55 protein-coding genes and 4 pseudogenes (1 of these 59 cut by a window edge) are annotated in these 55285 nt (G+C 70.6%); 30 read left to right on the forward strand and 29 right to left on the reverse strand.

Annotation, left to right across the window (positions count from 1 at the left end):
• Together AC1P0E_RS03165 and AC1P0E_RS03170 are read right to left on the reverse strand one after the other, a co-directional pair.
• On the reverse strand, positions 1-1484 hold the 5' portion of the coding sequence (locus AC1P0E_RS03165; protein WP_482740619.1) for a flavin monoamine oxidase family protein. Its footprint begins 478 nt before the window's first position; only the first 1484 of its 1962 coding nucleotides appear in the window; it begins with the start codon at positions 1482-1484; the stop codon falls past the left edge of the window.
• A 69-nt stretch (positions 1485-1553) separates the two neighbouring features.
• Positions 1554-2345 (reverse strand): metal-dependent hydrolase, encoded by a 792-nt coding sequence (locus AC1P0E_RS03170; protein WP_482740620.1) that lies wholly within the window; start codon positions 2343-2345, stop codon positions 1554-1556.
• Between the two features lie 121 nt (positions 2346-2466).
• Between AC1P0E_RS03170 and AC1P0E_RS03175 the strand changes: the two genes are divergently transcribed.
• The 3 genes from AC1P0E_RS03175 (at position 2467) to AC1P0E_RS03185 (ending at position 6686) form a co-directional block, all read left to right on the forward strand.
• Positions 2467-4980 carry a DEAD/DEAH box helicase gene (locus AC1P0E_RS03175; protein ID WP_482740621.1) on the forward strand — a complete coding sequence of 838 codons (2514 nt, stop codon included), beginning with the start codon at positions 2467-2469 and terminating at the stop codon, positions 4978-4980.
• A 27-nt stretch (positions 4981-5007) separates the two neighbouring features.
• Positions 5008-5883, forward strand: a complete 876-nt coding sequence (locus AC1P0E_RS03180; RefSeq protein ID WP_482740622.1) for an acyl-CoA thioesterase — start codon at positions 5008-5010, stop codon at positions 5881-5883.
• Positions 5884-6218: 335 nt separating this feature from the next.
• Positions 6219-6686, forward strand: a complete 468-nt coding sequence (locus tag AC1P0E_RS03185; RefSeq protein WP_482740623.1) for a VOC family protein — start codon at positions 6219-6221, stop codon at positions 6684-6686.
• 534 nt (positions 6687-7220) lie between these two features.
• Here AC1P0E_RS03185 and AC1P0E_RS03190 read toward each other — a convergent pair.
• Entirely contained in the window at positions 7221-8477 is a 1257-nt protein-coding gene (locus tag AC1P0E_RS03190; RefSeq protein WP_482740624.1) for a metal-dependent hydrolase family protein, read from the reverse strand.
• A gap of 373 nt (positions 8478-8850) precedes the next feature.
• Here AC1P0E_RS03190 and AC1P0E_RS03195 point away from each other — a divergent pair, with 373 nt between their 5' ends.
• A complete protein-coding gene (locus tag AC1P0E_RS03195; RefSeq protein ID WP_482740625.1) occupies positions 8851-9342 on the forward strand; it encodes a glutathione peroxidase in 492 nt (163 codons plus the stop codon).
• A 68-nt stretch (positions 9343-9410) separates the two neighbouring features.
• Here the strand turns inward: AC1P0E_RS03195 and AC1P0E_RS03200 are convergent, their stop codons facing one another.
• A complete protein-coding gene (locus tag AC1P0E_RS03200) occupies positions 9411-10637 on the reverse strand; it encodes an acyl-CoA dehydrogenase family protein (protein ID WP_482740626.1) in 1227 nt (408 codons plus the stop codon).
• Positions 10638-10776: 139 nt separating this feature from the next.
• On the opposite strand from AC1P0E_RS03200, the gene AC1P0E_RS03205 reads away from it, so the two are divergent.
• A complete protein-coding gene (locus AC1P0E_RS03205; RefSeq protein ID WP_482740627.1) occupies positions 10777-11427 on the forward strand; it encodes a TetR/AcrR family transcriptional regulator in 651 nt (216 codons plus the stop codon).
• Between the two features lie 133 nt (positions 11428-11560).
• Here the strand turns inward: AC1P0E_RS03205 and def are convergent, their stop codons facing one another.
• Positions 11561-12106 carry a peptide deformylase gene (gene def, locus AC1P0E_RS03210; RefSeq protein ID WP_482740628.1) on the reverse strand — a complete coding sequence of 182 codons (546 nt, stop codon included), beginning with the start codon at positions 12104-12106 and terminating at the stop codon, positions 11561-11563.
• Positions 12107-12267: 161 nt separating this feature from the next.
• Here def and AC1P0E_RS03215 point away from each other — a divergent pair, with 161 nt between their 5' ends.
• The 5 genes from AC1P0E_RS03215 to AC1P0E_RS03235 all read left to right on the forward strand — a co-directional run bounded on the left by AC1P0E_RS03215 (position 12268) and on the right by AC1P0E_RS03235 (position 16743).
• Complete coding sequence (locus tag AC1P0E_RS03215) at positions 12268-13506, forward strand: MurT ligase domain-containing protein (RefSeq protein WP_482740629.1); 1239 nt, start codon at positions 12268-12270, stop codon at positions 13504-13506.
• A 31-nt stretch (positions 13507-13537) separates the two neighbouring features.
• The gene (locus tag AC1P0E_RS03220; protein WP_452809017.1) at positions 13538-14266 is read left to right on the forward strand and encodes a type 1 glutamine amidotransferase; all 729 of its coding nucleotides are present in this window, start codon (positions 13538-13540) and stop codon (positions 14264-14266) included.
• A 145-nt stretch (positions 14267-14411) separates the two neighbouring features.
• Positions 14412-15437, forward strand: coding sequence for a 6-phosphofructokinase (locus tag AC1P0E_RS03225; protein WP_482740630.1), 1026 nt, complete (start codon positions 14412-14414; stop codon positions 15435-15437).
• 108 nt (positions 15438-15545) lie between these two features.
• Positions 15546-16505 carry a cytochrome c oxidase assembly protein gene (locus AC1P0E_RS03230; protein ID WP_482740631.1) on the forward strand — a complete coding sequence of 320 codons (960 nt, stop codon included), beginning with the start codon at positions 15546-15548 and terminating at the stop codon, positions 16503-16505.
• Between the two features lie 79 nt (positions 16506-16584).
• The gene (locus AC1P0E_RS03235) at positions 16585-16743 is read left to right on the forward strand and encodes a hypothetical protein (protein ID WP_482740632.1); all 159 of its coding nucleotides are present in this window, start codon (positions 16585-16587) and stop codon (positions 16741-16743) included.
• Between the two features lie 78 nt (positions 16744-16821).
• Here the strand turns inward: AC1P0E_RS03235 and AC1P0E_RS03240 are convergent, their stop codons facing one another.
• From AC1P0E_RS03240 to AC1P0E_RS03250, 3 genes are all read right to left on the reverse strand, one after another.
• Positions 16822-17223 (reverse strand): SSI family serine proteinase inhibitor, encoded by a 402-nt coding sequence (locus AC1P0E_RS03240; protein ID WP_482740633.1) that lies wholly within the window; start codon positions 17221-17223, stop codon positions 16822-16824.
• A gap of 179 nt (positions 17224-17402) precedes the next feature.
• Positions 17403-17624, reverse strand: coding sequence for a hypothetical protein (locus AC1P0E_RS03245; protein WP_482740634.1), 222 nt, complete (start codon positions 17622-17624; stop codon positions 17403-17405).
• Between the two features lie 60 nt (positions 17625-17684).
• A complete protein-coding gene (locus AC1P0E_RS03250) occupies positions 17685-18056 on the reverse strand; it encodes a TetR/AcrR family transcriptional regulator (protein WP_482740635.1) in 372 nt (123 codons plus the stop codon).
• Between the two features lie 149 nt (positions 18057-18205).
• Between AC1P0E_RS03250 and AC1P0E_RS03255 the strand changes: the two are divergent.
• The 3 genes and pseudogenes from AC1P0E_RS03255 to AC1P0E_RS03265 all read left to right on the forward strand — a co-directional run.
• Positions 18206-18334, forward strand: a pseudogene (locus AC1P0E_RS03255) (NAD-dependent epimerase/dehydratase family protein); the annotation flags it as partial.
• A gap of 451 nt (positions 18335-18785) precedes the next feature.
• Positions 18786-19499, forward strand: a complete 714-nt coding sequence (locus AC1P0E_RS03260) for a lysophospholipid acyltransferase family protein (RefSeq protein ID WP_482740636.1) — start codon at positions 18786-18788, stop codon at positions 19497-19499.
• Between the two features lie 47 nt (positions 19500-19546).
• Positions 19547-19793: pseudogene (locus AC1P0E_RS03265) on the forward strand (NAD(P)-dependent oxidoreductase); the annotation flags it as partial.
• A 111-nt stretch (positions 19794-19904) separates the two neighbouring features.
• Here the strand turns inward: AC1P0E_RS03265 and AC1P0E_RS03270 are convergent.
• The 8 genes from AC1P0E_RS03270 to AC1P0E_RS03305 all read right to left on the reverse strand — a co-directional run bounded on the left by AC1P0E_RS03270 (position 19905) and on the right by AC1P0E_RS03305 (position 27021).
• Positions 19905-21503, reverse strand: coding sequence for an alpha/beta hydrolase (locus AC1P0E_RS03270; protein ID WP_482740637.1), 1599 nt, complete (start codon positions 21501-21503; stop codon positions 19905-19907).
• Between the two features lie 171 nt (positions 21504-21674).
• Positions 21675-22442 carry an urease accessory protein UreD gene (locus AC1P0E_RS03275; protein WP_482740638.1) on the reverse strand — a complete coding sequence of 256 codons (768 nt, stop codon included), beginning with the start codon at positions 22440-22442 and terminating at the stop codon, positions 21675-21677.
• Positions 22439-23116 carry an urease accessory protein UreG gene (ureG, locus tag AC1P0E_RS03280; protein ID WP_482740639.1) on the reverse strand — a complete coding sequence of 226 codons (678 nt, stop codon included), beginning with the start codon at positions 23114-23116 and terminating at the stop codon, positions 22439-22441. The genes AC1P0E_RS03275 and ureG overlap by 4 nt, the downstream gene beginning before the upstream one ends.
• A gap of 30 nt (positions 23117-23146) precedes the next feature.
• Entirely contained in the window at positions 23147-23860 is a 714-nt protein-coding gene (locus AC1P0E_RS03285) for an urease accessory protein UreF (protein WP_482740640.1), read from the reverse strand.
• Positions 23861-24072: 212 nt separating this feature from the next.
• Positions 24073-25794 carry an urease subunit alpha gene (locus tag AC1P0E_RS03290; protein ID WP_482740641.1) on the reverse strand — a complete coding sequence of 574 codons (1722 nt, stop codon included), beginning with the start codon at positions 25792-25794 and terminating at the stop codon, positions 24073-24075.
• The gene (locus tag AC1P0E_RS03295) at positions 25787-26098 is read right to left on the reverse strand and encodes an urease subunit beta (RefSeq protein ID WP_482740642.1); all 312 of its coding nucleotides are present in this window, start codon (positions 26096-26098) and stop codon (positions 25787-25789) included. The genes AC1P0E_RS03290 and AC1P0E_RS03295 overlap by 8 nt, the downstream gene beginning before the upstream one ends.
• 16 nt (positions 26099-26114) lie before the next feature.
• Complete coding sequence (locus AC1P0E_RS03300) at positions 26115-26417, reverse strand: urease subunit gamma (RefSeq protein ID WP_482740643.1); 303 nt, start codon at positions 26415-26417, stop codon at positions 26115-26117.
• A 322-nt stretch (positions 26418-26739) separates the two neighbouring features.
• The gene (locus AC1P0E_RS03305) at positions 26740-27021 is read right to left on the reverse strand and encodes a type II toxin-antitoxin system Phd/YefM family antitoxin (RefSeq protein ID WP_482740644.1); all 282 of its coding nucleotides are present in this window, start codon (positions 27019-27021) and stop codon (positions 26740-26742) included.
• Between the two features lie 62 nt (positions 27022-27083).
• On the opposite strand from AC1P0E_RS03305, the gene AC1P0E_RS03310 reads away from it, so the two are divergent.
• The 5 genes and pseudogenes from AC1P0E_RS03310 to AC1P0E_RS03330 form a co-directional block, all read left to right on the forward strand.
• Positions 27084-27734, forward strand: a complete 651-nt coding sequence (locus AC1P0E_RS03310) for an ATP-dependent Clp protease proteolytic subunit (protein ID WP_482740645.1) — start codon at positions 27084-27086, stop codon at positions 27732-27734.
• A gap of 8 nt (positions 27735-27742) precedes the next feature.
• Complete coding sequence (locus AC1P0E_RS03315) at positions 27743-28051, forward strand: hypothetical protein (protein WP_482740646.1); 309 nt, start codon at positions 27743-27745, stop codon at positions 28049-28051.
• Positions 28052-28550: 499 nt separating this feature from the next.
• Positions 28551-29024 carry a C40 family peptidase gene (locus AC1P0E_RS03320; protein WP_482740647.1) on the forward strand — a complete coding sequence of 158 codons (474 nt, stop codon included), beginning with the start codon at positions 28551-28553 and terminating at the stop codon, positions 29022-29024.
• A 44-nt stretch (positions 29025-29068) separates the two neighbouring features.
• Positions 29069-29458: a VOC family protein gene (locus AC1P0E_RS03325; protein WP_482740648.1), complete on the forward strand. Its 390-nt coding sequence runs from the start codon at positions 29069-29071 to the stop codon at positions 29456-29458.
• A 211-nt stretch (positions 29459-29669) separates the two neighbouring features.
• Positions 29670-30160, forward strand: a pseudogene (locus AC1P0E_RS03330) (LysR family transcriptional regulator substrate-binding protein); the annotation flags it as partial.
• A gap of 15 nt (positions 30161-30175) precedes the next feature.
• Here the strand turns inward: AC1P0E_RS03330 and AC1P0E_RS03335 are convergent.
• Positions 30176-30619, reverse strand: a complete 444-nt coding sequence (locus AC1P0E_RS03335) for an ATP-binding protein (RefSeq protein ID WP_482740649.1) — start codon at positions 30617-30619, stop codon at positions 30176-30178.
• Positions 30620-30846: 227 nt separating this feature from the next.
• Between AC1P0E_RS03335 and AC1P0E_RS03340 the strand changes: the two genes are divergently transcribed.
• Together AC1P0E_RS03340 and AC1P0E_RS03345 are read left to right on the forward strand one after the other, a co-directional pair.
• Entirely contained in the window at positions 30847-31707 is an 861-nt protein-coding gene (locus AC1P0E_RS03340) for a helix-turn-helix domain-containing protein (protein WP_482740650.1), read from the forward strand.
• 9 nt (positions 31708-31716) lie between these two features.
• Positions 31717-31965, forward strand: coding sequence for a DUF397 domain-containing protein (locus AC1P0E_RS03345; RefSeq protein ID WP_482740651.1), 249 nt, complete (start codon positions 31717-31719; stop codon positions 31963-31965).
• A gap of 3 nt (positions 31966-31968) precedes the next feature.
• On the opposite strand, the gene AC1P0E_RS03350 is transcribed toward AC1P0E_RS03345, so the two are convergent.
• Positions 31969-33117 carry an 8-amino-7-oxononanoate synthase gene (locus AC1P0E_RS03350; RefSeq protein ID WP_482740652.1) on the reverse strand — a complete coding sequence of 383 codons (1149 nt, stop codon included), beginning with the start codon at positions 33115-33117 and terminating at the stop codon, positions 31969-31971.
• 154 nt (positions 33118-33271) lie between these two features.
• Here AC1P0E_RS03350 and bioB point away from each other — a divergent pair, with 154 nt between their 5' ends.
• From bioB to AC1P0E_RS03375, 5 genes are all read left to right on the forward strand, one after another.
• Complete coding sequence (gene bioB, locus AC1P0E_RS03355) at positions 33272-34420, forward strand: biotin synthase BioB (RefSeq protein ID WP_482740653.1); 1149 nt, start codon at positions 33272-33274, stop codon at positions 34418-34420.
• Positions 34413-35717, forward strand: coding sequence for an adenosylmethionine--8-amino-7-oxononanoate transaminase (locus AC1P0E_RS03360; protein WP_482740654.1), 1305 nt, complete (start codon positions 34413-34415; stop codon positions 35715-35717). Before bioB ends, AC1P0E_RS03360 begins: the two co-directional genes overlap by 8 nt.
• Positions 35718-35862: 145 nt before the next feature.
• Positions 35863-36558: a dethiobiotin synthase gene (gene bioD / locus AC1P0E_RS03365; protein ID WP_482740655.1), complete on the forward strand. Its 696-nt coding sequence runs from the start codon at positions 35863-35865 to the stop codon at positions 36556-36558.
• A 10-nt stretch (positions 36559-36568) separates the two neighbouring features.
• Positions 36569-36931, forward strand: coding sequence for a VOC family protein (locus AC1P0E_RS03370; RefSeq protein WP_482740656.1), 363 nt, complete (start codon positions 36569-36571; stop codon positions 36929-36931).
• A 41-nt stretch (positions 36932-36972) separates the two neighbouring features.
• On the forward strand, positions 36973-37689 hold the full coding sequence (locus tag AC1P0E_RS03375) for a class I SAM-dependent methyltransferase (protein WP_482740657.1): 717 nt from the start codon (positions 36973-36975) through the stop codon (positions 37687-37689).
• Between the two features lie 10 nt (positions 37690-37699).
• Here the strand turns inward: AC1P0E_RS03375 and AC1P0E_RS03380 are convergent, their stop codons facing one another.
• Positions 37700-38071, reverse strand: coding sequence for a fic family toxin-antitoxin system, toxin component (locus AC1P0E_RS03380; RefSeq protein ID WP_482740658.1), 372 nt, complete (start codon positions 38069-38071; stop codon positions 37700-37702).
• Positions 38068-38295, reverse strand: coding sequence for an antitoxin (locus AC1P0E_RS03385; protein WP_214910147.1), 228 nt, complete (start codon positions 38293-38295; stop codon positions 38068-38070). The genes AC1P0E_RS03380 and AC1P0E_RS03385 overlap by 4 nt, the downstream gene beginning before the upstream one ends.
• A gap of 102 nt (positions 38296-38397) precedes the next feature.
• Here AC1P0E_RS03385 and AC1P0E_RS03390 point away from each other — a divergent pair, with 102 nt between their 5' ends.
• The 4 genes from AC1P0E_RS03390 to AC1P0E_RS03405 all read left to right on the forward strand — a co-directional run bounded on the left by AC1P0E_RS03390 (position 38398) and on the right by AC1P0E_RS03405 (position 42287).
• Positions 38398-38871, forward strand: a complete 474-nt coding sequence (locus tag AC1P0E_RS03390) for a GNAT family N-acetyltransferase (RefSeq protein WP_482740659.1) — start codon at positions 38398-38400, stop codon at positions 38869-38871.
• Between the two features lie 167 nt (positions 38872-39038).
• Positions 39039-40448, forward strand: a complete 1410-nt coding sequence (locus AC1P0E_RS03395; protein WP_482740660.1) for a hemolysin family protein — start codon at positions 39039-39041, stop codon at positions 40446-40448.
• Positions 40445-41467: a hemolysin family protein gene (locus AC1P0E_RS03400; RefSeq protein ID WP_482740661.1), complete on the forward strand. Its 1023-nt coding sequence runs from the start codon at positions 40445-40447 to the stop codon at positions 41465-41467. The genes AC1P0E_RS03395 and AC1P0E_RS03400 overlap by 4 nt, the downstream gene beginning before the upstream one ends.
• 40 nt (positions 41468-41507) lie before the next feature.
• On the forward strand, positions 41508-42287 hold the full coding sequence (locus AC1P0E_RS03405) for an SGNH/GDSL hydrolase family protein (protein WP_482740662.1): 780 nt from the start codon (positions 41508-41510) through the stop codon (positions 42285-42287).
• A gap of 195 nt (positions 42288-42482) precedes the next feature.
• Here the strand turns inward: AC1P0E_RS03405 and AC1P0E_RS03410 are convergent.
• From AC1P0E_RS03410 to AC1P0E_RS03425, 4 genes and pseudogenes are all read right to left on the reverse strand, one after another.
• A pseudogene (locus AC1P0E_RS03410) lies at positions 42483-43662 on the reverse strand (glycoside hydrolase family 1 protein).
• Between the two features lie 28 nt (positions 43663-43690).
• Positions 43691-45445 carry a glycoside hydrolase family 3 protein gene (locus tag AC1P0E_RS03415; RefSeq protein WP_482740663.1) on the reverse strand — a complete coding sequence of 585 codons (1755 nt, stop codon included), beginning with the start codon at positions 45443-45445 and terminating at the stop codon, positions 43691-43693.
• Positions 45442-47748: a glycoside hydrolase family 78 protein gene (locus tag AC1P0E_RS03420; RefSeq protein ID WP_482740664.1), complete on the reverse strand. Its 2307-nt coding sequence runs from the start codon at positions 47746-47748 to the stop codon at positions 45442-45444. Before AC1P0E_RS03420 ends, AC1P0E_RS03415 begins: the two co-directional genes overlap by 4 nt.
• Positions 47749-47798: 50 nt before the next feature.
• A complete protein-coding gene (locus tag AC1P0E_RS03425; protein WP_482740665.1) occupies positions 47799-49268 on the reverse strand; it encodes an MFS transporter in 1470 nt (489 codons plus the stop codon).
• A 253-nt stretch (positions 49269-49521) separates the two neighbouring features.
• Here AC1P0E_RS03425 and AC1P0E_RS03430 point away from each other — a divergent pair, with 253 nt between their 5' ends.
• Entirely contained in the window at positions 49522-50145 is a 624-nt protein-coding gene (locus tag AC1P0E_RS03430) for a TetR/AcrR family transcriptional regulator (RefSeq protein WP_482740666.1), read from the forward strand.
• A gap of 261 nt (positions 50146-50406) precedes the next feature.
• Here the strand turns inward: AC1P0E_RS03430 and AC1P0E_RS03435 are convergent, their stop codons facing one another.
• From AC1P0E_RS03435 to AC1P0E_RS03455, 5 genes are all read right to left on the reverse strand, one after another.
• Positions 50407-51378 carry a PDR/VanB family oxidoreductase gene (locus tag AC1P0E_RS03435; RefSeq protein WP_482740667.1) on the reverse strand — a complete coding sequence of 324 codons (972 nt, stop codon included), beginning with the start codon at positions 51376-51378 and terminating at the stop codon, positions 50407-50409.
• Positions 51379-51408: 30 nt separating this feature from the next.
• Complete coding sequence (locus AC1P0E_RS03440; RefSeq protein WP_482740668.1) at positions 51409-51642, reverse strand: hypothetical protein; 234 nt, start codon at positions 51640-51642, stop codon at positions 51409-51411.
• On the reverse strand, positions 51639-52703 hold the full coding sequence (locus tag AC1P0E_RS03445; protein ID WP_482740669.1) for a Rieske 2Fe-2S domain-containing protein: 1065 nt from the start codon (positions 52701-52703) through the stop codon (positions 51639-51641). The genes AC1P0E_RS03440 and AC1P0E_RS03445 overlap by 4 nt, the downstream gene beginning before the upstream one ends.
• A 25-nt stretch (positions 52704-52728) precedes the next feature.
• Complete coding sequence (locus AC1P0E_RS03450; RefSeq protein ID WP_482740670.1) at positions 52729-54084, reverse strand: MFS transporter; 1356 nt, start codon at positions 54082-54084, stop codon at positions 52729-52731.
• A 317-nt stretch (positions 54085-54401) separates the two neighbouring features.
• Complete coding sequence (locus tag AC1P0E_RS03455) at positions 54402-55172, reverse strand: IclR family transcriptional regulator (protein WP_482740671.1); 771 nt, start codon at positions 55170-55172, stop codon at positions 54402-54404.
• Positions 55173-55285 lie beyond the last annotated feature (113 nt).

Below are 55285 nucleotides of genomic sequence, written 5' to 3' on the forward strand. Positions count from 1 at the left end.
GCGTAGTGCGTGCGCTGTGCCTGCGAGAGGTACCCGCGAGGCACGGAGGGGTGGGCGCCGAGCAGCCGTCCGTCGTCCGGGACGCGGCCCTTGCGGTAGGCGGCGTACAGGCCGGGGTCCATGGCGTTCAGCTCGCGCTTCCAGTCGTCCTCGCTCATCTCCCACCAGCGGCGGCTGAATTCGAGGAGGACCTTGGTGGCGCTGTCGTAGTGCACCTCGCAGACGGCCCGGCGCTTCTCGTACGAGACCGGGGGCGAGATCTGGACGTGCCGCAGTCCGGAGAAGGGGATGGTGACGATGGCGGTGTCGCCGGAGAACTGCTCCCGGACGACTTCGCCGTCGCGCCCCTCGGAGACGGTGTGCAGCCGCACGCGCGGCCCCGGAGCGCCCGCGTCGCGGGTTTCGATGCGCGTGACGCGCCGGTCGAAGCGCACCTCGTCGCGTACGTCGTCGAGGAGCGCGTCCGCGAGGACCGCCGTGCCGCCGGTCAGCTCGTAGAACTTGGTGCCAGGGCTGATCAGGGACGCGCCCATGAAGCTGTGCATGAAGGACAGCGGGAGCCGGGACGTCATGTTCTCCAGCGTGCCGATCAGGTCGATCGTGCGCGTGTCGAGCTTCGCGTGCTCGGTGAGGAAGCGGTACATCGACCAGTCACCGAAGCGCTGGATGATCCGGGCCCAGCCCTTGACGAGTTCGGGCATCGGCTTGTTGACGCGGGTGCCGTCCGGTCGGCGGGTGCTGTACTCGTCGCGGACCGGGTCCAGGGCCTGCCGGACGATCTCGGAGGCGGGGACATCCTCATATTTGCGCGGCACACCGAAGGAACGGTTGACCGCCTGCGGGTTCTTCGCGTAGTCGGCGCGCCGCGCCCTGATCCCGTTGACGCGGATCCAGGTGCGGTACACCGGCTTGCCGTCGGGGTCGGCGTCGATGTAGTGGAAGGGCCGGCGCTCGATGCCCAGGTGGTCGATCAGCCCGATGACCAGCGGGTGGCTGCCGGGGATGCGCATGGCACCGGCCTCGGCGTACTGCTTCGGATCGGCGAACGGCTGCTTGGCGTTCTCGTGGCCGCCGGTCCGGAACGTCTTGATGCGGCCGCCCGCACGGTTTCCGTTGGCCTCGACGACGGTCACCCGGTGACCGGCCCGCTTGAGGAGGGAAGCCGCCACCATGCCGGCCGGTCCGGCGCCGATCACCAGCACCTTCTTCGGTGCGGTGCCCGCCCTCGGCAGCCCGTCGCCGAGAAGGATCTTCTCGTACCGCGGGATCAGGGGCTTGTTGTCCTCACCGACCACCAGCAGGGCGCGGGCGACGGTCAGGCACGTCTGCCAGTCGGCGGTGGAGCGGGGAGCGGCAGGTGCGGCGGGCGCGGGAGCCGCCGTCGCCGGGGCGGCCGTCCCGGCGACGGCGGTGGCGGCAGCCGCGGCGGCCACCGTCCCGGTACGGGCAGTGAACTGACGTCGCGTCAAATTATTGGGTTCCATGATCCCAAGAACTGGATCTTGGTGCGCCCGGCAGCGGGTCCGGGTCCGAATTCACCCGAACGGAAAGCGTCAGATGAGGTTGAGCGCCGCCGCGCCGCCCACTCCCCCGAGGAGCATGAAGGCCGGCATCAGCACCTTCAGCTCCACCCAGCTGCCCGCGCGGAACCGCAGCCCCTTCGGCGGCCCGATCGGGTACCAGCGCTTGCGGCCGACGGGGATGGGCCACAGGATCGGGCAGCCGGAGACGGTGAGCGCGTCACCGATGTCGTGCACGAGCGCGCCGAGGACGATCGGCAGGCCGAGCCACAGGTACTCCTGGCCGTCGCCGGTGAACAGCCAGTCGGCGCCGTTGCCCGGTTTGTCCAGCACTCCCGCCAGAATCCACGCGCTCGTCGCGCCGAGGAGCCACACCAGTACGTCGCTGGACACCCGGGCGGCCCGCCAGAGCAGCCCTTCCACGGCCAGCACCAGGTGGATGAAGAGGAGTACGAGCACCGCCCAGCGGCCACCGGTGTACGCCGTGAGCGACGCGCCGCCGCCGATCATGACCGCCCACAGCCAGGTGTGGGTGAGGGTGCGGTGGCCGCCGGTCCTGCGCGGGTCGGCGGGCTTCTTGGTCGCCTTGTAGACGGCGTACGACAGCTTGTCGACGATGTCGCACATGCCCCTCGACACGGGTCCGAAGGCGCGCGAGATGGTCGCGGACTTGTGGTCGAGGTCGGGGGCGAGGGCCGCGCCGGCGCAGATCAGGGCTCCGACGACGAGCACGGGCCAGGGCATCGGCTGTCCGGCGGCGGCGGCCGCCGCCCCCACCCCCAGCCAGGCCGCTGCTCCCGACAGTGAGTGCGCCGGTCCCATCATGGTCGTTCCCCGCCCGTTTGCTCTTGTGCTGCACCCCAGTTGACACGGAAGCGTATCGCTCGTGATCTTCGTGCGACCGACCGGTTCCCTGTTCAGGGGGTAAGCCAGGCAAGATGGGGGCGTGACCCTTATCGATCAGATGCCCCCGACCGCCGACCCCGATGCCCTCTTCGAGGCTTTCACCTCATGGGCCGAGGGCCAGGGCATCAGTCTCTATCCCGCTCAGGAGGAGGCGCTGATCGAGGTGGTGTCCGGTGCGAATGTGATCTTGTCCACTCCCACCGGTTCCGGCAAGAGCCTGGTCGCGGCGGGCGCGCACTTCGCCGCCCTCGCCCAGGACAAGGTCACCTTCTACACCGCGCCGATCAAGGCCCTGGTCTCGGAGAAGTTCTTCGACCTGTGCAAGCTCTTCGGTACGGAGAACGTCGGCATGCTGACGGGCGACGCGTCCGTCAACGCCGACGCCCCCGTCATCGCCTGCACGGCCGAGGTACTGGCCTCCATCGCGCTGCGCGACGGCAAGCACGCCGACATCGGCCAGGTCGTGATGGACGAGTTCCACTTCTACGCCGAACAGGACCGCGGCTGGGCCTGGCAGATCCCGCTGCTGGAACTGCCGCAGGCGCAGTTCGTCCTCATGTCGGCGACGCTCGGTGACGTCGCGATGTTCGAGAAGGACCTGACACGGCGTACCGGCCGCCCGACGTCCGTCGTGCGCTCCGTGACCCGCCCGGTCCCCCTGTCGTACGAATACCGCCTGACCCCCATCACCGAGACGCTGACCGAACTGCTCGAGACCAGGCAGGCGCCGGTCTACATCGTGCACTTCACCCAGGCGGCGGCCGTCGAGCGGGCGCAGTCGCTGATGAGCATCAATATGTGCTCGCGCGAGGAGAAGGACCAGATCGCCGAGCTGATCGGCAGCTTCCGCTTCACCACGAAGTTCGGCAAAAACCTTTCCCGCTTCGTACGGCACGGGATCGGCGTGCACCACGCCGGCATGCTGCCCAAGTACCGCAGGCTCGTCGAGAAGCTCGCGCAGGCGGGCCTGCTGAAGGTCATCTGCGGTACGGACACACTCGGCGTCGGCGTCAATGTCCCCATCCGTACGGTGCTGTTCACGGCACTGACGAAGTACGACGGCACACGGGTACGCACGCTCCGCGCCCGGGAGTTCCACCAGATCGCGGGCCGCGCGGGCCGGGCCGGCTTCGACACGGCGGGTCTGGTCGTGGCCCAGGCGCCCGAGCACGTCGTGGAGAACGAGAAGGCGCTCGCCAAGGCCGGCGACGACCCGAAGAAGCGCCGCAAGGTGGTCCGCAAGAAGGCCCCCGAGGGCTTCGTAGCCTGGTCGGAGACGACCTTCGACAAGCTGATCGGCTCCGACCCCGAGCCGCTGACGTCCCGCTTCCGCGTCACGCACACCATGCTGCTGTCGGTCATCGCCCGCCCCGGCAACCCCTTCGCCGCCATGCGCCACCTCCTGGAGGACAACCACGAGCCGCGCAAGGCGCAGCTGCGGCACATCCGGCGGGCCATCGCGATCTTCCGCTCGCTGCTCGACGGCGGTGTGGTGGAAATGCTGGAGACCCCGGAGGCCGACGGCCGTACCGTACGGCTGACCGTCGATCTCCAGCAGGACTTCGCGCTCAACCAGCCGCTGTCCACGTTCGCGCTGGCCGCGTACGAGCTGCTGGACCCGGATTCCCCTTCGTACGCCCTGGACATGGTGTCCGTCGTCGAGTCGACGCTGGACGACCCGCGCCAGATCCTCGCCGCCCAGCAGAACAAGGCGCGCGGCGAGGCGGTCGGCCAGATGAAGGCGGACCGTGTCGAGTACGAGGAGCGCATGGAGCGGCTCCAGGAGATCACGTACCCGAAGCCGCTGGAGGAGCTGCTGTGGCACGGGTACAACGTCTACCGCAAGAGCCACCCGTGGGTCGGCGACCACCCGGTGTCGCCGAAGTCGGTGGTCCGCGACATGTACGAACGGGCCATGACCTTCGCCGAGTTCACCTCGCACTACGAGCTCGCCCGCACCGAGGGCATCGTGCTGCGCTATCTCGCGGGCGCGTACAAGGCGCTCGAGCACACGATCCCGGACGACATCAAGTCCGAGGACCTGGAGGACCTGATCGCCTGGCTCGGCGAGCTGGTGCGCCAGGTCGACTCCAGCCTCCTCGACGAGTGGGAGCAGCTCGCCAACCCCGAGGTGGAGACGGCAGAGCAGGCGCAGGAGCGCGCCGACCAGGTCAAGCCGGTCACGGCGAACGCGCGGGCCTTCCGGGTGCTCGTACGCAACGCCATGTTCCGCCGCGTCGAGCTGGCGGCCCTGGACAACGTCCGCGAGCTGGGCGAGATGGACGGCGAGTCCGGCTGGGACGAGGACAAGTGGGGCGAGGCCATGGACGCGTACTGGGACGAGTACGAGGACCTGGGCACGGGGCCCGACGCGCGCGGTCCCAAGCTGCTGATGATCGAGGAGGACGCCGAGCACGGCCTGTGGCGCGTCCGCCAGACGTTCGCCGACCCGAACGGCGACCATGACTGGGGCATCGGCGCGGAGGTCGATCTCGCCGCCTCGGACGAGGAGGGGCGGGCGGTCGTCCGCGTCACCTCGGTCGGTCAGCTGTAGAACCGTAGAACCTAGGAGAAACGTCCCGTGACGACGAACCCCGCCGAACGGCTCGTCGATCTGCTCGACCTGGAGCAGATCGAGGTCAACATCTTCCGCGGCCGCAGCCCGCAGGAGTCCCTGCAACGCGTCTTCGGCGGGCAGGTCGCCGGACAGGCGCTGGTCGCGGCCGGCCGTACGACCGAGGGCGACCGGCCGGTGCACTCGCTGCACGCGTACTTCCTGCGGCCCGGCCGCCCGGGTGTGCCGATCGTCTACCAGGTGGAGCGGGTACGGGACGGGCGTTCCTTCACCACCCGGCGGGTCACGGCCGTCCAGCAGGGCCGGACGATCTTCAACCTGACCGCTTCCTTCCACCAGCCGGAGGAGGCCGCCTTCGAGCACCAGCTGCCGCCGCGCCTCTCCTTCCCGGACCCGGACTCGCTGCCGACGGTGGCGGACGAGATCCGCGAGCACCTCGGGGAGCTGCCGGAGGCGATGGACCGGATGGCGCGCCGGATGCCCTTCGACATCCGGTACGTCGACCGGCTGCGCTGGAGTGCCCAGGAGATCAAGGAGGCGGACCCGCGCAGCGCGGTGTGGATGCGCGCGGTCGGGCCGCTGGGCGACGACCAGCTCGTGCACACGTGCGCGCTGGCGTACGCGTCGGACATGACGCTGCTGGACGCGGTCCGTATCCCCGTGGAGCCCCTGTGGGGCCCGCGCAATTTCGACATCGCGTCGCTGGACCACGCCATGTGGTTCCACCGGCCGTTCCGGGCCGACGAGTGGTTCCTGTACGACCAGGAGTCCCCCATCGCGACGGGCGCGCGGGGGCTGGCGCGGGGCCGGATCTACGACCGGGCGGGGAACTTGCTGGTGTCGGTGGTGCAGGAGGGACTGTTCCGTCCGTTGCCGTCCTGACTGCTGACTGGCCGACTGGCCGACTGGCTGACTCCCGACTCTTGAGTCCCACCCCGGACAGGCCCCCGCTGTGGGTCGCATGCGTGAATGGCGCATTGTGACGAGCCCTCCCCTGCGCGAGCCTGGCGACGTCCGGCCCATCGGGTGCCGGTGAGTCCAGCGTGTCCCAGCGAATCCGCCGTAGTGCTCGCCGCAGGTGTGGGACTTCTGCACCGAGTGGCACTCGGCCTGCATCGGTCACTGACGGGCGGCGCGTTGGTCCTAGGTCCAGCGGCCCGGACGGACTGCGGCCGGCGGCGGTTCTGTGGCTGGGCCGGGGTGGCGAGAATGGGGCCATGACTTCTTCCTCGTGGCCGGAACATCTCGACGTGGGGGCCGTGCGGTTCGCACGGCCCACCGCGCGTTACGACGACGTTCTCACCTTCTACCGTGACGACTTGGGTCTGCCGGTCCTCGGGCAGTGGCGGGGAGATGAGGGCCATGCGGGGTACGACGGGGTGCTGTTCGGGCTGCCGGGTGCTCCGGTGCACATGGAGATCACGCAGCATGGTTCACCGCCGCGGATCCCGGAGCCGCATCCGGAGAACCAACTGGTGCTGTACTTGCGGGGCGCGGCGGCGGTGGACGCGGCGGCGCGGAGGCTGCGGGAGCGGGGGCACGAGCCGGTGAAGGCGGCCAATCCGTACTGGCCGGAGCGGGGCTCGGTGCTTTTTGCCGATCCGGACGGGTGGGTGGTGGTGCTGGCGCCGTGGGTGTTCGGGGAGGACCCGGTGCCGGTGCCTGTGCCTGTGCACCCGGCGTAGCGGGTTTCTCCCCCACCCCCGCCCCTTCCCGAACTGGGGCCGGCCCCAGACCCCGGCGCCCTACGGGCGTGTCCTCAAACGCCGGACGGGCTGGATCGGACTGGAAGATCCGGTCGGAAACCCAGTCCACCAGGACCGGGGCGAGTACACCGGCGACGCCGAAGACGACGGGGATGAGCGTGGCACCGGCCTTGTCGATCTCGGGGAGGCGGCGGCTGACGATCACCGGGCCCCAGAGCAGGATGGCGTACCGGGCGGGCTTGAGCAGGAAGTAGGCCAGGCCGAGCGTGAGCACCATGCGGTCGCGCAGGGTGGCGCGGTAGAGGGCGAGGCCGGAGACGCGCGGTGCGGCGGACCGGGACTCATGCGTCGCCGGGCCGGTGTCCTACGGCGGGGCGGCGAGGCCGCCGAACGCGTAGTTGGTGCTCCACAGCCCCAGGACCCGGCCGCGCTCCCGCACCGTGAAGAAGTCGCCCCTGTTCTGGTGACGCTCATGGGTGTTCACTCCGGGTTCTGGGGCGTACGAGAGGCGGATCAGGCCGCGAGACCGTCGAGATCCTTGTATGTTACACCGTTCTTCATGACGAGCCGGATGCCGGCGGGCTCACCGAGAATGGCGATGCCGGTCAGCGGATTGCCTCGGGCGACGACGACATCGGCTCGCTTTCCGGCCTCCAGCGTGCCGATCTCACCGGCCAGGCCGAGGAGTTCGGCGGCCTCGCTCGTGCCCGCGCGGATCGCGCCCATCGGCGTCATCCCGCTGTCGACGAGGTACGCCAGTTCCCGCAGGTTGGTGCCGTGTTCCGCGATGCCGCAGTCGGTGCCCATGGCGACGCGCACGCCCCGCGTGATGGCGTGCGGGATGTGCCGGCGGGCGACGGACTGCCAGTGCTTCTTCTTCGCGTACGCCCAGCTCGCCGCCTTCTGCGGGTCGGGGTCGGTGTTCGCGGTGGTGAGCGTGGGCACCAGGAAGGTGCCGCGCTCAAGCATCAGGTCGATGGCCTCGTCGTCGATCTCGTAGCCGTGCTCGACGCTGGCGACCCCGCCGCGTACGGCGTTGAGAATGCCGCCGCGTCCCTGGGCGTGCGCGGCCACCTTCCTGCCCCGGTGGCCCGCCGCGATCTCGGTGATCGCACGGATCTCGTCCTCCGTGAAGCCGTCGTCGCCCGGCTGGTCCGTCGGACTCCACACCCCGCCCGTGGCCGCGACCTTGACGCAGTCGGCGCCCTGTCGGAGCACCCCGCGCACCGCCTTGCGGCATTCGGTGGGCCCGTCGGCCAGGCGCCCCATACCGGGGTCGCTCTCGCCGTCGTCGTAGGCCGTCCGGAAGTCGCCGTGACCGCCGGTGGGACTGAGCATGGCGATCGCGACGAGCAGGCGCGGTCCGACGATCAGCCCCGACTCGACCGCCTCCCGGTGGCCGGCGTCCGCGCCGCCGAGGTCGCGGGCGGTCGTGACGCCCGCTTCGAGGGTGAGCCTCATGCGCGGCGCGGCGAGGAAGGTCCGCAGCGAGGGCGGCATCGCGGCGATCTCGGCGTGGCTGAGGGCGCCGCCGGGCGCCGCCATGTGGACGTGGCAGTCGATGAAGCCCGGCAGGATCGTGTCTCCGCGTACGTCGATACGCCGCACCGGGGCGGGCGGTCCGGGCAGCTCCGGCGCTTCCCCGGACGGGCCTGCCCACCGGACGAGCCCGTCCTCGACGAGCACCGCCCCGTCCGCGACCGGCTCGCCCCCTGTGCCGTCGATGAGCAGTCCGTTGTGCAGGAGTACGGGGGTGGTGGGGCCGGTCATGGCGCGGTTCCTTCCCAGACGGTGGTGCGGAGAGCGGGGGTTTCAGCCGACCGGGGCGGACTGCGGGACGGTGTCCCGCACGGGGCTCTTCGCCCGTACGAGATCGGCCGCCGCGCAGCACCACCACACGGTGGTGCAAGCGTCCTCGGTCGGAACGGCGGTGCCCTTTAACGCGGGGAGAACGGGCGCGTCCCGCTCAGCGAACCCGCCGCCGGGCTGGGAGTGAGCGTCAACACCGCGGGCCGCCGGCCGACCCGGCATCTGGACGCGGAAGGCCGGGCCGTCGGCCCCGTTCCGGTCGGCCTCTGGAACAGTACGGAGCAGTGACCGACGGCCGGCAGTGTCCGGCCACAGCTATCCATAGGAGACGGCGATGAGCCTGTACGACATCCCCCTGCGCACCCTGACCGGCGAGCCGACCACCCTGGCGGCCTACGAGGGCAAGGCGGTGCTGGTGGTGAACGTCGCGTCCAAGTGCGGACTGACGCCGCAGTACGCCGGCCTGGAGCGGCTGCAGAAGACGTACGAGGACCGGGGCTTCACGGTTCTCGGTGTGCCCTGCAACCAGTTCGCGGGCCAGGAGCCGGGCAGCGCGGAGGAGATCGGGACCTTCTGCTCGGCGAGCTACGGCGTGACGTTCCCGCTGCTGGAGAAGATCGAGGTCAACGGTGACCACCGGCACCCGCTGTACGTCGAGCTGACCGCGGCGAAGGACGAGGCCGGCGAGGCCGGGGACGTCCAGTGGAACTTCGAGAAGTTCCTGGTGAGCGCGAAGGGCGAGGTCGTCGGCCGGTTCCGCCCGCGCGTCGAGCCCGAGGCCGCCGAGGTCGTGGCGGCCGTCGAGGCGCAGCTCCCCAGCGCCTGAAGGCACACGAAGGCGCCGTCCCCCGTACGCGGTGGGACGGCGCCTTCGTCGTACTCCGATGGGGCGTACTAGCGGATCGGCATCCCCGAGAGGGTGCGGGCGATGACCAGGCGCTGGATCTCGCTCGTGCCTTCGAAAATGGTGTAGATCGCCGCGTCGCGGTGCATCCGCTCCACCGGGTACTCACGCGTGTATCCGTTGCCGCCGAGGATCTGCACGGCCTGCGCGGTGACCTTCTTGGCCGTCTCGCTGGCGAACAGCTTCGACATCGAGCCCTCGGCCGAGGTGAACGGCTTGCCCGTGGTCGCCATCCAGGAGGCCCGCCAGACCAGCAGCCGCGCCGCGTCGATCTGGGTGCGCATGTCGGCGAGCTGGAAGGCGACACCCTGGTTGTCGATGATCGGGCGGCCGAACTGCTCGCGCGTCTTGGCGTAGTCGAGTGCGACCTCGTACGCCGCGCGGGCGGTGCCCACCGCCATGGCGCCGACGGCCGGGCGCGACGCCTCGAAGGTGGCCATCGCGGCGTTCTTCACGCGCTCGCCGCCCTTCTGGGCGCGCTCGCGGGAGCGGGCGAGGCGCTCGTCGAGCTTGTCCTTTCCGCCGAGCAGGCAGTGGCCGGGGACGCGCACGTTCTCCAGGACGACCTCGGCGGTGTGCGAGGCGCGGATACCGTGCTTCTTGAACTTCTGGCCCTGGGACAGGCCGGGCGTGTTCGGCGGGATGATGAAGGAGGCGTGGCCCTTGGAGCCGAGCTCGGGGTCGACGAGGGCGACGACGACATGGACGTTGGCGATGCCGCCGTTGGTCGCCCACGTCTTGGTGCCGTTCAGCACCCACTCGTCCTTGGCCTCGTCGTAGACGGCGCGTGTGCGCATCGCCGATACGTCGGAGCCGGCGTCGGGCTCGGAAGAGCAGAAGGCGGCGACCTTGACGTCGTCGGCGTCGCCGTACATCTGGGGGATCCAGGTGCCGATCTGCTCCTCGGTGCCGTTGGCGAGGACGCCGACGGCGGCCAGGCCCGTACCGACGATGGACAGGGCGATGCCCGCGTCGCCCCAGAACAGCTCCTCCATCGCCATCGGGATGCCGAGGCCCGTCGGGTCGAAGAACTGCTGCGCGTAGAAGTCGAGGGAATAGATGCCGAGCTTGGCGGCTTCCTGGATGACGGGCCAGGGCGTCTCCTCGCGCTCGTCCCATTCGGCGGCGGCCGGGCGCATCACATCGGCGGCGAATCCGTGGATCCAGTCGCGGACCTGCTTCTGGTCGTCGTTGAGATCGAGCGTGAACTCGGCCATCGTCCCCTCCAGGCGTTACTTGCGGTAACAGAAGTCTGTTACCGGTAAGTAGGCCCTGTCAACCGCGGCAGCGCGGCACACGGCCATGGTGTTACGTTTCGCAGGCGTCACGGAATCGCTTTGGGCGGGGAGACACACCATGGAAACCACACGGCAGGACGAACAGCAGCGCTCCGCTGCGGCACGGCGACGGCGGGACCTGCTCGAAGCGGCGGACCGGGTGGTGCTGAGGGACGGTCCACAGGCTTCCATGAACGCCATAGCCGCCGAGGCCGGGATCACGAAACCGATCCTCTACCGGCACTTCGGCGACAAGGGCGGGCTCTACCGCGCCCTGGCCAAGCGCCACACCGACGCGCTGCTCTCCGCCCTGCGGGCGGCGCTGGACGCGCCCGCCGAGCGGCGGGAGCGGGTCGAGGCGACGCTGGACACGTACCTCGCGGCGATCGAGGCGAGGCCGCAGGTGTACCGCTTTCTGATGCATCCCTCCGAGGACGCGACGTACCAGCCCGAGCAGGGCTTCGACGTCGGCCGCCACTCGGCGCCGTTGCTGCGGCGTCTCGGCGAGGAGCTGGGCATCGTGATCGCCGAGCGCGTGGATCTGGGACCGGACAGCGAGCAGCTGGCGCGGGTGTGGGGGCACGGGATCGTCGGCATGATGCACGCCGCGGGTGACTGGTGGCTGAGCGAACGGCCGTGCTCGCGCGCGGCGTTGGTGTCCAGCCTCGCGGACTTGCTCTGGGGCCGGCTGGCCGCCGCGGGCGACCGCGAGGGCGGCCCGGGCTTCTGACCCCGCCCAAACGCCGGACGGGCTGGAATTGCCTGCCGGGACTGGATTTACCGCGCGCCGGACACATCCCCGCTCAGCGGTACTGTCCAGCCCCTCCGGCGTTTGAGGAACGGGGTCTGGGGCAGCGCCCCAGCTACCCCCGGCCACCCCAAGACGCGCGCCGCGCCGCCCGCAACGCCTTCGCGCGGCGCCAGCCGGTGAGGCGGTCCGTGTAGACCAGGCCGCCCAAGTGGTCGCACTCGTGCTGCAGGCACCGCGCGAAGAAGCCCGTGCCTTCCACACGCACCGGATCGCCCGCCACCGACACCCCCTCCACCACCGCCCGGTCGAAGCGTTCCGTACCCGCCTCGATACCCGGCAGCGACAGGCACCCCTCCGGACCGCGTACGGTGATGCCGTCGGCCTCGACCAGTCGTGGGTTGACGATGTGACCGACATGCCGGACATCCTCGTCGTCCGGACAGTCGTAGACGAAAACGCGCAGCGGTACGCCGACTTGATTGGCCGCGAGGCCAACCCCCTCGGCGGCGTACATCGTCGCGAACATGCCCTCGACGAGCCGGACCAGCGAAGGACCGAAGTCGGTCACCGTCTCGCAGGGCGCGTGCAGCACCGGGTCACCGAGCAGTGTCATGGGTCGTACGAGCCCGGAACTGCCGGGAATCGGGCGGTGTCGCATGGCGGCAAGCGTACGGGCAAACGTACGTTCCACCGGGGGCCGCAGCGTCCCAGGTGGTGCCGGGGTGCGGGGGCCCGGCTGGATCTCGATAGGCTGAGCCCCGACGTTGACCGGTGGACCTGGGGCAAATGCGGCGCCGGATGCAAGGAGGATCAGTGACGATGGCAGGCAACACGGAGCCGTTGTCGCCGCGGGCCAAGCTGGCCGTGACGGCAGGCAAGGCCGCGGCGGCGGTGTCCCGCGCCGCGGGACGCGGCAGCGGATCCGTGATCGGCGGCAAGGTGGCGCTCAAGCTCGACCCCGACCTGCTCGGGCGGCTCGCCCAGCATCTCGACGTCGTGCTCGTGTCCGCGACGAACGGCAAGACGACGACGACCCGGCTCATCGCCGAGGCTCTGCGGGCCAGCGGCCCCGTCGTCTCCAACGCGCTCGGCGCCAACATGCCGGCGGGCATCACCTCCGCCCTGGCGGGCGGCTCGGACGCGAAGTACGGCGTGATCGAGGTCGACGAGAAGTACCTCGCCGGAGTCGCACGCGATGTGACGCCGAAGGCGATCGCGCTGCTCAACCTCTCCCGCGACCAGCTCGACCGCGCCGCCGAGACCCGGATGCTCGCCGAGAAGTGGCGCGAGGGCCTGTCCGGCACGAAGGCCGTCGTCATCGCGAACGCCGACGACCCGCTGATCGTCTGGGCCGCCTCCTCCTCCCCCAACGTGGTGTGGGTGGCGGCGGGCCAGGAGTGGAAGGACGACGCCTGGTCCTGCCCCTCCTGCGGCGGTGTGATGCAGCGCCCGGGCGACGACTGGTTCTGCGGCGAGTGCGGCTTCCGCCGCCCCGCCCCGAGCTGGGTGCTGAGCGGCGACCACGTCGTCGACCCGCACGGATCGGCCTGGCCGATCCACCTCCAGCTGCCCGGCCGCGCCAACAAGGCGAACGCCGCCACCTCCGCCGCGGTCGCGGCCGTGTTCGGTGTGCCGCCGCAGGTGGCGCTGGAGCGGATGTACGAAGTCCAGGCTGTCGCGGGCCGGTACGACATCGTCCAGTTCCAGGAGCGCGAGCTGCGGCTGCTGCTCGCCAAGAACCCGGCGGGCTGGCTCGAAACGTTTTCCCTCATCAACCCGCCGCCCACGCCGGTCATCCTGGCCGTCAACGCGCGCGGCGCGGACGGCACGGACACCTCCTGGCTCTGGGACGTCGACTACACCCGGCTGGCCGGCCACCCGATCTTCGTGCTCGGTGACCGCAAGCTGGACCTCGCCGTGCGCCTCGAGGTCGCGAACCTGGACTTCCGGGTCTGCGAGACGCTCGACGAGGCCGTGCAGCTGGCGCCGCCCGGGCTGATCGAGACGATCGCCAACTACACCGCGTTCCAGGACCTGCGCCGCCGCGTCGGCAACTAGGCCCGCGTACACCGGAAAAGGACAAGCAAGCATGAGCGACAACAGCCTGCGCCTGGTGTGGATCTACCCGGACCTGCTGAGCACGTACGGCGACCAGGGCAACGCCCTCGTCGTGGAGCGCCGGGCCCGTCAGCGCGGCCTCGACGTGCACCGTGTCGACGTACGCAGCGACCAGCCGATCCCCACTTCGGGCGACATCTACCTGATCGGCGGCGGTGAGGACCGGCCGCAGCGGCTCGCGGCGGAGCGGCTGCGCCGCGACGGCGGTCTGGAGCGCGCGGTCAGCAACGGCGCGATCGTCTTCTCGGTCTGCGCCGGGTACCAGATCCTCGGCCACGAGTTCATCAACGACCTCGGCGAGCGCGAGCAGGGCCTCGGCCTGCTCGACGTGGTCAGCACGCGCGGCGAGGGCGAGCGGTGCGTCGGCGATGTCCTCGGGGACATCGACGAGCGCCTCGGCCTGCCGCCGCTGACGGGCTTCGAGAACCACCAGGGCATCACCCATCTGGGCCCCACCGCACGGCCGTTCGCCCGGACGCGGATCGGCAAGGGCAATGGAACCGGTGACGGCACGGAGGGCGCGTACAACGACACCGTCTTCGGTACGTACATGCACGGTCCGGTGCTCGCCCGCAACCCGCTCATCGCGGACCTGCTGCTGAAGCTGGCTCTGGACGTCAACGCGCTGCCGCCCACCGACGACCGGTGGTACGAGGCGCTGCGCGCCGAGCGCATCGCCTCGGCCACGCAGCCGGCCTGACGGACTGTCGCGGTTCGTACACCTTTGTGGTGTCCAGCTGTCGGACGCCCGGTTCGGCCCCGTCACCCCGCGCGAGTAGGGTGACGGGGATCCAACCGGACGACGTGGTCCGGTCTCCGGCCCACGTTGCAAAGGTATTCCGGGCATGCGCATTGGTGTACTCACTTCCGGCGGCGACTGCCCCGGCCTGAACGCTGTCATCCGTTCCGTCGTGCACCGCGCCGTCGTCGATCACGGTGATGAAGTCATCGGCTTCCACGATGGGTGGAAGGGTCTGCTGGAATGCGACTACCGCAAGCTCGACCTTGACGCGGTAGGCGGCATCCTGGCCCGTGGCGGCACCATTCTCGGCTCTTCGAGGGTCCAGCCCGCGCATCTGCGCGACGGCGTCGAGAAGGCCCGCGGCCATGTCGCGGACCTCGGACTCGACGCGATCATCCCGATCGGCGGCGAAGGCACGCTGAAGGCGGCGAACCTGCTGTCCAACGCGGGGCTGCCGATCGTCGGCGTACCGAAGACCATCGACAACGACATCGCGTCGACCGACGTCACCTTCGGGTTCGACACGGCGGTCGGGGTCGCGACCGAGGCCCTCGACCGGCTCAAGACCACCGCCGAATCGCACCAGCGGGTGCTGATCGTCGAGGTCATGGGGCGGCACACCGGCTGGATCGCGCTGCACTCCGGCATGGCGGCCGGCGCGCACGCCATCGTCGTACCCGAGCGGCCCTTCGACATCGGTGAGCTGACCGAGCTGGTCGGCAAGCGCTTCTCGGCCGGCAAGCGGTTCGCGATCGTGGTGGTCGCCGAGGGCGCCAAGCCGCGCGAGGGCTCCATGGAGTTCGATGTCGGCGTCAAGGACATGTACGGCCACGAGCGCTTCGCGGGCGTCGCCCGGCAGCTGTCCATCGAGCTGGAGGAGCGTCTCGGCAAGGAGGCGCGCCCCGTCATCCTCGGCCACGTCCAGCGCGGCGGCACCCCGACGGCGTACGACCGCGTCCTCGCGACCCGCTTCGGCTGGCACGCGGTGGAGGCGGCGCACCGGGGCGAGTTCGGGATGATGACGGCGCTGCGCGGTACGGACATCGTGATGGTCCCGCTGGCCGAGGCGGTGGAGACCCTGAAGACCGTCCCCACCGAGCGGTACGCCGAGGCCGAGTGCGTGCTGTGATCCTGCTGCCTGTCCGACGGACTGCCCCCGGCCGCGACCGCGACCGGGGGCAGTTCTAGTCTGTAGCGGACAACCGGTACGAATGGGCAGTCCCACGGGAGTACGCAGATGGATCACAGCGGGCACGGCAGCGGCATGAACATGGATCTGCCGCCGTTCACGCTGGGACGGGGGCTGGAGTTCTCCCCGGACCTCTTCTTCCTGGTGGGCTGTGTGCTGGCGCTCGCCGTGTACGGGTGGGGTGTGGTGCGGCTGCGTCGGCGCGGCGACGGCTGGCCGGTGGGGCGCACGATCTTCTTCGTCGTCGGCGTGCTGAGCGTGGCGCTGGTGATGTGCACCAAGCTCAACGACTACGGCATGGTCATGTTCAGCGTGCACATGGTGCAGCACATGGTCATCAGCATGCTCTCGCCGATCCTGCTGCTGCTCGGCGCCCCGGTGACGCTGGCGCTGCGGGCGCTCCCGGTGGCGGGGCGCGGGAACCGCAAGGGGCCGCGCGAGGTGCTGCTGATGCTGCTGCACAGCCGCTACATGAAGATCGTCACGCATCCGGCGTTCACGATCCCGCTGTTCATCGCGAGCCTGTACGGGCTCTACTTCACGCCCGTCTTCGACTTCCTGATGGGGAGCAAGCCGGGCCACATCGGCATGATGGTCCACTTCCTCGCCGTCGGCCTGGTCTTCTTCTGGCCGATCATGGGCATCGACCCGGGGCCGCACCGCCCGGGCTATGTGATGCGGATGCTGGAGCTCTTCGCCGGTATGCCGTTCCACGCGTTCTTCGGCATCGCGCTGATGATGGCGACCCAGCCGATGATCGGTACGTACGCGAACCCGCCGGCGTCCCTGGGCATCGACGCGCTGAGCGACCAGAACGCGGCGGGCGGCATCGCGTGGGCGTTCTCGGAGATCCCGTCGGTGCTGGTGCTGATCGCGCTGGTCTTCCAGTGGTACCGGTCCGAGCAGCGGGTCGCGCGGCGCGAGGACCGGGCTGCGGACCGCGACGGCGACAAGGAGCTGGTGGCGTACAACGCGTACCTCGCCTCGCTCCAGGCGCGCGGGCGCTAGGTCACCGGTATCGTCGGCACGGTAGCGCGGGAGCCCTTCAGGGGTGACGATGGCCCTCCATCAGAAGGAGGGGGTGCGCATGCCCGGTTCTGCGAAGTCGATGGGGGTGCTCACCGTCGGGACGCTGATCGTCGTATCGGCGTACACGGCGGCACTCGGCAGCAACGGCTGGCTGTGGTTCGGCTGGGTCGTGCTCGGTATGGTCACGGTCGGGATGGCCGCGTCGCGCAGCCAGTGAGCATCTGCTGACACCTGCTGAGCACCTGCTGAAACGAAACTTCACTGCGCGACGCGGGTACGGACACACACCGACCGCTCAGAAGCGGAACACCGCGCCGGTCGCGGTGTCGAGCACGCAGGCGTTCGGGTAGGTCTTGTGCCATGCCGTCGGGAGCCCGCCCCAGTTGCCCGTGGCGCTGACGGTCACCGGCTCGTACTGCTTGGTGCACGCGCGCGGGTTCCCCGGCAGCTTGTCGAAGTCGCCCTTCGCCTTGTCGAGCGCGGCGCACGCGCCGGTCGCCTCCGGGTGGGGCCCTGAGGGCCCGGGAGCGCACTGCAGGAGCACGCCCCGCATCCAGGTGCTCCCCGAGCCCGAAACGGTGAGGAAGATGCCTCGGGGCGGCGTGGGCTCACCGGGGACGGCCGCCGCCCGAGCGGGCAGGGCCGCGCCCGCGAGGGCGAGCAGGACGACTGCGGTGACGGTGGCTGGGGAGCGCATCCGGACCTCCTGGGGCTGGTGTGCCTGGCGACTGGGTGTCGGGGAGAGCCAGGCCATCCCCGCCAGGTCCGCCGGGCAAGCGGCCGCGCCGCCGCGTCGCACACACGGGCGCGCGCGCTGCTCCGTACGGCGGACACCGCCCGCGTTCGCGGCGCACACGGCGCGGCGGACGCCGTCCGTCACCCCAGCAGGGCGTCCAGACCCGCGGTCAGCCCCTCGGGGCCGCCGCGGCCGGCGATGGCCACGGCGGTGGCCCGCAGCCGTGGCAGTTCCGCCGCGGGCATGCGGTGAGGACCGAGCCGGAAGGCCGGGTCGGGTTCGCCCGGCTCGTCGTCCATGGCCCGCAGGTCGATCAGGAGGTAGCCGAGGAGCCACGCCGTGAAGCAGCGGTGAATCTCCACGGTTCTGCGCTCGCCGAGTCCCGCGTCGTGCAGCAGCGCCAGGACGCGTTCGTCGCCGCGCTATACGGGAAGCGGCCTGCGGGCCGGCGGCGTGGACAGCAGGCGGGTGGCCGGCAGCGGTACGACGTGCGGGTGACGCAGGGCGACGCGGTGGGTGGCGAGAGCGATGCGGTGCAGTTCGCGGCGCCAGTCCGCCGCTGTGGGCGCGGCGTCCTGGTCCTGGTCCAGCTCCTGGTGGAGTTCCCGGCAGAACCCCTCGATCAGCCCGTCCAGCAGCGCGTCCTTGCTGGCCGCGTACCGGTACAGGGCCATCGCCTCGACGCCCATCTCCGCGCCCAGTTTGCGCATGCTCAGGCCGGACAGGCCGTCGCGGTCGACCACTTCAGGCGCCGTGGCCGGCACGCGTTCCCTGTTGAGCCGCAAACTCGACATATACGCCGTAAATATACATCGGCAGCGTGCAGCGTTCTCTCACTCAGGAGCGTCCGGCCATGACGCACAGCGAGCCGGCACCGGTGGTTCCCACCCCGAAGGCGCCCGCCCGCAACGACACGGGACGCCCGAGCCCACCGTCGACCGTCCTGGTCACGGGCGGAGCCGGCTTCATCGGCAGCCATGCCTGCGTGGAGTTGCTCGACCACGGCTACAAACTGATCGTCGTCGACAACTACTCCAACAGCACACCGCAGGTCTTCGCCCGTGCGGACAGGCGCGACGCGCCAGAATCCGTTGTCCCCCGTGCCGAGCAATGCGGCGAAACAGGCGGGGGAATCGAAGCGCGTACTTGGGAAGCTTGTCCACCGCCTTATTCGACACGGCGGCGACGTGCTCGATGCCGCGTACTCGATCCGTCACGATCAACGTGCAACGGCCCGGGTGACCTGTCTCCTGCGCACCAAATCCCGGTACTCCGGATCCAGTTCGAGCCGACCTGACATGAAGGGGCTGCCTCATTACCAAACCGCCCACAGGCATGAACAAGAGGCGCCGCGAATACGGGGCTCGGAAACGGACCCGAATGACCGGGTCGGAGTATTGGCCGAACAGGGACGGTTACACGGGGCCACGGCTTCACATAGGCTTGGCCCTCCCCCCTGAGATGTCCACTGACCTGGCAGAACGCAGCCCTGGAGCCGATCCGGCCGAGCTAGGAGCCGCCCCGTGTTCTACTACGTGCTCAAGTACGTCCTTCTCGGGCCGTTGTTGAGACTGCTCTTCCGGCCCAGGATCGAGGGGCTCGAGCACATCCCCGGCGAAGGCGCCGCGATCGTGGCGGGAAATCATCTGTCGTTCTCCGACCACTTCCTGATGCCCGCGATCATCAGGCGGCGTATCACCTTCCTCGCCAAGGCCGAGTACTTCACGGGTCCCGGTCTCAAGGGCCGCCTGACCGCCGCGTTCTTCCGCAGCGCGGGTCAGATCCCGGTCGACAGATCGGGCAAGGAGGCGGGGAAGGCGGCAATCCGTGAGGGGCTCGGGGTACTGAGCAAGGGCGAATTGCTCGGCATCTATCCCGAGGGCACCCGCTCGCACGACGGCCGGCTCTACAAGGGCAAGGTCGGAGTCGCCGCGATGGCGCTCCAGGCGCGAGTGCCCGTGGTGCCGTGCGCGATGGTGGGTACGTTCGAGATCCAGCCACCGGGACAGGTCGTACCGCGCATCAAGCGCGTCGCCATCCGGTTCGGCGAGCCGCTGGACTTCTCGCGTTACGCGGGCATGGAGAATCAGAAGGCGGCGCTCCGCGCGGTCACCGACGAGATCATGTACGCGATCCTCGGTCTCTCCGGGCAGGAGTACGTCGACCGGTACGCGGCCGAGGTCAAGGCAGAGGCACAGGCGGAGCGGACGAAGAAGTTCCGGCGGTTCACGCGCTGACGGCGAATCAGCGGACGGCGAACGTTTCCCGCCCGACGGGTCCCACGCTCCTGGCGCTCGGCGGCGGCTGCGACGTACTCGTCGACATGGTCGCGTTCGAGAAGCGCCACGCACAGCAGTTGCCGGATCTGGCGGACCGGATCGGCTCTGCGGTCGTCATCTCCAGTGGCGCTGTCTACGCCGACGACAAGGGCCACAGCTTCGACCCAGGCGGAGCCCGACGGGTTCCCCCAGTACCCGGTGCCGATCCCCGAGAGCCAGGCCACCTTGGCGCCGGGTGACGCGACGTACGGGATGGACGGGGAAGAGCGCGATCGAGCGGACGAGGATGTCTGGCTCGCCCGCCGGCAGACGCGAGAAGGGGGCGGCCGGGATCACCGGCCACCCCCTCCCGCGTTCAGGTCGCTACGGCTTCGGCGCGGCGTGCGGGGCGCACGTCACATCGCGGCTGTCGGTCTTGCCGGTGAGCAGGTACGTGTCGACCCGGTCGTTGACGCAGGGATTCGCGATCCCGGTGACGCCGTGCGAGCCGGCGCCCTTCTCGGTGATCAGGCGCGAGCCCTTGAAGCGCTTGTGCAGCTCGACGGCGCCCTCGTACGGAGTGGCGGCGTCACGCTCGGCCTGCACGATCAGGACCGGCGGCAGTCCCTTGCCGGACTTGACGTTCAGCGGGGTGTGCTGCTTCGACGACCAGGTGGCGCAGGGCAGGTTCATCCAGGCGTTGGCCCACGTCATGAACGGGTGGTCCTGGTGCAGCCTGGTGTTGTCCCGGTCCCACGTCTTCCAGCTGGTGGGCCACTTGGCGTCAGCGCACTCGACGGCCGTGTACACGGCGTTGCCGTTCTCCGAGGACGCGTTGCCCGCCGTGTCCGCCATGTCCGGCGCGATCTCGTCGACGAGTGCCTGCGTGTCACCCGCGACGTACTTGCTCCAGATCTCGGCGGTGTGCGCCCAGGCGGAGTCGTAGTACGGCGCGCCCTGGAAGAAGCCGATGAGCTCGGCGGGGCCGACGACGCCGCCGATCGGGCTCTTCTTGGCGGTGGCGCGCAGCTTCAGCCACTGCTGCTCGACCTTCTCGGGGGTGTCCCCGAGGTGGTAGGCGGCGTCGTTCTCGGCCACCCACTGCTTCCAGTCGTCCCAGCGCATCTGGAAGGCGACGTCCTGGTCCAGGTTGGCCTGGTACCAGATCTTCTCCTTCGACGGGTTGACCACGCTGTCGACGACCATGCGGCGGACGTGGCCCGGGAACAGCGTTCCGTAGACCGCGCCGAGGTACGTGCCGTAGGAGACGCCGAGGAAGTTCAGCTTCTTCTCACCGAGCGCGGCGCGGACGACATCCAGGTCGCGTGCGGTGTTCGGGGTGGTCATGTGCGGCAGCAGCCAGCCGCTGCGCTCCTGACAGCCGTCCGCGTACTCGGCGGCCAGCTTGCGCTGGGCGCGCTTGTCGGCCTCGCTGTCGGGCACCGGGTCGAGCTTCGGTGCCTTGACGAACTCCTCGGGGTCGACGCAGGAGATGGGCGAGGAGTGCCCGACACCGCGCGGGTCGAAGCCCACGAAGTCGTACGCCTTGGCCGTCTTCGCGTAGATCGGGTTCTTCTTGGTGACCCGCGTCGGGAACCTCATGCCCGAGCCGCCGGGGCCGCCCGGGTTGTAGAGCAGCGCGCCCTGGCGGTCTTCCTTCGAGCCGGTGTTGCCGATGCGGTCGACGGCGATCTTGATCTTCCGGCCGTTCGGCTTGGCGTAGTCGACGGGGACGGTGACCCAGCCGCACTGGATGGGCTTGTCGAGGCCCCAGTCGGCCGGGCAGTCGCGCCAGTCGATGCCCGCCTTCGCCGCGCGGCCGGCGGCAATCCGCACGCCATGCGCCTCGGACGTGCTCGTGCTGGTGCTGGTGGTGGTGCTGCTGCGGCCCTCGGCGCCGGCGGCCGGCGCGGCCATCGCGCCGGCCATCAAGGTGCCCGCTATGAGAGTGCCGGCGGAGCCGAGCGCTGCTGTACGCCTCAAGTGGTGTCTCCCCCTGTGAGTGTTGTGCCGTGGGTGACGGCAGTGGTCATGGATCAGTCGTGTACGGGCGCATCCTGTCGTCTGAAGGCTTCGGGCAACAGGCTGTACTGGTGTTTCTTTACCAATCCCATAACCGGAGACCCGTGTCCCGCTGAGCGGTGCACATGGCGGTCACCCGAATGTCCGAAGTGCCCCCTCCAGTACGCGCCGCAGCCGCAGCGCGTCGGCCGCCACCGCCGTGACCAGCACGGCGGGCCCGGCGAGCGCTGTGAGGACCGCGCTGTCGCCCAGAAGGGTTGTTTCGGGAGGGTCGTGTTCAAAGTCCGGGTTTACGACGAGGAGTTGGCCGGTGGCCCGGTGTCCGCCGAGCACCGCTCCCCCGTCCCAGCCGCCGGGCGCGCCCGGACCGTACGACAGCTCCTGGTCGAGCAGCGGGCGGCCGGCCCGGTGGACGGTGAGGCGGGTGGTGAGCGTGCCGGACTCCTCGCCGTACCGGCCGAGGATCTGCTCCTCGCGCAGGACCAGGCGCGCGGAGGCGGCGAGCTCGACGCGGGTGGTCATGCGCAGGTCGCTGCCGCGCGCCGAGATGAGCGGTTCCGGCAGCCAGCGCAGGCGTGCGCCGGCTCCCGCCGTCAGCCGTACGTCGTAGCGGGCGTGCAGCCCGCTGCGGCCGGGCAGGGCGACCGTGGCCGCGGCCGAGTCCACCGCGAGCGCGGCGCCGCCTCGCACATCGGCCTCGACGGCCAGCCGGTCACCGCCCAGCGGCGCACTCATCGCTCCGACGACGGTGACCCGGGCGTACGCGCCCTCGCCCCGCGTGCGGCGCAGGGCGAGCGGGCCGTCGCTCTCCAGGACGGGCAGTCGCGTGCCGCCCCGGCCGTCGGGGACGGCGGTGATCCTGGCCGTCGCCTCGATGCCCGTCGGCGCCACGGTGGTCATGCGGACCAGGCGGCGAGCTGTTCGCGGACCCAGTCGGCCACCGGCTTCACGCCGTTCTCCGAGGTCAACGAGGTGAAGACGACCGGGAGTCCGCCGCGCTGCGCCTCGGCGTCGCGCGCCATGCGGCCGAGGTCGGAGCCTACGTACGGAGCGAGGTCGGTCTTGTTGACGACGAGGAGATCGGCCGTCGTGACACCCGGGCCGCCCTTGCGCGGGATGTCGTCGCCGCCCGCGACGTCGATGACGAAGACCTGCGCGTCGACGAGCCCCCTGGAGAAGGTCGCGGTGAGGTTGTCGCCGCCCGACTCGACCAGGATCAGGTCGAGAGGGCTCACCGCGTCCTCGAGGTCCTCGACCGCTTCGAGATTGGCGGAGATGTCGTCACGGATGGCGGTGTGGGGGCAGGCGCCGGTCTCGACGGCCTGGATGCGCTCGGGCGGCAGGACGGCGTTACGGAGCAGGAACTCGGCGTCCTCGCGCGTGTAGATGTCGTTGGTGACGACGGCGATGGACAGCTCCTCGCGCAGTGCGCGGCAGAGGGCGGCGACGGTCGCGGTCTTGCCGGAGCCGACCGGACCGCCGAGTCCGATGCGCAGGGCGCGCTTCGTACCGTCCGGGCGTGCGGCGTCGGCGCTGAGGGCGGGGGTCGTCTCATGGCTGTGGTCGAGGTGCATGATGCGGCGGCTCCTAAGGGTTCAGCGGTGTTACGAGGCGAAGAGGCGTACGGGCCAGGCCGCGTGCGCCTCCGCCGTGATGTCCAGCAGCGGGGCGGAGGCGGCGGGCAGCGCACCGGTGCCTTCGTCCCGTGCACGGTGGGCGGCCTCGGTCGCGCGACGCGCGACCTGGTCGAGTTCGGGTGCGAGGCGGGCGAGGACGGCGGTGGCCTCGAAGGGGTCGAGACCGAGGAGGCGTACGACGGCTGTGGCGGGGCCGCTGACGGTCTCGTACGCGACGCAGTGCGCGGCGTCCTCGGGCCCGAGACCCGCCGCTCGCACCGTGACGCCGAGCACCACGGGCTGGTGCGCGCCGCGCGGGCGCGCGGACGCCAGCGTGTCGAGCGCGTCGCACGGCCAGGTGGCGCGGGCGGCGCGCATCAGCTGCCGGCCGAGCTTGCGTGCCGTTGCCCGCAGGGCGGGCGACGGCGTACGGGCGTCGGCGGCCTCGTCGAGTTCGAGGGCGTCCACACCGAGTGCGGCGGCGGCGGCGAGCGCCGCCGAGGTGAGCCCGGTGGTGTGCAGGCGGCCCCGGCAGAAGGCGGCCAGGTCCGTGGCATCGCGGATACGCCCTGCCTTGACGGCCGCTTCCGCGCCACCGGAGTGGGCGTGGCCCCCGGCGGGGAACCGCCCGTCCGCGAGGACGAGAAGGGCGGCCCGCGCCCCCGGGCGAGCCTCGCCCGGACCGGTGTGGCCGCCGGCCACACCGGCTGACGGCCGAACCGGTCGGGGCGCGGGGCCGACCGGTACGGGTGTGGCACCGGCCGATCCGGGAGCGGGAGCAGCGGATCCGGGCTCAGGATCGGCAAGTCCGAGCGCGGGACGAAGCGGTTCGGGCGCAGGACCATCCAGTCCCGGCGCGGGATCGGCCGGCCCGGGCGCCCGTCCCCGTGTTCGAGTCGACACGTCGTTCCTCATCAGAACAGGAAGTAACGCTGGGCCATGGGGAGTTCCTCGGCCGGTTCCGGTTCGACCGCGTCACCGTCGATCGTCACCGTGAAGGTGTCGGGGTCGACCTCGACGCGCGGGAGGGCGTCGTTCTCGCGCATGTCGGCCTTGGTGACCCGCCGCGTGTTGGTGATCGGTACGAACCGCTTGCCGAGGCCGAGGCGTTCGGGCAGTCCGTCCTCGATCGCCGCCTGTGCCACGAAGTTGAAGGAGTTGGCGGCAGGGGCCCTGCCGAGCGCGCCGAACATCGGCCGGGGCATCACCGGCTGCGGGGTCGGGATGGAGGCGTTGGCGTCGCCCATCTGCGCGTACGCGATCTGCCCGCCCTTGATGACGAGCTGCGGCTTGACGCCGAAGAAGGCCGGGTCCCACAGCACGAGGTCGGCGAGCTTCCCGCTCTCGACGGAGCCGATCTCGTGGTCGAGGCCCTGCGCGACGGCCGGGTTGATCGTGTACTTGGCGACATAGCGACGCACGCGGTGATTGTCGGCGCGCCCGTCGCCCGGCAGGGCGCCCCGGCGCTTCTTCATGACGTGCGCGGTCTGCCAGGTGCGCAGCGCGACCTCACCGATCCGGCCCATCGCCTGGGAGTCGGAGGAGATGATCGAGATGGCCCCGAGGTCGTGCAGGATGTCCTCGGCCGCGATGGTGGACGGCCTGATCCGGGACTCGGCGAAGGCCAGATCCTCCGGCACGGCGGGGTTGAGGTGGTGGCAGACCATCAGCATGTCGAGGTGTTCCTCGATGGTGTTGACGGTGTGCGGCCGGGTCGGGTTCGTGGAGCTGGGCAGGACGTACGGCTCGGAGACGACCGTGATGATGTCCGGCGCGTGTCCGCCGCCCGCACCCTCGGTGTGGTACGCGTGGATGGTGCGCCCCGCGATGGCGGCGAGGGTGTCGCCGACGAACCCGGCCTCGTTCAGCGTGTCGGTGTGGATGGCGAGTTGAGCACCCGTCTCCTCGCACACGCCGAGGCAGGCGTCGATGACGGCGGGCGTCGCGCCCCAGTCCTCGTGGATCTTGAATCCGAGCGCGCCGCCCCGCAGCTGGGCGTGCATCGCGTCGCGCGACATGGTGTTGCCCTTGCCGAGCAGCCCGATGTTGACCGGGTAGTGCTCCAGCGCCTCGAACATCCGGGCCAGGTGCCAGCCGCCGGGCGTGACCGTGGTGGCTTTCGTGCCCTCGGCCGGTCCGGTGCCGCCGCCGACGAGGGTGGTGATGCCGGAGGAGAGCGCCTGGTCGACGACGGTCGGCGAGATGAAGTGGACGTGTGCGTCGATGGTTCCGGCGGTGAGGATCTTGCCGTTGCCCGCGATGATCTCCGTCTCCGGCCCGATGACCAGGTCGGGGTGTACGCCGTCCATGGTGTCGGGGTTGCCGGCCTTCCCGATGCCGGTGATCCGCCCGTCCCGCAGGCCGATGTCGGCCTTGACGATGCCCCAGTGATCGAGGATCACCGCCCCCGTGATGACGGTGTCGGGTGCTCCCTCGGCACGGGTCGTACGGGCCTGGCCCATGGACTCGCGGATCACCTTGCCGCCGCCGAACACCGCCTCGTCACCGGCGCGTCCGGGGCCGCCGCAGCGGTCCTCCTCGACCTCGATGAGCAGGTCGGTGTCGGCGAGGCGGATGCGGTCGCCGGTGGTGGGGCCGAACAGGTCGGCGTACACAGGGCGCAGAAGCTCAGGCATCGAGGGCACCTCCGGTGTCCCCGCGCAGACCGGCGACGACGCGCCGGCCGCCGATGGGGACCAGTTCGATCTCGGCGGGGATGCCGGGCTCGAAGCGCACGGCGGTGCCGGCGGCGATGTTCAGCCGCAGGCCGCGGGCGGCGGCGCGGTCGAAATCGAGGCCCGGGTTGGCCTCGGCGAAGTGGTAGTGGGAGCCGACCTGGACGGGGCGGTCGGCCGCGTTCAGCACGGTCAGGCGGGTGACGGTGAGGCCCTCGTTCAGTGCGACGGGCTCGTCGGCGTACAGGATTTCTCCGGGGATCATCGGCGGCGTCTTCCCGTCAGGCGATCGGTTCGTGAACGGTGACGAGCTTGGTGCCGTCGGGGAAGGTCGCCTCGACCTGTACGTCGTGGATCATCTCGGGGATGCCCTCCATGACGTCGTCACGCGTGAGCACCTTGCGGCCCGACGACATGAGCTCGGCGACGCTGCGGCCGTCGCGGGCGCCCTCGAGGATGTGCGAGGTGATCAGGGCGATCGATTCGGGGTGATTGAGCTTCACGCCGCGCACACGGCGCTTCTCCGCGACGTCCGCCGCCACATGGATGAGCAGTCTTTCCTGCTCGTGCGGGGTCAGTTGCACGCGTGTTACCTCCAGTCGTACCGCCGGGCCGCCCGGACGGGGGCAGGCGGGATCCAACGCGTCTGCGAGGCTGAGGACGGGCGACGGAACCACTGCGTCCACCTCGGGCGCAGCGGGACCATATCCGACTTCAACACTCTGTTGACCTGCGTTTTCTGACCGCACGGCCAGGCATTGCACGTTAGAGCGGAAGTTTTTCCAACGCGTTAACTGGCCCTTTGCACGTCCATGGTCAACATCGCCCGGACAGGCGACAGGCGACAGGCGACAGGCGACAGGCGACAGGCGACAGGCGCGACAGGACCGGCGGGTACGTCGTCGCTCAGCTGTCGGGCGCTTCGCCCCGGTGTTCGGCGGCGATCCCGAAGCGGCGCCGTTCGCCCGGAGCGGACGACGTCGAGCCGATCGTGGACACGGAACTGATCACCGACTCCTCGGCCACTTCCTGCTCGCCCTCAAGTCGTTCCAGGTCAGCGGCGGAAACCAGCGCCACCAGCGGCTTTCCGTGCCGCGTCACGACCACCCGTTCGCCGCCGTAGACGACGCGGTTGATCAGCTCGGCTAGCTCTGCCCGGGCTTGCGTCACCGGAATCTCGTAGGCCATGCTCCCCATAGTACGAGCTGTACGTCCTGTACATTTTTTACAGAGACTCCGGAGGTATCGCCATGGACCGACCGACAGAGACAGTCCACAGCGCCCGCTACGTACTGCCCGAGTTCACGGAACGCACCAGCGCCGGGAGCCGCACGCTCGATCCGTACTCGAAGCTGCTCGACGAGCGGATCGTCTTCCTGGGAACGGCCGTCGACGAGACCGCGGCCAATGACGTGATGGCGCAGTTCATGCATCTCGAACACGCCGCCCCCGACCGGGACATCTCGCTCTACATCAACTCCCCGGGCGGCTCGCACACCGCCATGACCGCGATCTACGACACCATCCAGTTCGTCACCTGTGACGTCGAGACGGTCTGCCTCGGCCAGGCCGCGTCCTCCGCCGCCCTGCTGCTCGCCGCCGGCACGCCCGGCAAGCGCCTCGCGCTGCCGGGAGCCCGCGTGCTGCTCAGTCAGCCCGCCATCGACGAGCCCGTGCACGGCCGGCCCTCCGACCTGGAGATCGAGGCGCGGGAGTTGGCGCGCGTGCGGGAGCTGCTCACCCAACTGCTCGCGCGTCACACCGGACAGAGCGAGGAGCGCGTCGCCGGCGACATCGAGCGCGACAAGGTGTTCACGGCCGAAGCGGCGGCGGCGTACGGCCTGGTGGACCACGTCGTGCAGGGCCGCAAGGCCTCGCTCACGTCCTGCGCGCCGAGGTGAACCCGCGCATGCTGCCGCCCGAACTGCCGCCACTGCCCGCACTGACGCGCGCCGAGTGCGAGTTCGTCGACCGCTACCTCGAAGTCGTCGACCTGATGGGGCGCATCAACCCCGCGCGCGGCGCCGACACCTACGGCGCTCTGCGGGCCGCCCAGACCCTCGCCGGGAAGGCGGCCGGACTGCGGGACGCCCTCGCCCTGATGCACGAGCGGGGCGAGACGCACGTGCACGCGGCCACTCTCGCGCGTGCCTTGCGCGTGCTCGACGGGGAGCGGCGAACCGGCCGCGTCACCCTCCCGCCGGTATCGGCGAGTTGAGGCACGCTCGGCCGCCTACCCCATTGGCGTACGAGAACGGCTCATCCAAACGGGGTAGGAAATACCTGAACAGCGGTACGGCCCAACTTGCGCAACACGCCTACGCAACGGGCGGAATGAGACATTCCGCCGCTGGTGCGGCGGTCGCCAGGCACCCGCGCCCCGGCTGCGAAATACCCCTGTCCACCCGAACGGGTCATCGGTGAGCAGCCTCACAAAACGCCGTTTCGGCTCGGAAATCCGGCGGTTCATGAGTCAAGATCCCTGAGACGACAAGCCCCCGCCACCGCGGCGGGGCGGTCCGGGCGGACGCTGAGTCCTGCCGCTGTCCCGGATGACTGGTCGACAGGAGTGCATCGGCAGGAGTGGAGGACCCAAGCAGTACGGGGTGACCGGAGACGGTCGTCCCTCGGGGTGAAGCCGCAGCACGCGGCCGGGCATCTTCGCCTGTCCGAACCCGACAGGTCATCCTTCACAGGCGGCTGACGAAGGGTTGCGCATGACCGCGCACAGGAATGTCCCGACCGTACTGTCCCGGGCCGGAGCCGCTTCGGCTCTCACCCTCGCCGCGCTCGGCGGCACGATGCTGGCGCCGGGGGCCGTCCCCGAGGCGCACGCCGCGGCCCACTCGACGAAGGCGCTCAACATCGCCGCGTCGAAGAAGGGGGCTCCGTACAAGCACGGCGCTGCGGGTCCGAGCCGGTTCGACTGCTCAGGGCTGACGCTCTATTCGTACAAAAAGGCCGGCAAGAGCCTGCCGCGCACCGCCCAGTCCCAGTACAACAAGACCCGGCGCGTCTCCGCCTCCGATCGGCAGCGCGGTGACCTGGTCTTCTTCCGCTCGGGAGGGAGCGTCTACCACGTGGGCATCTACGCGGGGAGCGGCAAAATCTGGCACTCGCCCAAGTCGGGCTCCGTGGTGAAGCTGGAGAAGATCTGGTCCAAGAGCGTGCGGTACGGCCGGGTGCGCTGAAATCAGCCTGCCGGCTGTCGGTCCCGGAAGGTACGTTCAGCGCCATGACCTTCCTGAATCCGGTACGTCACATCACCTTCGACGCCCACGACCCGTATGCCGTAGCCGAGTTCTGGTCTCAACTGACCGGGTACCGGCTGGAGGACAGCGAGCCGGACGACGACGAGGTCCTGATCGATCCGGAGCAACCCAATGTGCCCGGGCTTCTGTTCGTCCGGGTCCCTGAGGGAAAGACCGTCAAGAATCGCCTCCACCTCGACATCCAGCCGCCGCGCGGCACGCGGGATGCCGAGGTGGAGCGGCTCGCCGCTCTCGGTGCGCGGATCGTCAGCGATCAGCGCGTCGAGGACGGCCGCGGCTGGGTGGTCATGGCCGACCCCGAGGGCAACGAATTCTGCGTGGAGCGCGGCACGGAGGAGCGCGGGCTCGTCTGAGGTGCGCGGGGACCGGGTGGCCGGGCCGTCACGAGGCCGCCGCCACCGGGCCCGCCAGCAGAACCACCCCCAGCACGGCCGGCGCGGTCCCGCTGACGCCGGCGGCGACGCCCGTGAATGCGACCAGTTGTGCGTCCATGGCCCCAGCCTGGCCTCTCGGGGCCTATAGCATGTACTTCCGATCTGCTGGGTCTGCCTAAAGGAACGCTTGATCGACCTGGCGCTGACCCATGCGTACGAGCCCGCGCCGCCCGTGCCGCTTCCCTCCGGGGTGGCGGCGGAGCCCCTGCTGGACGAGGAGCTCGTACTGGTGACAGCGCCCGGGCACGCGCTGACCGGCGGTGCCGGGCGGCTGCCGGTGGCCGAGCTCGCGGGGCAGCCGCTGATCAGCAGTGCGCCCTCCCATCCGCCCCGGCAGGGCGTCGAGGCGGCGCTGGCAGCGGCCGGAGCGGCCCCGGCGGTGGTGTGCGAGTCACCGGGTACGCCCTGGTGTGCGCGCTCGTCAGCGCGGGGCTGGGGGTGGCCGTGGTGCCCGAGATGGTCGCCGCGATGGCGATGACCCCTGTGGGCGTACGAGCGCTGGAGCCGGCCGGGCTGCGGCGCACGATCTCGGTGGTGCACCGGCCCGGCGAGGCGAGTCCGGCGGCGGACACCCTGCGCGCGCTGCTGCGCGGCGCGTTCGGCCGGGCTTCCGCCGTCTGACGGCCACGAGGTTCGTTACTGGACTACGGGCTGCTGGACGGGGACGGTCCAGGGCAGCTGGATCCACACGGTCTTGCCGCCGTCCTGGGTGGGCTGGACCGAGACCCGCCCCCCGCATTCGGCGGTGAGACACCGGATGATCACTATGCCGCGCCCGTTGTCCTGCTGAACGGCTGCGGGAAGCCGTTTCGGCCAGCGCGGGTGGCTGTCGGTGACTCCGATCCGCAGCTGCTCGTCCCGTTCGAGCTGTACGTCGACGGTGAACGTCGGCGACTGCCCGAAGGTGTGCTGAACGGCATTGGTGGCCAGCTCCGAAACGATCAGCCGTACCGTGTCGGCGGCATCGGAACGCGGGGGCATCCCCCACTCACCGAGAATCTCCGCGACGTATCTCCTCGCGGCACAGACCGAGGCTGGCTCGCTCGGCAGAGTGACGGATACTTCCTGATGGTCTGCCATGGCGACGCTGTCCCTTTCCCACCGGGGCCGGACTCCGACTCGTAGCGGATGAACTTCGAGGACGGCCTCGGATTGCGCTTCGCGCCAGAGTGCCACTCATGGTGCTGCCATAGGGGATGATCCCCCAAGATATGCATATATCTGTCGCTCGAAGCGGTGAACTTTGCTGCGCCAGACCGTATTCGGGCCCGGACCGGCGCATCCTCGCCCGTTGGAGGGAGGCGGACATGCGGCACAGTCCCGCGGTACGTCGGCGCAAGCTCGGAGAGGAGCTGCGGAGCCTGCGCGACAGGGCGGGGCTCACCAGCCCCGAGACCGCCCGTCTGGTCGGGTGGCACCAGTCGAAGGTGAGCAGGATCGAGACGGGGCGCAGCGCCGTGAAGCCGTCCGACGTGACCCGGCTGCTCGATGTGTACGGCGTAACGGATCCACAACTCAGGGTGCTCGTCGACGCGTTGACGCGCCCACCGGCCGACGACGGCGGCAAGCACTGGTGGCACGCGTACCGCGGGCTGCTGCCGCCCCAGTACCGCGACCTCATCAGCCTGGAGTCCCAGGCGAGTTCGGCGCGCACTCTGGAGACCACGGTGGTGCCGGGGCTGCTGCAGACGCCGGACTACGCGCGGGCGGTGACGCGGGCGGCGCTGGCGGGCCTGCCCGCGGCGCAGGTCGATGCGCTGGTCGAGGTGCGGATCGCACGCCAGGAGGTGTTGCGGGCCACGGCGCCCTTGCGATTCAGCGCGGTGCTGGACGAGGGCGCGCTGCACCGGCCGGTGGGCGGTCCGCACATGATGAAACAGCAGTTACGGCAGTTGCTGGTGGTGGCAGAATTGCCTCATGTCCGTTTGCAGGTGCTGCCGTTCGCATCCGGAGCCCACATTGGATTCACGGGCCCTTTCGTTATCTTCTCTTTTCCGAACATAGCTGATCTGGATGTGGTTGTTATCGACCACTTGACGAGTAGCCTCTACCTCGAACGGAAAGAAGACCTCAAGGCGTACGACGCCGCGTTCAACGCGCTTCAGGCGCAGGCCCTTTCACCCGAGGAGTCATCCGCTCTCATCACCCGTATCGGTGATGCCCGGTAGGGAGGCACCATGTCCGCACCTCCTGCGAACGTACCTTCCAGCACTGTCCTGCACGGAGCCCGGTGGCGGCGCAGCAGCCGCAGCACCGGGATGAACAACTGCGTCGAGGCGGCCCGCCTCGCCGACGGCCGGCTGCTGGCCGTGCGCGATTCCAAGAACGTCGCACGGCCCGCCCTGCTCTTCGCGGCGGACACGTGGACGTGCTTCCTGTCGGCGGTGCGCGACGAGGCGCTGCGCGCGGGGAGTCGGCCCGAGTGACTGTCAGAAGGCGGCGGTGGGCGCGGTCCGCACAACCGTGCCCACCGCTTCCGCGACCTGCTGGTCCGTGAGATCGGCCCGCGCGGTCAGCCTGAGCCGGGAGATCCCGTCCGGCACCGACGGCGGGCGGAAACAGCCCACGACGAGACCGGCCGCCCGGCAGTCGGCGGCCCACCGCACCGCCGCCTCCGGCGAGGGCGCCAGGACGGACACCACGGCGGCGTCCGGCCGCACGGCGGTCAGACCCGCGTCCGTCAGTCCGCGATGCAGCGACACGGCGACGGTACGGGCCCTCGCGGCCAGCTCCGGTTCGCTGCGCAGCAGCCGTACGCTCGCCAGCGCGGCGCCGGCGGCGGCCGGCGCCAGACCGGTGTCGAAGATGAACGTACGCGCCGTGTTGACCAGGTGGTCGACGACCCGGGCCGGGCCGAGGACCGCCCCGCCCTGGCTGCCGAGCGACTTGGACAGGGTGAGGGTGGCGACGACTCCGTCCGCTCCCGCCAGGCCCGCCGCGTTCAGTGCGCCCCTGCCGCCGTCACCGAGGACCCCGAGGCCGTGGGCGTCGTCGACGAGGAGGGCAGCGCCGTACGTACGGCAGGTGGCCGCCAGTTCGGGGAGAGGCGCGGCGTCGCCGTCCACCGAGAACACCGAGTCGGTGACGGCGAGGGCGCGGCCGTCGTGCGCGTCGAGCGTCTTGCGGACGGCGTCGGGGTCGGCGTGCGGCACGACGGCTGTCGTGGCGCGCGAGAGGCGGCAGCCGTCGACGATCGAGGCGTGGTTGAGGGCGTCTGAGACGATCAGCGAACCGTGGCCGCTGAGCGCGGTGAGTGCGGCGAGGTTGGCGGCGTAACCCGACGAGAGGACGAGGGCGGCCTCGAAGCCGCAGAAATCGGCCAATTCCCGCTCAAGTTCGGCGTGGAGCTGTGTGCTGCCGGTGACGAGCCGCGACCCGGTGGCTCCCGCGCCCCAGCGGCGGGCGGCCTGCGCGGCGGCGGCGGTGACGTCCGGGCGGTGGGTGAGGCCGAGGTAGTCGTTGCTCGCGAGGTCCAGCAGGGCGGACTCGGCGGGGCGCGGGCGCAGGGTCCGGACGAGCCCGGCCCTGGCACGTACCGCCGCCTGTTCGTCGATCCAGTCGAACGGTCCCTGGGGCATGGGTGAGTCCCTTTGTCGGCTCTTTTGTAGGCAGCCCACAGACACTAGCCGGGCCCGCGCGAGGTCAGGGTGTGGCAATACCCACACCTCGTGAGGCCGCTCTTGTGCGGTTCCTCCTTGGCCGCAGGCGGTGCCGTAGGCCAGGATCGGGACCATGGACCTGCTGAACACGCTGGTGGAGAAGGGGCTGCGGCGCGAGCTGCCGACCCGCGAAGAAGCGCTCGCCGTGCTGGCGACATCCGACGACGAGCTGCTCGATGTGGTGGCCGCGGCCGGAAAGGTACGCCGCCAGTGGTTCGGCCGGCGGGTGAAACTCAATTACCTGGTCAACCTCAAGTCGGGCCTGTGCCCCGAGGACTGTTCGTACTGCTCGCAGCGGCTCGGCTCGAAGGCCGAGATCCTGAAGTACACCTGGCTGAAGCCCGACGAGGCCTCCAAGGCGGCCGCCGCCGGGGTCGCGGGCGGCGCGAAGCGGGTGTGCCTGGTGGCGAGCGGGCGCGGACCGACGGACAAGGACGTCGACCGCGTCTCGAAGACGATCGAGGCCATCAAGGACCAGAACGAGAACGTCGAGGTGTGTGCCTGCCTCGGGCTGCTGTCCGACGGGCAGGCGGAGCGACTGCGGGCGGCGGGCGCCGACGCGTACAACCACAACCTGAACACCTCCGAGTCGACGTACGGGGCCATCACCACGACCCACACCTACGCCGACCGCGTGGAGACCGTCCAGCAGGCGCAGGCCGCGGGCATGTCCGCGTGCTCCGGTCTGATCGCGGGCATGGGCGAGACGGACGCGGACCTGGTGGACGTGGTCTTCGCGCTGCGCGAGCTCGACCCGGACTCGGTGCCGGTGAACTTCCTGATCCCCTTCGAGGGGACGCCGCTCGCCAAGGAGTGGAACCTGACGCCGCAGCGGGCCCTGCGGATTCTCGCGATGGTGCGGTTCGTCTGCCCGGACGTGGAGGTACGGCTCGCGGGCGGGCGCGAGGTGCACCTGCGCACGATGCAGCCGCTCGCGCTGCACCTGGTGAACTCGATCTTCCTCGGCGACTACCTGACGAGTGAGGGCCAGGCGGGCCAGGCGGATCTGGAGATGATCGCCGACGCCGGTTTCGAGGTGGAGGGTACGGACACGACGACGCTGCCGGAGCACCGGGACGGTGGCGGCTGCGCGTCGGTGTGCGGGGGCGGGGGCGGGGGCGGTGAAGCCGACGAGGTCTCCGCGGAGATTCCGGCCGCCCGTACGGACCTGGTGTCGGTACGCCGACGGGGAGCCGGGACGGACCTCGCGCCCAATGCCTGAGCCGCTGTCCCCCACCGAGCTGCTCCGCCTCGACCGGGAGCACGTGTGGCATCCGTACGGTCCGATGCCGGGGCGTGCGGAGCCGCTGCTGGTGGAATCCGCGTCCGGTGTACGGCTGCGACTCGCTCGGCCCGCCCACGGCCAGGACGAGTTGATCGACGGGATGTCGTCCTGGTGGTCGGCGGTCCACGGCTACAACCACCCCGTCCTCAACGAGGCGGCGCGCGGTCAGCTGGACCGGATGAGCCATGTGATGTTCGGCGGGCTCACCCACGAGCCGGCCGTGCGCCTGGCCGCGAAACTGGTGGAGATCACCCCGGAGCCGCTGCGGCACGTGTTCCTGACCGACTCCGGGTCGGTCTCGGTCGAGGTCGCGGTCAAGATGTGCCTGCAGTACTGGCGCTCGGTGGGCCGCCCGGGCAAGCAGCGGCTGCTGACGTGGCGCGGCGGCTACCACGGGGACACCTGGCAGCCGATGTCGGTGTGCGACCCGGAGGGCGGGATGCACGAGCTGTGGCAGGGCGCGCTGCCGCGCCAGGTCTTCGCGGACGCGCCGCCGGCGTCGTACGACACCTACGACACGGCGTACGGCGACCACCTGCGCGCACTGATCGCCCGCCACGCGGACGAGCTGGCCGCGGTGATCGTGGAGCCGGTGGTGCAGGGCGCGGGCGGGATGCGCTTTCACTCCCCCGAGTACCTGCGGGTGCTGCGGGAGGCGTGCGACGAGTACGGCGTGCTGCTGGTCTTCGACGAGATCGCGACGGGTTTCGGCCGCACGGGAGCCCTTTTCGCGTCGGAGCACGCGTCCGTGTCGCCCGATGTGCTGTGCCTGGGCAAGGCACTGACCGGCGGTTATCTGACGATGGCGGCGACGCTGTGCACGTCCGAGGTGGCCGACGGCATCTCGCGGGGCGAGGTCCCGGTCCTGGCCCACGGGCCGACGTTCATGGGCAACCCCCTGGCGTCCGCGGTGGCCTGCGCCTCGATCGACCTGCTGCTCGGCCAGGACTGGCAGGGCGAGGTCAAGCGCATCGAAGGGGGGCTCGGCGAAGGTCTGGCGGAGGTGGCGGGGCTGCCGGGGGTCCGGGACGTACGGGTGCTGGGTGCGATCGGCGTCGTACAGCTGGAGCATGAGGTCGACATGGCGGCGGCGACGGAGGCAGCGGTGCGGGAGGGCGTGTGGCTGCGCCCGTTCCGCGACCTGATCTACACGATGCCGCCGTACGTCACGAACGACGAGGATCTTGCGCGGATCTGCGGGGCGGTACGGGCGGCGGCGACGGCGGGCGCGTGAGCGGTTTTTCCCCCACCCGCCCATCCCGTCACGGGGGCTCCGCCCCAGACCCCGGACGGGCTGGAACGCTCCCGCTCCCCTCCGGCCCCTCCGGGGAAAAGCCCCCGCTCACTCCGCCCACAAACAACCACCAGGAGCACACCGCATGACCGTCATCGTCGTCAGCGGCACCGGAACCGAGATCGGCAAGACCGTCGTCACGGCCGCCCTCGCCGCGGTCGCCCGCGCCCAGGGCCGTACCGTCGCCGTGCTCAAGCCCGCCCAGACCGGACTCGCCCCGGGAGAGCCGGGGGATGCCGATGAGGTCGTACGGCTGGCTGGTGAAGGAGTCGAGGGCGTCGAACTCGCGCGGTTCCCCGAGCCACTGGCCCCCGCCACCGCCGCCCGCCGTGCCGGCCTGCCGCCCGTACGGCCGCACGACGTCGCCACGGCGGCGGCGAAACTGGCCGCCGAGTACGACCTCGTACTCGTCGAAGGCGCCGGTGGGCTCCTCGTCCGCTTCGACGACGAAGGCGCCACCCTCGCCGACGCCGCCCGCCTCCTGGACGCACCCGTCCTCGTCGTCACCCCGGCCGCCCTCGGCACGCTCAACTCGACAGCACTGACCGCCGAGGCCCTGCGCGCCCGTGGAATCGAGATGCTCGGGGTCGTCATCGGCAGCTGGCCCAGCAGCCCCGGCCTCGCCGAACTCTGCAACCTCACCGACCTGCCGGAGGCAGCCGCGGGCGCTCCCCTGCTCGGCGCCGTTCCCGAGGGCGCCGGGGCCCTGAGCCCCGCCGAATTCCGTGCCCGCGCCACGACTTGGCTCGCGCCCCCGCTCGGCGGCACCTGGCACCCGTAAGGTCGTCGCCATGCGAGCACGTATCGACGAGATCGTCTTCGACTGCGCGGAGCCGGCCGTACTGGTCCGCTTCTGGGCCGCCCTGCTCGGCGGCGACCCGGTCGACCGGAGTCCGCACTGGTCGTACGTCGATCCGCCGGACTGGACCCGGGTCGCGTTCCAGCGCGTACCCGAGGGGAAAGCCGTCAAGAACCGGCTGCATCTCGACCTGGACGCGGGCGACCTCGACACGGCGAGTGCCGAGGCGGAGCGTCTCGGCGCGACCAGGACCGGCGGCATCGTCACCGACGAGCACGGCTCGTTCCAGGTGCTGCGGGACCCGGAAGGCAACGAGTTCTGCTTCGTGAGCGGCGTGAGCCGCGCGACGGGGTAAGTATCGCGGTATCCGTACACCCCGCCGGAGGAGGATCCGCGATGCCCAAGCGCCGCAGCAAGGTTCCCCGGGACGCCGTGCACCACCCGCTCTTCGCCCGCTTCTACGCCCGCTTCAGCGTGGCGGCCGACCTGCGAGGCGGGGTGGCCGCGCACCGTGAGGAGCTGCTGGCCGGCCTCTCGGGGCGGGTCATCGAGATCGGAGCGGGCAACGGGCTGAACTTCGCCCACTACCCGTCAACCGTCTCGGAGGTCGTGGCGATCGAACCGGAGCGCAGTCTGCGCCAGTTGGCCGTGAAGGCGGCGCTGGACGCCGGTGTCCCGGTCGACGTGGTGCCTGGCGCCGCGGAGGCGCTGCCGGTCAAGAGCGAGGCGTTCGACGCGGCGGTGGTCTCGCTGGTGCTGTGCAGTGTGCGGGACGTGCCGCGCGCCCTGTCCGAGATCAGACGCGTCCTGCGGCCCGGCGGGGAGCTGCGCTTCTTCGAGCACGGGCGGGGCGAGGGCCGGGCCATGGTGACGGCCCAGCGCGTCCTGGACCGCACCGTTTGGCCCGTGCTCTTCGGCGGCTGCCACACGGCGCGCGACCCGCTCGCGGGCATCGCGGCGGCGGGATTCGGCATCGGCACGTACCGGCGGCTGTTCATACCGGAGAAAGGGCCCAAGCTGCCGTCGTCGCCGTGCGTGCTGGGGGTGGCACACCGGCCACCGGAAGCACCGGACGCACCGGACGCACCGGACGCACCGGCGGCCAACGGCTAGGGCAGCGGTCTCACAGGCTCCACTGCCGCAGCTCTTCGGCGATCACGTGCACGTCCGCCTTGCCCTCTTTGACCAGCCTGGCCAGGTCCCTCACCTGTTCCGGCGAGGTCACGACCTTCAGCCCGCAGGCGACGAGATAGCCGTACGCGACGGCCGAGGCGAACATCGCGTTCGAGCGCTCCAGCGCGGGCACGTGCAGCAGCAGCTGGAGCAGGGCTGCCGCGCGGGCGGCCGGATCGCTGTAGACGGGGATGGCGAATATCTCCGCGTCGTGCCGGGCCACGGCGGCGACGAGCGCGCCCCAGTCGACGACCTGCGGGTCGCCCGGGGTCTGGTGTTCGGCGATCATGAGGAGCCATGCGAGGTCGATCTTGAGAGTCAACGCTTGCCTTCGCGCTCCGTGCCGAACTCCTCCGCGAACACCGACTCGTACTGCTTCATGAAGTCGGACGCGGCCTCCACGAAGGTACGTCCCACCTCGCCCGCGTCCTGCCTGACGAGCTCCTCGATGTAGCGGTTCACGCTCATCCCGCGCTGGAGGGCGCGCTGCCGCGCGGCCTCGGCGGTGGTCTCGTCCACCCGTACGTTCAGCTGAGTTTTTGCCACACCATCAAGCTAGCGCGTTGGCGCTAGCACAGACAAGGGAGTGCGGCAGGGGATGAGAAGGGTGGTCGACATCGCGAGGGGCGGGATGGTGGGATGCCAGTCATGGATGATCTTCGTATACGGGCCGCGACGCCTGCCGACCTGGACGCGGTACTGGCCTTCTGGAAGGACGCCGCCGAGGGCACCAGCATCAGCGACGACCGCGCGGGCGTGGAGCGACTGGTCGCCCGCGACCCCGATTCGCTGATCCTCGCGGAGCTCTGCGGCCTCGGGAGCGACCTCGGGGGCCTCGGGGGCGAGGACGGCACCGGCCGCGAACTCGTCGGCACCGTCATCGCGGGCTTCGACGGATGGCGCTGTCACCTGTACCGGCTGGCCGTCCATCCGGACCGTCGGCGGCGCGGCATCGGCTCCGCGCTGCTCGCGGCGGCGGAGGAACGGTTCGTGGCGCTGGGCGGGCGGCGCGGCGACGCGATGGTCCTGACGGAGAACGAGCGCGCGCACCACGCCTGGCGCGCTGCGGGGTACGCCCCGCAGCCTCAGTGGCGGCGGTGGGTCAAGCCGCTCCGGGGGTGACCTTTGGGCTGACATCTGCCGCAATTTGCTCGTCCTTTACCATGGGCGGATCATCCATTTCCTTTGAAATTTGAAAGGTGTGAGCGTCCGCCCATGGGCGAGCCTCCCAGTAGTCGACATCGCGCACTCCTCCCCACCCTGCCGGATCATGGGACGGAGGTGAACCGATGACCGAAGTGCTTCTACTCGCCGTGGCCGTGCTGCTCTCGCTCGCCTGCGGGGCCTTTGTCGCGGCGGAGTTCTCGCTGACCACGATCGAGCGCGGCGATCTCGAGCGCGCCGTGAAGCGCGGCGAACGGGGCGCGGCGAGCGCCCTCAAGGCCGTACGCAGCCTTACGTTCCAGCTCTCCGGCGCCCAGCTCGGCATCACCGTGACCAACCTCCTCGTGGGCATGCTCGCCGAGCCTTCGATCGGCAAGCTGATCCGCGGTCCGCTCGAGGACATCGGCCTGTCCCGCTCGACTTCGTCGTCGGTGGCTCTGGTCATCGGTACGGCGCTGTCCACCGTCGTCCTGATGGTCGTCGGCGAGCTCGTGCCGAAGAACTGGGCGATCTCGTCGCCGCTGGGCGTGGCGAAGGTGGTCGCCGCCCCGCAGCGGATGTTCAGCCTTGCCTTCCGCCCGCTGATCAGCCACCTCAACGGGTCGGCGAACCGGATCGTGCGGCGCTTCGGCATGGAGCCCGCCGAGGAACTGGCGTCCGCCCGCAGCCCGCAGGAGCTCGTCGCCCTGGCGCGGCACTCGGCAAGGGAGGGGGCGCTGGAGGCCGACACCGCCGAGCTGTTCGTACGGACCCTCAATCTGGCGGAACTGAACGCGGAGAACGTGATGACCCCGCGCGTCCAGGTCACCGCACTCGACGTGCAGGCCACCGCGGAGGACGTCGCGAATGCCACCCGCGCGACCGGTCTTTCCCGCTTCCCCGTCTACCGGGGCAGCCTCGACTCGGTCGTCGGCATCGCGCACATCAAGGACGTACTGACCGTGCCCGCCGAACGCAGGCCCTCGTACCCCGTCTCTTCCCTGCTGCGCGAGCCGCTGCTCGTACCGGAGTCGCTGACCGTGGACCGGCTCCTCGACCAGCTGTCGGGGAAGCAGACCATGGCCGTCGTCATCGACGAATACGGCGGCACGGCGGGCGTCGTGACGCTGGAGGACATCGTCGAGGAGGTCGTCGGCGAGGTACGCGACGAGCACGATCCGCACGAGACCCCGGACCTCGCCCAGGCGGGCGAGGACGCCGACGGGCGGGTGCTGTGGTCGGCGGACGGCGCCGCCCGGACGGACCAGCTGGAGCGGGTCGGGCTGCGGCTGCAGGAAGGCCCGTACGAGACGCTCGCCGGGCTGGTCGCCAACGAGCTGGGACGTATCCCGGCCGTGGGCGATCGCATCGAACTGGCCGGGTGGCAGCTGGACGTGGTGGACGCGGCAGGACGGCGCGCGGCGCGTGTGCTGTTGCACGCGCCACTGCCGGGCGAATCCGCCGGCTCCGACTCCACCGGCTCCGGCTCCGGCTCCACCGACTCCGCTGACTCCGCCGGCTCCTTCGGCTCCCGGGAAAAGGAGGCCGGGCGATGACCGCGGTCCAACTGCTCATCGGCCTGCTCACGCTCGTCGTCAATGCCTTCTTCGTCGGTGCGGAGTTCGCACTGATCTCCGTACGCCGCAGCCAGATCGAGCCGGCGGCGGAACACGGGAACCGGCGGGCGCGCAGCGTCCTGTGGGGACTCGAGCACGTCGCGGCGCTGCTCGCCGCCGCCCAGCTGGGCATCACGCTGTGCACCCTGGTGCTCGGTGTGGTCGCCGAGCCGGCCATCGCGCATCTGCTGGAGCCGGTCTTCCACGCCGCCGGCGTGCCGGACGGGCTGACGCACCCCATCTCGTTCGTCATCGCGCTCGCCGCGGCGACGTATCTGCACATGCTCTTCGGCGAGATGGTGCCGAAGAACATCGCGCTGGCCGAGCCGGTCAGGACCGCGCTGCTGCTCGGACCGCCGCTGGTAGCGCTGTCCCGAGCGCTGCGGCCGGTGATCTTCTCGATCAACGCCTTCGCCAATACGCTGCTCAAGCTGCTGCGGGTGGAGACCAGGAGCGAGGTGTCCGCGACGTTCACGGACGACGAGCTCGCCCGGCTGGTCACCGACGCGGGCCACGCGGGCCTGCTCGACGACCGCGCGGCCGAGCGGCTGCACGACGCCCTGGAACTGGGCCGGCGCCCGGTGCAGGACGTGGTCATGCCGGTGGAGCGTGTGGTGTTCGCTCAGATGGGGACGACGCCGGAGGACCTGGAGCGGCTGTCGGCCGAGTCGGGGTTCTCCCGCTTCCCCGTGCTGGAGGGCCTGCGCATCCTGGGCTACCTGCACGTGAAGGACGCGCTGGACGCCGCACCGCGCGATGTGCCGTTCCCGGTCTCCGCGCTCCGCCCGATCGCCCGGGTGCGGGCGGCCACGCCGCTCGACGACGTGCTGACGGCGATGCGGCGCAGCCGGACGCATCTGGCGGCGGTACTGGGCGACGACGGCAACCCGGCGGGGCTCGTGACGATGGAGGACGTGCTGCGCGAGCTGGTGGGCCGGCCGGGCCAGCGGCAGTCGTAACTTCGAAGTCCGCGCCGCGGCGGGATACCATCGCTCCGCCATGGAATTGAATGCCACCTACACCAGTCTTGTCGCGGTCGGCGACTCGTTCACCGAAGGCATGTCGGACAGCCTGCCCGACGGCTCGTACCGGGGCTGGGCGGATCTGCTCGCCGCCCGGCTCGCGGCGGGCACGCCCGGTTTCCAGTACGCGAACCTCGCCGTACGCGGCAAGCTGATCGGCCAGATCGTCGCCGAGCAGGTCGATGTCGCGGCCGCCATGCAGGCGGACGTCGTGACGCTGGTGGGCGGGCTCAATGACACGCTCCGGCCGAAGGTCGACATGGGCAGGGTGTGCGGACTGCTCGAGGAGGCGGTCGGCAAGCTGTCGCCTTCCTGCAAGCAGCTGGTGCTGATGCGCAGCCCCGGCCGCAACGGTCCGGTGATGAAGCGCTTCCGCCCGCGCATGGAGGAGCTGTTCGAGTTCATCGACGGGCTGGCGGCGCGGCACGGCGCCCTGGTGGTCGATCTGTACGGCGTCCCCGTGCTCGGCGATCCCCGGCTGTGGCATGTCGACCGGCTGCATCTGACGGCGGAGGGGCACCGGCGGGTCGCCGAAGCGGTGTGGCAGGCGCTGGGGCTCGCGTCAGAGGACGACTGGCGGGCGCCGCTGGCACCGGGCGTACTGCCAGGCTGGGCGGCGCGGCGCGTGAGCGACCTGCGTTTCGCGCGCGAGCACCTGGTGCCGTGGATCGGGCGACGCGTCACGGGGCGGTCCTCGGGCGACGGGCGGCCGGCCAAGCGCCCCGACCTGCTGCCGTACGAGACTCCGCCGTCGTAGCGTCGCAACTGGTCGTGCCAGGGGGCGGAGGCGGCGGTGGGTGTGATGGGGGCGCCGATGAAGGGCCAGTCGTCGTGGGTCCAGGTGACGGGGGCGAGGAGGAAGGTCCCGCGGCCCAGGGTCTGCCAGGAGGGAAAGGCGCCCCGGAGGCGGACGCCGAGGTGGACCATCCACCAGGTGCCGTCGGGCCGACCGTCACTCGGCGAGGTGACCGGTGCGGGCGACGGTGCCGAGCCAGTGGGCGCTAGGCTTGGGAGTGCGGGTGAAGTGGTGGCGGTCGACGGCGACCAGGCCGAAGGTGGGCTTGTAGCCGGCGACCCATTCGAAGTTGTCGAGCAGTGACCAGTGGATGTACCCGCGTAGGTCGATGCCGTCGTCCATGGCGGCGCGCAGGCCGTGCAGGGCGGTGCGGGTGTAGTCGATGCGGCGGGTGTCGTCGGCGGTGGCGATGCCGTTCTCGGTCACCAGGATCGGTACGCCGCTGGTGATCTGCCAAGCGTGGCGTACGGCCTGTTCCAGGGCCTGGGGGTAGTACTCCCAGTCGGTCTAGGTCTGCTCGCTGGTCTCCAGGACGGGCAGGGGGCCGTCGGGGCCGATGACGGTGCGGGTGTATGCCTGTACACCGATGAAGTCGTCGCCCCTGGCGGCTTCGAGGAAGAAGTCCTCACGCTCTCGAAACCAGGTGGCGGCCGCCTCATCACCGCCGGGTGCGGCCTGGACGACCTGGCTGGCTATCGTCCAGCCGACCGCGATCCCGGACTGGCCGTGCAGGATGTCCACGGCGCGGGCGTGGGCGGCGACCAGAGCGTCGGCGGTCGGGCGGTGGGGGGCGGGCATGACGCCGGTAAAGGCCGGCTGTTCGGCGGAGAGCATGTGGAGTTGGGCGGTCGTGGCGGCGAGGTGGGCTCGTTGATGGTGCAGACGTACGAGACGCCCCCGGCCAGGATGGGCAGGACGGTCTCGCAGTAACGGGCGAAACGGTCGGCGGAGCCGGAGGCGGCCCATCCGCCGGCTGCGGTCATCCAGCGTGGCACGGTGAAGTGCTGCAAGGTGACGACCGGTTTCAATCCGCGTTCGCGACAGCCGGCGACCATGCATCGGTAATGGTCGAGCGCGACGCGGGAGACTTCACCGGGGGCTCGATGCGGCTCCACTCCAGGGAGAACCGGTAGGTGTCGAGGCCGAGACCGGCGACGATGTCCAGGTCCTCCTCCCAACGGTGCCAACTGTCGCAGGCGTCTCCGCTGGGCTCGGAGAAGAAGGTGTCGGGGCGGTGTTCCATCTCCCAGAAGTCGTTGTTGACGTTACCGCCCTCCACTTGGTGGGAGGAGGTAGCGGCGCCCCACAGGAAGCCGTTGGGGAAGGCGCTGTTCATACGAGGCTCCTTGTCGTTCAGGGTGGGTTCACGCGGTGGAGTCGGCGGCATATCGCAGCCCGTGGCCGAAGGGGTAGAGCGGATCGGCGCTCTCCTGCGGGACGTCCGGACGGCCGGCCGCGACCTCGGCCATGGAACGGGGAAGTTGGAACGGCAGCGTGCCCTGCGGGGCCGCCCGGCCGAACAGGATGTCGAGCAGCGCCCGGTCGCCGGCGCCGTAGGCGGCGAACAGCGCGGCGCAGCGTTCGGCGATCTCCGGTATGACGGCGGGCCGTTCGAGGTGGATGGTGACGACGGTGGGCACCGTGTCGAGCAGGGCGAGGATCTGCTTGAGGCGGTCTTGGTCGAAGTCGAGCCGGCCGGCGTGGAAGAAAGACTCGAACAGGCCCGGGCGGGCCTCGTAGGGGGTGTTCAGACGTAGCACCGCGAGGTCGGCCTGGCTGGGGTCGGCGATGATGTCGGCGTATTCGGCGGCCACGGCCGGGTCGACGCCCTCCACGTACAGCCGGGGGCGGCCCGTCAACGGCAGTACGCCGGCACGGTTTTCGAGCAGGGTCAGCGAGCGGCGCTGGGCGGCCTCACCGGCGGTGCGGAAGTCGGCGCGGCCGACGATCTCTTCGGCGGCGTCCGGGTCTACATAGCGGCAGCCGTCGAACAGGCCGAGGCGGAACTTCTCGGCGAGCAGGCGAGTGACGGAGGCGTCGAGGCGGGAGTCCGCCAGCCGTCCGTCGCGGACGAGTTCCACGATCAGCTCGGGGCATGCTTCGCCGCCGATCTGGTCGGCGCCGGCGTGCAGCACCTTCAGTGCCCGCTCCTCGGGCGTGAGGTGTTCCACGCCCCAGGCGCGGGCGGCGTGCATCTCGCCCATGACCGGACCGTCGTTGAGCAATCCCCAGTCGGTGCAGACGATGCCGTCGAAGCCCAGCTCCTCGCGCAGCAACCCGGTGATGATCCCCTTGTTGAAGCCGAAGCCGACCTCTTCGTGCCCGGTGCCGACCGGCATGCCGTAATACGGCATCATCTGCGTGGCCCCGGCGGCGATGGCCGCCTTGAACGGCTTGAGGTGGTAGTCGAAGAAACCGCCCGGGTAGACCTGTTCCCTGCCGTAGGGGAAGTGCGGGTCCTCGCCGTCCTTCTGCGGGCCACCGCCGGGGAAGTGCTTGACCATCGCTGCCACGCTGTCTTGGCCGAGCTGGTCGCCCGGACCCCGCAGGCCCTCGATGTACGCGGCGGCCATACGGGAGGTCAGGTCGGCGTCCTCGCCGAAAGTGCCCGAGATACGGGCCCAACGCGGTTCGGTGGCCAGGTCGATCTGCGGGTGCAGGGCGACACGCAGACCGACGGCCAGGTACTCGCGGCGCACGGTGTCGCCGTACCGGCGAACCAGCTCCACGTCATCGGTGGCCGCCAGGCCGAGAGCCTCGGGCCACTGCGAGAACGGGCCCGCCATCATCGCGGTGCCCGGGTTGTCGGTGAACGCGTGGCGCGGATCGGTGGACAGCGTCACCGGGATGCCGAGCCGGGTGGCGGCGGCCTGCTCCTGGAGGCGGTTGTGGAGCTCCGCCATCTCGCGTGGGGTGCCCGCGCCCAGCAGGTTGAAGTGCGTCATGAGCTGGTCGGACATCATCTGCTCGGCGGTGAGGCCGACGGGTGCGGGGTTCGCTCCGATGCCTATCGCGTGGTGGAAGAGCAGCCCGGCCTTCTCTTCCAGCGTCATACGGGGCAGCAGGTCCGCCACCCGTTCTTCGACGCTGCGGCTGGGGTCCTGGTACGGGTGGGTCACTGCTGCTCCTCGGTGGTGCGGTGGGGGGCGTGGAAGGTGTGCGTGCCGGGCCCGACCTGGGTGGGCTCGGCGCCCGGCAGGTCGATGGTGGCCTCGGTGCCCTGGGGGACGGTCACTGTGACCGTCAGCCGGCCGTCGGTCAGGCGCCACGCCACCTCGGCCCGTCCGTACGGTGTCTCGTGCACGGCCTTGGCCCAGGTGAGGCCGCCGCCGGGGCGGGGCCGGACGAGCAGGCGGCGGTAGCCGGGGGCGGAGGGGGCGAGACCGGCGACGGTGCGGTGCAGCCAGTCGGCGATCGCGCCGAGCGCGTAGTGGTTGAAGGAGGTCATCTCTCCGGGGTTGACGCTGCCGTCGGGCAGCAGGCTGTCCCAGCGCTCCCAGATCGTGGTGGCCCCCATGTCCACCTGGTAGAGCCACGACGGGCAGGAGCGCTCCAGCAGCAACCGGTACGCGGTATCGGTGTGGCCGGTGGCGGTGAGCGCGTCACACACCAAAGGGGTCCCGAGGAAGCCGGTCCCGATGCGGTGGCCACGCGCGGCCACCAGTGCGGCCAGCCGGTTCCCAGCCTCGGCTCGCTCGGCGTCGTCCTGGAGCAGATCGAAACCGAGGGCGAGGGCGTAGGCGGTCTGGGTCTCTTCCGTCAGGTGGCCGCCGCGGGTGTGGAAGCGGGCTCGGAAGGCTTGCCGTACGGCATCGGAGAGTGCGTGGTAGTGCTCGGCGTCGTCCTTCTTCCCCAGTACGTCGGCGGTGCGGGCCAGCAGTCGGGACGAGTGCGCGAAGTAGGCGGTCGCGACGAGTTGGGAGGAGGTCGTCGCCCCGCCGGGGTCGTCGGGGGATGCAGTGGGGTCGAGCCAGTCGCCGAACTGGAAGCCCTCGCCCCACACGTGCGTGGAGCCGGCGATCCGGTCGACGGCGTCGACCCAGGCGCGCATGGACGGGTACTGGGTGCACAGCACCTCGGTGTCGCCGTACCGCTCGTACAGGACCCACGGGACGATGACGGCGGCGTCGCACCAGCCGGCCATCGGGGGGTTGCCGGGAGGCATCGGTACGGGGATGTTCAAGGGGATGGCAGGGCTGATCACCGGGGGGATGCCGTCGGGGTCCTCGGTCTGGTCCGCGACGAGGTCGCGCAGCCAGGAGCGCAGGAAGTCCTTGGTGTCGTAGAGGAACGTGGCGGTGGGGGCGAAGACCTGGATGTCGCCGCTCCAGCCGAGGCGTTCGTCGCGCTGGGGACAGTCGGTGGGAACACCCAGGAAGTTGCCCCGCATCCCCCAGACCACGTTCTCGTGCAGCCGGTTCAGCGACGGATCGGAGGACTCGAACCAACCGGTCCGGCGCAGGTCGCTGTGCAGGACCACAGCGGTGACGTCACCAGGGGTGAGTTCGCCGGGCCAGTTGTCGATTTCGGCGTAGCGGAAGCCGTGGAAGGTGAAGCGGGGCTCCCACTGCTCGCCGTCGGCGTCGCCGCGCAACGTGTAGCGGTCGGTGGCCGTGGCGCCGCGCAGCGGACGTAGGCACAACTCGCCGTCCTCCAACACCTCTGCATGCCGCAGAGTTACGGTGCGACCCGCCTCACCGCGGACGCGGATGCGTAGCCTGCCGACCAGGTTCTGGCCGCAGTCGACCAGGACCCGCCCGCTGGGGGAGGTGGTCACGGCCACCGGGGCGAGGCACTCGACGCGCCGTACGGGAGGGCTGTCGGCCGGGAACAGCACCGAGGTGTCGAAGTCCACCACGCGCACCGGATGCCAGTGCGTGTCGTCGAAGCCCGGTTCGCTCCAGCCGGGCAGCTCCCGGCGGGCGTCGTATGCCTCCCCCTCGTACAAGCCGGCGGCGGTGACCGGACCGGCCGCCGCGCGCCAGCCCGGACCGGTCGTGACCGTCTGGACGCTGCCGTCGGCGTACTCGATCCGCAGCTCGGCGAGCAGCCCGGTGTGCGGTCCATAGATGTCACGGTTGCCGCCGTTGAAGCCGAGCAGGCCCCGGTACCAGCCGTCAGCCAGGTGCGCGCCCCAGGCATTGTTGGGACCGGGGCTCAGCATCCGGGTCACGTCGAAGGACTGGTAGCGGTGGCGATGCTGGTAGCTGGTCCAGCCCGGCGCCAGGACGTGGTCACCGACCACGGCTCCGTTGAGATGCATCTCGTACACCCCCAGGGCGGTGACCCTCAGCTCCGCCTGTCTCACCTGGCCGCTCACGGTGAACGCCTCACGCAGCAGCATGGCCGGGCGGCCCGCCGTACCCGGTGGCTCTTCCCGCCAGGCGGGGGTGATGACCTGAGCGGTCCAGGTGTGTGGCATGTCTGCCTCTCTCGGTGTCGGCGGGGCGGAGGCCGTCGGGGGAGGGCCGTTCAGGCTGCGGGGGCGGCGTCGGTTTCCGCCGGATCCCTCAGTGCGGGGATGAACAGCGATATCGCCAGGGTCAGCGCGGTGAGCAGCGCTCCGGTCCAGAAGAGCCAGGCGTAGCCGCCGTCCTGGTAGAAGGCGGTGCCGTCCACGACGGTGCTGTGTGTCGCGAGGGCGGCGAACGAGAGGGCGGTGACGATGGCGCCGAAGAAGTTGATGCCCATGTTGAGCATGCCGCTGCCCAGCCCCTGCTCGTCCTTGGACACCACGCCGACGACCAGCGCCGGAGCTCCCGCGACGACGAGGCCGGAGCCGAGGTTGGCCAGGCACGAAGTGAGGATGAGTTCGGTCTCATTGGCGTGGAAGAAGCCCACCAGGCCGTAGCCGACCGCCATCAGGGCCAGCCCCGCCCACCAGATCAGCCGGGCATCGACGGTGCGCAGGAGGCGGCTGGCAACGATTCCGGTACCGAACATCACCACGTTCCAGGTCACGCTGACGACGGCGTTGTGCTGTGCGGTCCACCCAAGACCGGCGGAGACGCCGGGGATGTGCGGGTAGAGGGCGAGCAGGATCGCCATGCCCGGCATGGTGTACGCGACGGCCTGAGCGAGTCCGCCGCTGACGAGGACCAGGGCGACCGGGCGTCGGCTGAGTACCTTCAGGTCCAGGATCGGGTGGGCGCTGGAGCGCTCCACGAAGAAGAAGGCGACCAGTGCGACCAGGCCGGCGGCGAGCCAGCCGAGCGTTTTGGCGTCGGCCCAGCCCCAGCTCTGTCCCTGGCCGACCGCGTAGACGACCGCGGTCAGAGAGCCGCCAAGGACCAGGCCGCCGAGCCAGTCGAAGCCGGGTCGGAAGTCGTGCTGTGGGGTCTGGGGCACGAGGAAGGCGATCAGTGCGAAGCCGACGGCGGAGGCCGCGGCGAGGAACCACATCACACCCTTGTAGCCCCAGCCGTCGACCAGCCAGCCGGCGAGGAACGGCGCGGCCAGGGCCACCAGTCCGACGCTGCTGCCCAGGATGGCGCTGGCCGGCTTCACCAGCCGGGCGGGGAAGGTGTCCCGTACGGCGGGGAAGGACAGGGCGGCGAAGGGGCCGTAACAGCCGGCGATGGCCCGTCCGACCAGCAGAAGCCAGAAACTGCCCGCCATCGCGGCGATGACGTCTCCGAGGACCCCCAGGCCGGTCATCACGAGCATGAGCCGCTTTTTGCCGTACCGGTCACCCAGTTTCATCACAAACGGCGTCAGCAGCGTCGAGACGAGGACGACGGTCAGACCGAACCAGGCCACGTGCGTGGTGTGGAAGCTCTGCGCCACGCTGGCGGTGGCATTGGCGCCCAGGATGCCGGCGGCGGCCAGCAGCTGGGTCGGCCAGATGAGCGCGATGAGTACGGCGACCAGTCGCGGGGTCCATCTCGCGGTGTCGTCGGACGAGACTGCGTCGAGCGAGGGGCTGGCAGACGTCGGTGTCATGAAGCCGCTCCTTTCGCGAACAGGGAGGGTCGGGTTCGTGCCTGGCACGGCAGGCCGTCAGCCAGGGCTCGTATTTGGCCGCAGGCGCGAAACGTTCCCTCGCTTTCGGATGATGATGAGGCCAACACTTAGTGCACGCTAGGCATTGGCAGAGTGACGCACATCACATGACTGAGTGCGTCGAGGCGCCCCCTGTCATGCGGCAGCGACGCTTCCGTGGGAGCCGGCGACGGCACTCGGTACGGTTGTGCGCATGGGGACACCACGGGGGCCGCGCGGCGGCTACACAACAGGGCTGGCCAGGCGCAACCAGATCCTTGAGGCCGCGCTGCTGCGCTTCGGCCAGGACGGTTACCGCAAGACCTCACTGGCTCGCGTTGCCCGCGACGCCGGCATCACCGACGCCGGACTGCTCCACCACTTCCGCGACAAGCAGCAACTCCTGCTGGCCGTGGTGCAGTACTGGCACGAGCGGCTCGATGAGCAATGGGTACGCGTGCCCGACTCCGTACGGGACGCCTTCCGCTGCCACCTGGAAGACACCGCCGAATCACTGAACATGCCGGGGATCCTCGAACTCGCCGTCGTGATCGGCGCCGAGGCCACCGCACCGGACCACCCCGCGCACGAGTTCTTCTCCCACTGGCAGGAAAAGGGCGTACGCGAACTCGCGGACCGCCTGCGCGCCGGCGCCGAGTCCGGTGAACTCAAAGCGGGCCTGGACCACGAGAACATCGCCCGGCAGTGCGCGGCGCTCGACGCCGGACTACGGCTCCAGTGGCTGGCCGGCGGGCGCTCATTCGACCTGATCGCCGTGATGCGCTCACACCTGGACCGCCTGATGAGCACGATCGCGGCCGACGGCGAGGGGCTGTAGCGCTCAGACGGAATCGACGTAGGCGGCTACTTCCACCGGAGCGCACCGAACACTTCGAGTGGATGGCCGGCTACCGGCCCGCCTTCGGTCTGGGGGCAGTCGACCGCACCACCGACGGCGCGGTGCGGCTGATGGAGTGCCTGGAGGGGGCGAGCAGTACGAGAAGCTGTCAGCGCCGGGCACTCCACGGCCCTCCGCACGCGGTTGGCACGGCGCCGCGGTCTCATGGTTATGCGGTGGACTCCCGTCGGTGCTGGTGGGTCACAGATCCAGGACGAGGCGCGGGCAGGCGGAGCGCGAGACGCAGATGAACATCGTGTCGTTGCATGCCTGCTCGGCGGGGGTAAGGAGGGAGTCGCGGTGGTCCACCACCCCGTCGAGGACCGCGGTCTCGCAGGTGCCACAGGTGCCCTCCTGGCACGAGGACAGGACCTGCACGCCGGCCTCCTCGACCGTCTGGAGGACGGTCTTGTCCGGCGGGACAGTCACCGTGATGCCGCTCCGGGAGAGTTCCACCTCGAAGGAGGTCGATGGGGCCTCGTCCTCCCGCGCCTTCGGCGTGAACCGCTCGATGTGCAGCGTGCCCTCCGGCCATGAGGCACACCGCCGCTCCACCGCATTGAGCAGGGGCTCGGGACCGCAGCAGTAGACGAGGGTGCCGGGGGCGGGGCTGCCGAGCAGCCCGTCCAGGTCGAGAAGGCCGGTCTCGTCCTGGGGGCGCAGTTCCACCCGGTGGGGGTGGTCCTTGGTGAGCTGCCTGGCGAAGGCCATGGTGGCGCGGCTGCGTCCGCCGTACACCAGCCGCCAGTCGGCGCCCCGCTGCTCGGCGGCGGTGATCATCGGCAGGATCGGGGTGATGCCGATGCCGCCGGCGATGAACAGGTAGCGGGGGGAGTCGACCAGTTGGAAGTGGTTGCGGGGGCCGCGCACCCGGACCGTGTCGCCCTCGGCCAGTGTGTCGTGCACGTGAAGGGAGCCGCCCCGGCTCGCCGGCTCGCGCAGCACGGCCACTTGAAGGAGGGAAGTGTCCCCCGGGTCGCCGCACAGCGAGTACTGCCGTACCAGGTCGGGGCCCAGCACCAGGTCGATGTGGGCGCCCGGGCTCCACGCGGGCAGCCGCTCGTTGGAGGGGTGGGCCAGGCTGAGCCGGACGACGCCCTCGGCGAGGGGCTCCTTGCGCATCAGGGTCAGGTCGAGTTCGACCTCGGTGCGTTGAGGGCTTGTGATGGTCATGGTGGTTCTCTTTCGGGACCGGGGGCGGCTTCAGGCGAAGGCCGCGTACCGAGGCTGGGGGGTGGATGCGGGAGCGGACTCCCGGGCAGGGCCGGGGCGGTGGTCCTCGGGGTGGCCCAGGAGCCAGTCCCACAGCCCCACCGGGTCCTCGAACTCCCGCTGTGCACCGCAGTGGCAGACGGCCAGCAGCCGGTCGGTACCAAGCACCCAGTGGATGCGGTAGACGTCCTCGCCGGAGAGGACGGGTGGGTGGAGCGGGGTCATCGGGCCACCGCCCGGGCCTGCTTCGCGGCCCCCTCCTGGGCCAGGCGGGCGAGGATGCGGCGGGCGGCGAGTCCGCCCGTGTCGATGTTGATGCTCAGCTCCTGGTAGCCGGCCGGCTCGGTGTCCAGGGACTTCTGCAGCACGTTGAGGGCAACGACGTCCTGCATGACCACCGTGTGGTTGTTGCCGCGCAGGAATTCGGTGACGTCCTGGTCGTCGAGGGCGAAGTCGCGGGCCACGGCCCAGAAGTCGTACGTGGTCTTCTCCGTCGAAGGGGTGATGCCGTAGACGACTTCGACGTGGAAGGCGTGCGGGTCGCTGCCGTCCGGGCCGGGGCCCGGCGCGCCGACGGGAGCGATGCGCGAGTGGAGCAGGTACAGACAGGGGGCGTGGTACTCGATGTCCTGCCAGCGGGTGATCCGGCCCTCGATGCCCGTCGACTTCGCGTAGAAGGGAGGGCACTCCGCGTCGTCCATGTGGCGGCTGACGTGGACGATGCCGGCCGTGTCGTCGACCTCGGTGGTGATGGGCGTCTCGGCCACCTCGGGAGTGCCGATGTAACCGCCGTGCAGGTACGTCTCGTGCGACAGGTCCATGAGGTTGTCGACGAGCAGACCGTAGTCGCCGTCGATCGGCTCCATGCCCGACACGACGGAGTAGTCGGGCGAGTCCATCCACGGGGCGCGGGGCGGCAGGTGGTCTCCCGGCTCGCGGTCGCCGATCCATACCCACACGAAGGAGTCCTGCTCGACCACCGGGTACGTCTTCAGGCGCGCGGTGCGCGGGATGCGCTGCTGTCCGGGCACGGAGACGCAGCCGCCGTCGGTGCCGTAGGTGAAGCCGTGGTACCCGCACACCACCCGGTCGCCGTCGAGCCGGCTCGGCGCCTGCGACAGCGGGAAGCGCCGGTGCACACAGCGCTCCGACATCGCCACCGCACGGCCGTCCTCGGTGCGGTACAGCAGGATCGGCTCGCCCAGTACGGTGCGTCCGAGCAACTCGCGGCCGACCTCGCGGCCGTAGGCGGCGACGTACCACTGATCGCGTACGAAAGCAGTCATGATCGTTCCCTTCGGAGTGGGGCGTTCAGTGCGTGGTGCCGGCGACCGGGGCCGCGGCGGCGGGCTCCGTGCCTCCTGCCGTGGCGGGCCGCAGCAGCAGGAGGAGGGCCGCGGTGGCGATGAAGATCAGGCTGACAGCCAGGTAGAGGTTCTGCGGGGTCCAGCCGGCGTCGAGCATGCTGCCCGCGACGGTCGGGGCGAGGATCGCGCCGATGCGGCCGACCGCGAGGGCGCTGCCGAGTCCGGTGGCCCGGATCCCTGTGCCGTACGTCGCCGGGGTGAGGGCGTACAGCCCGGCGACGGAGCCGTTGGCGAACAGGCCGATCACGGCGCCGAGGGCGAAGGCCGCCCCCAGCGAGGAGGTCGAGGCGATGAAGGCCGACAGCATCACGGCCGTGGTGATCAGGTAGGCGATGAGTACGGAGCGGAGCGCGAAGCGGGCGGCGAGGGCCCCGAGCGCGGCCGCGCCGAAGATGCCGCCGAGGTTGAGCAGGGTCCCGCCGGTGAGGCCCTGGGTGCCGGACAGGCCGGCCTCGACCAGCAAGGTCGGCGTCCAGCTCGTCACGAAGTAGAAGCCGGCCATGACGAGGAAAAAGGCGGACCAGAGCAGCAGCGTCGAGCGGCGCAGCGCGGGTGAGAGCAGCTCGCGGAACCCGGCCCCGACTTTGGACGGTTCGGCGGTGGGCTCGGGCAGGCTCTCCAGCGGCGGTTGGCCCATGCGCCGGGCCAGGGCGTTCATCCGCTCCAGGGCGCCCTTCGGCCTGCGGGAGGCCAGGAAGTCCACGGACTCGGGCAGGCAGAAGTAAGCCAACGGGACGGCGACAGCGGTGGCCACGCCGCCGGTCAGGAAGACCGAGCGCCAGCCGAACTGCCCGATCATGCCGACCGCAAGCAGCCCGCCCACCGTGGCGCCGACCGCGTAGCCGGTGGAGTTGAGGCTGACGGCGAGCCCGCGCCAGCGGCGGGAGGCGTACTCGCCGGAGAGGACGTTGCTACAGGCCAGGACGCCGCCGATGCCGACTCCGGTGAGCACGCGCAACGCGCCCAGCTGAACGGGCGACTGGCTGACCGAGGAGAGCAGCATCCCAGCAGCGGCCACCGCCAGGCAGCCGAGGATGACCGGTCGGCGGCCGACCCGGTCGGCCCACGGGGCGACGCACAGGGAACCCAGAGCCATGCCGACAAGGCCCGCGCTGAGCAGCAACCCGAGCTCGGAAGAGCTGAGTTCCCACTCCGCCGACACGGCCTTTCCAGTGAAGGCCATGACGAGTACGTCGAAGCCGTCGAGCATGTTGAGCAGTACGCACACCGCGATCGCGCCCCATTGGAAGCGGCTCATCGGCCCCTCGTCGAGGGCGGTGCGCAGAGAGGGGCCGGTCACCGGACGGATCCGGGACGGGGGAAAGAGGGTGGCAGAACCATGGCAGCACTCCGTTGTCGACTGCGTGGTGGTCGTCGACTCCGTCCCCTGCCAGGCGGGTGCGGCCCCGGCGCGGACCGGGGCCCGGGCGTCGACCGGTGCGGACCATCGTCGGGTCGGCGCCCTCAGGTCACCAGGGGTCTTTCCGGATGCCGGGAAACATCTGCGAAATGCCGGCCGCGCTGCCGTGTCGGACGGGCGTCAGGCCCTGTCCGCAGGGGCTTGGCTTGCGACCCGGCATGGGCGGGTACTGAAGCTCAGGCGCAGGACGGCGCGGTTCAGACCTGCGGCGTGATCATGGCGCGGGACATCGCCCGGGCGCTGGTGCAGACGAGCCGGGCCAGCGCGTGCGCGGAGGTGCTGCCGTGGCGTACCACCAGCGAGACCGCGGCGATCACTGCACCACCGCTGCCGTGCACCGGGGCGGCGACCGACAGGGCGTCCATCGTGACCTGGCGGTCGCTGACCGCGTAGCCATTGGTCCGCGCCTCGGCCAGCATGCGCCGCAGCTCGCGCGGATCGGTGACCGTGCATGGCGTGAAGCGCTCGAGGGGGCCGGCGAGCGCCTGCTCCTGCACCTCGGCGGGGGCGTGCGCGAGCAGCACCAGCCCGACGCCGGTGGCCGTGAGGGCGAAACGCCCGCCCACGCGCGTCAGCACGGGCACCGCACCGGACGCCGCGATGCGCTCGACGAAGACGACCTCCGTACCCTCGCGCACCGCCAGCTGAACGTTCTCCCGGGTGATCTGGGACAGGTCCTCCAGGAACGGAAGGGCCCGCTCACGCAGGCCCTGTCCGCGCGGCGCAAGGGAGGCGACTTCCCACAGCCGCAGGCCGACGCGGTAGTACCCCTTGTCGCCGCGCTCCAGCGCTCCCCAGGCGATGAGCTCGCCGAGCATCCGGTGCACGGTCGACACCGGCAGCCCGGACCGCCGGGACAGCTCGCTCAACGTCATCTCCGGGCAGTTCGCGCTGAACGCCCCGAGAAGCTGCAGGGCGCGGCCCAGCACTGGCCCGGTGGCCGACTCGGAGCTGCGGCGGCGGGTCATCGGAGCGCCTCCTTCGTCCGCCGCCGGTGAAGGCTCCTGCTCTGCATGCTGCGGCTCACGTACGAGCGAGTCTTCCAAGGCGCCCTCACCGATTCCCGACTGTGCGTTCCGGT

It is taken from the genome of Streptomyces sp. TRD_SC_5 (assembly GCF_056836825.1).

Coding starts and splice junctions, on each gene's coding strand:
- AC1P0E_RS03170 (WP_482740620.1), bottom strand. CDS start 2,345: ATGATGGGACCGGCGCACTCACTGTCGGGAGCAGCGGCCTGGCTGGGG.
- AC1P0E_RS03375 (WP_482740657.1), top strand. CDS start 36,973: ATGCCCAAGCGCCGCAGCAAGGTTCCCCGGGACGCCGTGCACCACCCG.
- def (WP_482740628.1), bottom strand. CDS start 12,106: ATGCGACACCGCCCGATTCCCGGCAGTTCCGGGCTCGTACGACCCATG.
- AC1P0E_RS03235 (WP_482740632.1), top strand. CDS start 16,585: ATGCCCGGTTCTGCGAAGTCGATGGGGGTGCTCACCGTCGGGACGCTG.
- bioD (WP_482740655.1), top strand. CDS start 35,863: ATGACCGTCATCGTCGTCAGCGGCACCGGAACCGAGATCGGCAAGACC.
- AC1P0E_RS03430 (WP_482740666.1), top strand. CDS start 49,522: ATGGGGACACCACGGGGGCCGCGCGGCGGCTACACAACAGGGCTGGCC.
- AC1P0E_RS03220 (WP_452809017.1), top strand. CDS start 13,538: ATGAGCGACAACAGCCTGCGCCTGGTGTGGATCTACCCGGACCTGCTG.
- AC1P0E_RS03305 (WP_482740644.1), bottom strand. CDS start 27,021: ATGGCCTACGAGATTCCGGTGACGCAAGCCCGGGCAGAGCTAGCCGAG.
- AC1P0E_RS03200 (WP_482740626.1), bottom strand. CDS start 10,637: ATGGCCGAGTTCACGCTCGATCTCAACGACGACCAGAAGCAGGTCCGC.
- AC1P0E_RS03345 (WP_482740651.1), top strand. CDS start 31,717: ATGTCCGCACCTCCTGCGAACGTACCTTCCAGCACTGTCCTGCACGGA.
- AC1P0E_RS03425 (WP_482740665.1), bottom strand. CDS start 49,268: ATGACACCGACGTCTGCCAGCCCCTCGCTCGACGCAGTCTCGTCCGAC.
- AC1P0E_RS03185 (WP_482740623.1), top strand. CDS start 6,219: ATGACTTCTTCCTCGTGGCCGGAACATCTCGACGTGGGGGCCGTGCGG.
- AC1P0E_RS03445 (WP_482740669.1), bottom strand. CDS start 52,703: ATGACTGCTTTCGTACGCGATCAGTGGTACGTCGCCGCCTACGGCCGC.
- AC1P0E_RS03360 (WP_482740654.1), top strand. CDS start 34,413: ATGCCTGAGCCGCTGTCCCCCACCGAGCTGCTCCGCCTCGACCGGGAG.
- AC1P0E_RS03275 (WP_482740638.1), bottom strand. CDS start 22,442: ATGACCACCGTGGCGCCGACGGGCATCGAGGCGACGGCCAGGATCACC.
- AC1P0E_RS03195 (WP_482740625.1), top strand. CDS start 8,851: ATGAGCCTGTACGACATCCCCCTGCGCACCCTGACCGGCGAGCCGACC.
- bioB (WP_482740653.1), top strand. CDS start 33,272: ATGGACCTGCTGAACACGCTGGTGGAGAAGGGGCTGCGGCGCGAGCTG.
- AC1P0E_RS03340 (WP_482740650.1), top strand. CDS start 30,847: ATGCGGCACAGTCCCGCGGTACGTCGGCGCAAGCTCGGAGAGGAGCTG.
- AC1P0E_RS03295 (WP_482740642.1), bottom strand. CDS start 26,098: ATGATCCCCGGAGAAATCCTGTACGCCGACGAGCCCGTCGCACTGAAC.
- AC1P0E_RS03325 (WP_482740648.1), top strand. CDS start 29,069: ATGACCTTCCTGAATCCGGTACGTCACATCACCTTCGACGCCCACGAC.
- AC1P0E_RS03455 (WP_482740671.1), bottom strand. CDS start 55,172: ATGACCCGCCGCCGCAGCTCCGAGTCGGCCACCGGGCCAGTGCTGGGC.
- AC1P0E_RS03205 (WP_482740627.1), top strand. CDS start 10,777: ATGGAAACCACACGGCAGGACGAACAGCAGCGCTCCGCTGCGGCACGG.
- AC1P0E_RS03390 (WP_482740659.1), top strand. CDS start 38,398: ATGGATGATCTTCGTATACGGGCCGCGACGCCTGCCGACCTGGACGCG.
- AC1P0E_RS03435 (WP_482740667.1), bottom strand. CDS start 51,378: ATGACCATCACAAGCCCTCAACGCACCGAGGTCGAACTCGACCTGACC.
- AC1P0E_RS03240 (WP_482740633.1), bottom strand. CDS start 17,223: ATGCGCTCCCCAGCCACCGTCACCGCAGTCGTCCTGCTCGCCCTCGCG.
- AC1P0E_RS03290 (WP_482740641.1), bottom strand. CDS start 25,794: ATGCCTGAGCTTCTGCGCCCTGTGTACGCCGACCTGTTCGGCCCCACC.
- AC1P0E_RS03315 (WP_482740646.1), top strand. CDS start 27,743: ATGCTGCCGCCCGAACTGCCGCCACTGCCCGCACTGACGCGCGCCGAG.
- AC1P0E_RS03215 (WP_482740629.1), top strand. CDS start 12,268: ATGGCAGGCAACACGGAGCCGTTGTCGCCGCGGGCCAAGCTGGCCGTG.
- AC1P0E_RS03225 (WP_482740630.1), top strand. CDS start 14,412: ATGCGCATTGGTGTACTCACTTCCGGCGGCGACTGCCCCGGCCTGAAC.
- AC1P0E_RS03440 (WP_482740668.1), bottom strand. CDS start 51,642: ATGACCCCGCTCCACCCACCCGTCCTCTCCGGCGAGGACGTCTACCGC.
- AC1P0E_RS03400 (WP_482740661.1), top strand. CDS start 40,445: ATGACCGCGGTCCAACTGCTCATCGGCCTGCTCACGCTCGTCGTCAAT.
- AC1P0E_RS03350 (WP_482740652.1), bottom strand. CDS start 33,117: ATGCCCCAGGGACCGTTCGACTGGATCGACGAACAGGCGGCGGTACGT.
- ureG (WP_482740639.1), bottom strand. CDS start 23,116: ATGCACCTCGACCACAGCCATGAGACGACCCCCGCCCTCAGCGCCGAC.
- AC1P0E_RS03250 (WP_482740635.1), bottom strand. CDS start 18,056: ATGTCGAGTTTGCGGCTCAACAGGGAACGCGTGCCGGCCACGGCGCCT.
- AC1P0E_RS03395 (WP_482740660.1), top strand. CDS start 39,039: ATGACCGAAGTGCTTCTACTCGCCGTGGCCGTGCTGCTCTCGCTCGCC.
- AC1P0E_RS03310 (WP_482740645.1), top strand. CDS start 27,084: ATGGACCGACCGACAGAGACAGTCCACAGCGCCCGCTACGTACTGCCC.
- AC1P0E_RS03230 (WP_482740631.1), top strand. CDS start 15,546: ATGGATCACAGCGGGCACGGCAGCGGCATGAACATGGATCTGCCGCCG.
- AC1P0E_RS03190 (WP_482740624.1), bottom strand. CDS start 8,477: ATGACCGGCCCCACCACCCCCGTACTCCTGCACAACGGACTGCTCATC.
- AC1P0E_RS03405 (WP_482740662.1), top strand. CDS start 41,508: ATGGAATTGAATGCCACCTACACCAGTCTTGTCGCGGTCGGCGACTCG.
- AC1P0E_RS03320 (WP_482740647.1), top strand. CDS start 28,551: ATGACCGCGCACAGGAATGTCCCGACCGTACTGTCCCGGGCCGGAGCC.
- AC1P0E_RS03370 (WP_482740656.1), top strand. CDS start 36,569: ATGCGAGCACGTATCGACGAGATCGTCTTCGACTGCGCGGAGCCGGCC.
- AC1P0E_RS03335 (WP_482740649.1), bottom strand. CDS start 30,619: ATGGCAGACCATCAGGAAGTATCCGTCACTCTGCCGAGCGAGCCAGCC.
- AC1P0E_RS03420 (WP_482740664.1), bottom strand. CDS start 47,748: ATGCCACACACCTGGACCGCTCAGGTCATCACCCCCGCCTGGCGGGAA.